Annotated in this window: 48 protein-coding genes and 2 pseudogenes (1 of these 50 running past the window's edge); 20 read left to right on the forward strand and 30 right to left on the reverse strand. The window is 65.4% G+C overall.

All coding sequences use genetic code 11. From position 1 onward, the window contains the following. The 9 genes from BT264_RS18375 to BT264_RS18415 form a co-directional block, all read left to right on the forward strand. The coding region (locus BT264_RS18375) for a CoA-transferase (protein ID WP_305729919.1) at positions 1 to 380 on the forward strand (380 nt) is incomplete at its 5' end. 151 nt (positions 381 to 531) lie between these two features. Continuing rightward, positions 532 to 1929, forward strand: a complete 1398-nt coding sequence (locus BT264_RS18380) for a KamA family radical SAM protein (protein WP_072439829.1) — start codon at positions 532 to 534, stop codon at positions 1927 to 1929. Next, a complete protein-coding gene (locus BT264_RS18385; protein ID WP_072439827.1) occupies positions 1926 to 2834 on the forward strand; it encodes an N-acyl homoserine lactonase family protein in 909 nt (302 codons plus the stop codon). Before BT264_RS18380 ends, BT264_RS18385 begins: the two co-directional genes overlap by 4 nt. Then, on the forward strand, positions 2831 to 4768 hold the full coding sequence (locus tag BT264_RS18390; protein WP_072439825.1) for an FAD/NAD(P)-binding protein: 1938 nt from the start codon (positions 2831 to 2833) through the stop codon (positions 4766 to 4768). Before BT264_RS18385 ends, BT264_RS18390 begins: the two co-directional genes overlap by 4 nt. 5 nt (positions 4769 to 4773) lie before the next feature. Then, positions 4774 to 5427, forward strand: a complete 654-nt coding sequence (gene maiA / locus BT264_RS18395) for a maleylacetoacetate isomerase (RefSeq protein WP_371287109.1) — start codon at positions 4774 to 4776, stop codon at positions 5425 to 5427. A 2-nt stretch (positions 5428 to 5429) separates the two neighbouring features. Then, positions 5430 to 5948 carry a cupin domain-containing protein gene (locus BT264_RS18400; protein WP_072439821.1) on the forward strand — a complete coding sequence of 173 codons (519 nt, stop codon included), beginning with the start codon at positions 5430 to 5432 and terminating at the stop codon, positions 5946 to 5948. Positions 5949 to 6009: 61 nt separating this feature from the next. Beyond that, entirely contained in the window at positions 6010 to 6831 is an 822-nt protein-coding gene (locus BT264_RS18405) for an acetoacetate decarboxylase family protein (protein ID WP_072439818.1), read from the forward strand. A 134-nt stretch (positions 6832 to 6965) separates the two neighbouring features. Further along, positions 6966 to 7409 carry an acyl-CoA thioesterase gene (locus BT264_RS18410; RefSeq protein ID WP_072439817.1) on the forward strand — a complete coding sequence of 148 codons (444 nt, stop codon included), beginning with the start codon at positions 6966 to 6968 and terminating at the stop codon, positions 7407 to 7409. Positions 7410 to 7810: 401 nt separating this feature from the next. Continuing rightward, positions 7811 to 9103: an MFS transporter gene (locus BT264_RS18415; protein ID WP_072439815.1), complete on the forward strand. Its 1293-nt coding sequence runs from the start codon at positions 7811 to 7813 to the stop codon at positions 9101 to 9103. An 11-nt stretch (positions 9104 to 9114) separates the two neighbouring features. On the opposite strand, the pseudogene BT264_RS18420 reads toward BT264_RS18415, so the two are convergent. The 3 genes and pseudogenes from BT264_RS18420 to BT264_RS38365 form a co-directional block, all read right to left on the reverse strand. Further along, positions 9115 to 9369, reverse strand: a pseudogene (locus BT264_RS18420) (IS6 family transposase); the annotation flags it as partial. Between the two features lie 132 nt (positions 9370 to 9501). Beyond that, complete coding sequence (locus tag BT264_RS18425; RefSeq protein ID WP_072439813.1) at positions 9502 to 10425, reverse strand: LysR family transcriptional regulator; 924 nt, start codon at positions 10423 to 10425, stop codon at positions 9502 to 9504. Between the two features lie 150 nt (positions 10426 to 10575). Next, complete coding sequence (locus BT264_RS38365) at positions 10576 to 10893, reverse strand: hypothetical protein (protein WP_143155747.1); 318 nt, start codon at positions 10891 to 10893, stop codon at positions 10576 to 10578. A gap of 13 nt (positions 10894 to 10906) precedes the next feature. Here BT264_RS38365 and BT264_RS18430 point away from each other — a divergent pair, with 13 nt between their 5' ends. Continuing rightward, complete coding sequence (locus BT264_RS18430; protein ID WP_072439811.1) at positions 10907 to 11134, forward strand: hypothetical protein; 228 nt, start codon at positions 10907 to 10909, stop codon at positions 11132 to 11134. Positions 11135 to 11735: 601 nt separating this feature from the next. On the opposite strand, the gene BT264_RS40510 is transcribed toward BT264_RS18430, so the two are convergent. After that, on the reverse strand, positions 11736 to 12176 hold the full coding sequence (locus tag BT264_RS40510; protein WP_083534095.1) for an ABC-type transport auxiliary lipoprotein family protein: 441 nt from the start codon (positions 12174 to 12176) through the stop codon (positions 11736 to 11738). A 430-nt stretch (positions 12177 to 12606) separates the two neighbouring features. Between BT264_RS40510 and BT264_RS18450 the strand changes: the two genes are divergently transcribed. From BT264_RS18450 to BT264_RS18460, 3 genes are all read left to right on the forward strand, one after another. After that, positions 12607 to 12819 (forward strand): DUF2964 family protein, encoded by a 213-nt coding sequence (locus BT264_RS18450; RefSeq protein WP_072439807.1) that lies wholly within the window; start codon positions 12607 to 12609, stop codon positions 12817 to 12819. 446 nt (positions 12820 to 13265) lie between these two features. Continuing rightward, entirely contained in the window at positions 13266 to 13577 is a 312-nt protein-coding gene (locus tag BT264_RS18455) for a hypothetical protein (RefSeq protein ID WP_072439892.1), read from the forward strand. Positions 13578 to 13784: 207 nt separating this feature from the next. Further along, entirely contained in the window at positions 13785 to 14009 is a 225-nt protein-coding gene (locus tag BT264_RS18460) for a DUF3562 domain-containing protein (protein WP_072439805.1), read from the forward strand. A gap of 95 nt (positions 14010 to 14104) precedes the next feature. Here BT264_RS18460 and BT264_RS18465 read toward each other — a convergent pair whose 3' ends face one another. From BT264_RS18465 to BT264_RS18500, 7 genes are all read right to left on the reverse strand, one after another. After that, positions 14105 to 14887 (reverse strand): helix-turn-helix domain-containing protein, encoded by a 783-nt coding sequence (locus BT264_RS18465; RefSeq protein ID WP_072439803.1) that lies wholly within the window; start codon positions 14885 to 14887, stop codon positions 14105 to 14107. A 397-nt stretch (positions 14888 to 15284) separates the two neighbouring features. Continuing rightward, entirely contained in the window at positions 15285 to 15932 is a 648-nt protein-coding gene (locus BT264_RS18475) for a response regulator (RefSeq protein ID WP_072439799.1), read from the reverse strand. A 646-nt stretch (positions 15933 to 16578) separates the two neighbouring features. After that, a complete protein-coding gene (locus BT264_RS18480) occupies positions 16579 to 18984 on the reverse strand; it encodes a phosphoketolase family protein (RefSeq protein ID WP_072439890.1) in 2406 nt (801 codons plus the stop codon). Between the two features lie 217 nt (positions 18985 to 19201). Continuing rightward, positions 19202 to 21598, reverse strand: coding sequence for a serine hydrolase (locus BT264_RS18485; protein ID WP_083534098.1), 2397 nt, complete (start codon positions 21596 to 21598; stop codon positions 19202 to 19204). Continuing rightward, positions 21544 to 22815 (reverse strand): putative glycoside hydrolase, encoded by a 1272-nt coding sequence (locus BT264_RS18490; protein ID WP_072439797.1) that lies wholly within the window; start codon positions 22813 to 22815, stop codon positions 21544 to 21546. The genes BT264_RS18485 and BT264_RS18490 overlap by 55 nt, the downstream gene beginning before the upstream one ends. Then, the gene (locus BT264_RS18495) at positions 22812 to 23726 is read right to left on the reverse strand and encodes a polysaccharide deacetylase family protein (protein WP_309146465.1); all 915 of its coding nucleotides are present in this window, start codon (positions 23724 to 23726) and stop codon (positions 22812 to 22814) included. Before BT264_RS18495 ends, BT264_RS18490 begins: the two co-directional genes overlap by 4 nt. A 464-nt stretch (positions 23727 to 24190) precedes the next feature. Further along, positions 24191 to 24589 carry a hypothetical protein gene (locus BT264_RS18500; protein WP_072439794.1) on the reverse strand — a complete coding sequence of 133 codons (399 nt, stop codon included), beginning with the start codon at positions 24587 to 24589 and terminating at the stop codon, positions 24191 to 24193. Between the two features lie 235 nt (positions 24590 to 24824). Between BT264_RS18500 and BT264_RS18505 the strand changes: the two genes are divergently transcribed. Beyond that, entirely contained in the window at positions 24825 to 25781 is a 957-nt protein-coding gene (locus BT264_RS18505) for a cation diffusion facilitator family transporter (RefSeq protein ID WP_072439787.1), read from the forward strand. Positions 25782 to 25830: 49 nt separating this feature from the next. On the opposite strand, the gene BT264_RS18510 is transcribed toward BT264_RS18505, so the two are convergent. Further along, positions 25831 to 26448, reverse strand: a complete 618-nt coding sequence (locus BT264_RS18510; protein WP_072439784.1) for a hypothetical protein — start codon at positions 26446 to 26448, stop codon at positions 25831 to 25833. Positions 26449 to 26678: 230 nt separating this feature from the next. Here BT264_RS18510 and BT264_RS18515 point away from each other — a divergent pair, with 230 nt between their 5' ends. Next, entirely contained in the window at positions 26679 to 28976 is a 2298-nt protein-coding gene (locus tag BT264_RS18515; protein WP_072439884.1) for a heavy metal translocating P-type ATPase, read from the forward strand. An 11-nt stretch (positions 28977 to 28987) separates the two neighbouring features. On the opposite strand, the gene BT264_RS18520 is transcribed toward BT264_RS18515, so the two are convergent. From BT264_RS18520 to BT264_RS18530, 3 genes are all read right to left on the reverse strand, one after another. Next, positions 28988 to 29938 (reverse strand): universal stress protein, encoded by a 951-nt coding sequence (locus BT264_RS18520; protein WP_072439881.1) that lies wholly within the window; start codon positions 29936 to 29938, stop codon positions 28988 to 28990. Between the two features lie 304 nt (positions 29939 to 30242). After that, complete coding sequence (locus BT264_RS18525) at positions 30243 to 31583, reverse strand: ABC transporter ATP-binding protein (RefSeq protein WP_072439782.1); 1341 nt, start codon at positions 31581 to 31583, stop codon at positions 30243 to 30245. Positions 31584 to 31591: 8 nt separating this feature from the next. Then, the gene (locus BT264_RS18530; protein ID WP_072439780.1) at positions 31592 to 33325 is read right to left on the reverse strand and encodes an ABC transporter permease; all 1734 of its coding nucleotides are present in this window, start codon (positions 33323 to 33325) and stop codon (positions 31592 to 31594) included. 502 nt (positions 33326 to 33827) lie between these two features. On the opposite strand from BT264_RS18530, the gene BT264_RS18535 reads away from it, so the two are divergent. From BT264_RS18535 to BT264_RS18545, 3 genes are all read left to right on the forward strand, one after another. Beyond that, the gene (locus BT264_RS18535) at positions 33828 to 34748 is read left to right on the forward strand and encodes a DnaJ C-terminal domain-containing protein (protein WP_072439778.1); all 921 of its coding nucleotides are present in this window, start codon (positions 33828 to 33830) and stop codon (positions 34746 to 34748) included. Positions 34749 to 34754: 6 nt separating this feature from the next. Then, positions 34755 to 35105 carry a chaperone modulator CbpM gene (locus BT264_RS18540; RefSeq protein WP_072439776.1) on the forward strand — a complete coding sequence of 117 codons (351 nt, stop codon included), beginning with the start codon at positions 34755 to 34757 and terminating at the stop codon, positions 35103 to 35105. Positions 35106 to 35380: 275 nt separating this feature from the next. Next, entirely contained in the window at positions 35381 to 36100 is a 720-nt protein-coding gene (locus tag BT264_RS18545) for a Bax inhibitor-1/YccA family protein (RefSeq protein ID WP_110281364.1), read from the forward strand. A gap of 74 nt (positions 36101 to 36174) precedes the next feature. Here the strand turns inward: BT264_RS18545 and BT264_RS39975 are convergent, their stop codons facing one another. Beyond that, the gene (locus BT264_RS39975; RefSeq protein ID WP_256260666.1) at positions 36175 to 36465 is read right to left on the reverse strand and encodes a hypothetical protein; all 291 of its coding nucleotides are present in this window, start codon (positions 36463 to 36465) and stop codon (positions 36175 to 36177) included. Between the two features lie 223 nt (positions 36466 to 36688). Here BT264_RS39975 and BT264_RS18555 point away from each other — a divergent pair, with 223 nt between their 5' ends. Beyond that, on the forward strand, positions 36689 to 37342 hold the full coding sequence (locus tag BT264_RS18555) for a response regulator (protein WP_072439769.1): 654 nt from the start codon (positions 36689 to 36691) through the stop codon (positions 37340 to 37342). Positions 37343 to 37352: 10 nt separating this feature from the next. Here BT264_RS18555 and BT264_RS18560 read toward each other — a convergent pair whose 3' ends face one another. From BT264_RS18560 to BT264_RS18595, 8 genes and pseudogenes are all read right to left on the reverse strand, one after another. Continuing rightward, positions 37353 to 37727, reverse strand: a complete 375-nt coding sequence (locus BT264_RS18560) for a universal stress protein (RefSeq protein WP_371287107.1) — start codon at positions 37725 to 37727, stop codon at positions 37353 to 37355. Continuing rightward, a pseudogene (locus BT264_RS18565) lies at positions 37724 to 38164 on the reverse strand (acetate kinase); the annotation flags it as partial. The gene BT264_RS18560 and the pseudogene BT264_RS18565, both read right to left, overlap by 4 nt. 526 nt (positions 38165 to 38690) lie before the next feature. Next, positions 38691 to 39560, reverse strand: coding sequence for a 4Fe-4S dicluster domain-containing protein (locus BT264_RS18570; RefSeq protein ID WP_072439767.1), 870 nt, complete (start codon positions 39558 to 39560; stop codon positions 38691 to 38693). Between the two features lie 10 nt (positions 39561 to 39570). Beyond that, positions 39571 to 42549, reverse strand: a complete 2979-nt coding sequence (locus tag BT264_RS18575; protein WP_072439765.1) for a molybdopterin-dependent oxidoreductase — start codon at positions 42547 to 42549, stop codon at positions 39571 to 39573. 55 nt (positions 42550 to 42604) lie between these two features. After that, complete coding sequence (locus tag BT264_RS18580) at positions 42605 to 43342, reverse strand: OmpW/AlkL family protein (protein WP_072439762.1); 738 nt, start codon at positions 43340 to 43342, stop codon at positions 42605 to 42607. A 140-nt stretch (positions 43343 to 43482) separates the two neighbouring features. Continuing rightward, positions 43483 to 45453, reverse strand: coding sequence for an acyl-CoA synthetase (locus BT264_RS18585; protein WP_072439760.1), 1971 nt, complete (start codon positions 45451 to 45453; stop codon positions 43483 to 43485). Next, positions 45450 to 46406 (reverse strand): fumarylacetoacetate hydrolase family protein, encoded by a 957-nt coding sequence (locus BT264_RS18590; protein ID WP_072439758.1) that lies wholly within the window; start codon positions 46404 to 46406, stop codon positions 45450 to 45452. The genes BT264_RS18585 and BT264_RS18590 overlap by 4 nt, the downstream gene beginning before the upstream one ends. Positions 46407 to 46443: 37 nt before the next feature. Beyond that, positions 46444 to 47514 carry a VOC family protein gene (locus tag BT264_RS18595; protein ID WP_072439756.1) on the reverse strand — a complete coding sequence of 357 codons (1071 nt, stop codon included), beginning with the start codon at positions 47512 to 47514 and terminating at the stop codon, positions 46444 to 46446. A 470-nt stretch (positions 47515 to 47984) separates the two neighbouring features. Here BT264_RS18595 and BT264_RS18605 point away from each other — a divergent pair, with 470 nt between their 5' ends. Continuing rightward, positions 47985 to 48758 (forward strand): TetR/AcrR family transcriptional regulator, encoded by a 774-nt coding sequence (locus tag BT264_RS18605; RefSeq protein WP_072439754.1) that lies wholly within the window; start codon positions 47985 to 47987, stop codon positions 48756 to 48758. 122 nt (positions 48759 to 48880) lie between these two features. Here the strand turns inward: BT264_RS18605 and BT264_RS18610 are convergent, their stop codons facing one another. The 6 genes from BT264_RS18610 to BT264_RS18635 form a co-directional block, all read right to left on the reverse strand. Continuing rightward, positions 48881 to 49408 (reverse strand): TetR family transcriptional regulator, encoded by a 528-nt coding sequence (locus BT264_RS18610; protein ID WP_072439752.1) that lies wholly within the window; start codon positions 49406 to 49408, stop codon positions 48881 to 48883. Between the two features lie 203 nt (positions 49409 to 49611). Further along, positions 49612 to 50313: a PqiC family protein gene (locus tag BT264_RS18615; protein ID WP_072439750.1), complete on the reverse strand. Its 702-nt coding sequence runs from the start codon at positions 50311 to 50313 to the stop codon at positions 49612 to 49614. Further along, positions 50310 to 51905, reverse strand: a complete 1596-nt coding sequence (locus BT264_RS18620) for a PqiB family protein (protein ID WP_072439748.1) — start codon at positions 51903 to 51905, stop codon at positions 50310 to 50312. Before BT264_RS18620 ends, BT264_RS18615 begins: the two co-directional genes overlap by 4 nt. A gap of 40 nt (positions 51906 to 51945) precedes the next feature. Next, a complete protein-coding gene (locus BT264_RS18625; RefSeq protein ID WP_072439746.1) occupies positions 51946 to 53337 on the reverse strand; it encodes a paraquat-inducible protein A in 1392 nt (463 codons plus the stop codon). A 123-nt stretch (positions 53338 to 53460) separates the two neighbouring features. Beyond that, positions 53461 to 54927, reverse strand: coding sequence for an efflux transporter outer membrane subunit (locus tag BT264_RS18630; protein WP_072439744.1), 1467 nt, complete (start codon positions 54925 to 54927; stop codon positions 53461 to 53463). Continuing rightward, positions 54924 to 57671, reverse strand: partial view of an efflux RND transporter permease subunit gene (locus BT264_RS18635; protein WP_072439742.1) — the 3' portion only. 417 nt of this gene lie beyond the right edge of the window; the window shows 2748 of its 3165 coding nt (coding positions 418-3165); its start codon lies off the right edge, out of view; it ends in the stop codon at positions 54924 to 54926. The genes BT264_RS18630 and BT264_RS18635 overlap by 4 nt, the downstream gene beginning before the upstream one ends.

Consider the following 57671-nt stretch of genomic DNA (forward strand, 5'->3'; position numbering starts at 1 on the left):
CGTTCGCGATGATCCGCGGCGGCCACATCAACCTCGCGATCCTCGGTGCGATGCAGGTCAGCAAGCAGGGCGACCTCGCGAACTGGATGATCCCGGGCAAGATGATCAAGGGGATGGGCGGCGCGATGGACCTCGTCGCGGGCGTGAAGCGCGTCGTCGTGCTGATGGAGCACGTCGCGAAGGGCGACCAGCACAAGATCCTCGACGAATGCAACCTGCCGTTGACGGGTGTCGGCGTGGTCGACCTGATCATCACCGATCTCGGCGTGATCGAAGTGACGCCGGCCGGCCTCAGGGTCGTCGAGCTCGCCGACGGTGTGAGCGTCGGCGAGATCAAGGCGAAGACCAGCGCGCCGCTCGATGTAAGCGCCGTGTCCTGAGCACCGGCGGCGAACGGCAAAGCAACACGCCGTTCCATCGATTTCGATTTGCATTAGTCGTTTCGCTGTACTTAACGCATCACATTTATCACCAGGAAGTTGATTCAGATGTCGTCACATTCATAAATCTAATCTGCTGGAGAGGGCCGTCATGAGTCAGGATCAGATGTGGAAGTTCAAGCCGTATACGAGGCACACCGTTTCCCAATCGCCGCAATGGCAGCTGTTGCCGGGCGAGCTTCGGGAAGCCGTCGACGTCGTTTCGCGCGTGCTGCCGTTTCGAGTCAATCCCTATGTGCTGAATGAACTGATCGATTGGGACAAGGTTCCCGACGACCCGATCTACCGGCTCACGTTCCCGCATCGCGACATGCTGAAGGACGACGAGTATGCGGCGATCCGCGATCTCATCCAGGAAGGTGCCGACGAAGCGCGCATCGAAGCCGTCGTCCGCCAGATCCGCCTGCGGATGAACCCGCACCCCGCCGGGCAGCTGACCCACAACGTGCCCTATCTCGACGGCGTGCCGTTAAGCGGCCTGCAGCACAAGTATCGCGAGACGGTGCTGTTCTTTCCGAGTGCGGGGCAATCCTGCCACGCGTATTGCACGTTCTGCTTTCGCTGGCCGCAGTTCGTCGGCATGGACGAGCTCAAGTTCGACGCTCGCTCGTCGCAGGAGCTCACCGCCTATCTGCGGCGTCATCCGGAAGTCACCGACATTCTCGTGACGGGCGGCGATCCGCTCGTGATGAGTGCCCGCGCGCTCGGAGAATACCTCGAGCCGCTGCTCGCGCCGGAGTTCGACCATCTGCAGAACATCCGGATCGGCACGAAGTCGGTCGCCTATTGGCCGCAGCGCTTCGTGAGCGACAAGGACTCGGACGACCTGCTGCGCGTGTTCGAAAAGGTGGTGGCGTCCGGGCGCAATCTCGCGATCATGGGCCATTACAACCATCCGCGCGAACTGCAGCATCCGATCGCGCAGCGGGCCATGCGGCGCATCATCGGCACCGGCGCGAGCGTGCGCATCCAGGCACCGCTGATCCGGCACATCAACGAGGATCCGGCCGCCTGGGCCGAGCTGTGGACGACGGGCGTGCGGCTCGGAGCGATCCCGTACTACATGTTCGTCGAGCGCGACACCGGGCCGAGCGATTATTTCAAGCTGCCGCTCGCACGCGCCTACGAGATTTTCCAGGCCGCCTACCGCTCGATATCGGGCCTTGCCCGCACCGTGCGCGGCCCGTCGATGAGCGCGTTCCCGGGCAAGGTGATGGTCGACGGCATCGTCGAGCTGGCCGGCGAGAAGGTGTTCGCGCTGCAACTGCTGCAGGCCCGCAACCCCGAATGGGTGCGCCGGCCGTTCTATGCGAAGTTCGATCCGAAAGCGACCTGGTTCGACGAGCTCGTCCCCGCATTCGGCGAAAAAACCTTCTTCTTCCAGGACGAACTGGCCGCGATGGAGCATGGCGCTGGCGGATCGGGCCGGACCATCGCCGTGGCCCGTCACGACGCCGTGCGCCCCGATTTGCTGGAGGCCGTGGAATGAGCAACCTTCTCGATCAGGAAAGCGCGGAGTACGAAGTCTTTGCGCTGCGTTACGCGACGCACGACGATCGGCGCAGTGGCGAGAACTATCTCGGCGACGATCCGCACGACGACATCTCCATGCCGCTCGACTTCTATGTCTGGGTGATTCGCGGCATGGGCCGCACGGTGCTGGTCGACACAGGGTTCGACGCGCCGACGGCCGCCCGGCGCAAGCGCCGCTATCTGCATTCGCCGGTGGCGCTGCTGGGCGAGCTCGGCATCGACGCGGCCGACGTGGACGACGTGATCATCACGCACATGCACTACGACCACGCGGGGAACATCCGCGCGTTTCCCGGGGCGACGCTGCATATCCAGGATGCGGAGATGGCGTACTGCACCGGGCGCTGCATGTGTCACGAAGCGATTCGCAAGCCGTTCGAGGCGCATGACGTGTGCGCGGCGATCGAACGGTTGCACGCGGGCCGCGTGCGATTCGCCGACGGCGATCACGCGGTGGCATCCGGCATCCACACGCACCTGATCGGCGGCCACACGGCCGGCCTGCAGGTGGTGCGGGTGCGAACGGCGCGAGGCCATGTCGTGCTGGCCAGCGACGCCGCGCATTACTGGGACCACATCCGCTCGAAGCGCCCGTTCCCGATCGTCTTCAACGTCGCGCGCATGCTCGACGGGCATGCGGCGATCGAAGCGCTGGCGGACGGCCCCGACCACATCATTCCCGGCCACGATCCGGCGGTGCGCCAGCGCTTCCCGCGCTGGAACGGGCATCCGGACATCGTGGCGCTGCACGCGCCGCCCTTGAGCGACGCGCACCTCGCCGCCGACGCGTCGCGCGCGGCGGTATCGAACCCGGCGACAGCAGCGGCCGACGTTCAACTCGAAACGGGAGAAACGCAATGACGAACACGATTTCGATTGCGATCATTGGCTTGGGGCCGCGCGGCGTCACCGTGCTCGAGCGCCTCGTCGAACATGCGCGCAGTATTCCGGCGGGCGTCGCGCTGGACATCACGGTGTTCGACGCCGGCGAGTGCGGGCAGGGCGCTCATCCGTCGAGCCAGCCGGATCACTTGATGATCAACACCGTCGCTTCGCAAGTGACGATGTTCGCGCCGTCTAGCGAGCTGGGCCGGCACGGCGCGCCGTCGCTCGTCGAATGGGCGCATGACAGCGGATATCGCTACGTCGACGGCGCGTTCCGGAAGACGGCGGTCGATGCGGGCCGCCCGCTCAACGATGCCGACCATCTGCCGCGCAGCCTGCTCGGCGAATACCTGTCCTGGGTTTATGCACGGATCGTCGCCGCGCTGCCGCGCAGCGTCGCGGTGACGCATCGCCGCGCCCGCGTGGTCGATCTCGTGCCGGCCAAGCGCGGCTACGAACTGCAAGTCGACGACAGCGCGCCGGCCTTTGCGCACTACGTGTTCCTGACGACGGGCCACGGCACGCGCCGCCCCACCGAGAGCGACCAGCGCCTCGCGCAGTTCGCGGAGCGGCATCGGGTCAACAACGGGCAGCTCGCATACGTGCCGTCGCCATACCCGATCGAGACGCTGAACGATATCGCCCCCACCGCGACCGTCGCCGTACAGGGGTTCGGCCTGACCGCACACGATGTCGTGTCCGCGCTGACGATCGGCCGTGGCGGACGCTACGTCGAACGCGACGGCGAACTCGAATACCAGAAGTCCGGGCTCGAACCGCAGATCCTGCTGTTCTCCCGCAACTGCCTGCCGTTCGCCGCGCGCGGGATCAACCAGAAGGGGTTGACGGGGCGCCACCGCCCGCGCTTCTTCACGCCGGACGCGGTGGCGGCATTGCGTGCGGCCGCGCTGGACACCACGGGCAGCAGCCTGATCGATTTCCGCGCTGACGTGCTGCCGCTGATTATCAAGGAAATGGCTTACGCGTACCGGCTCGCGCTGCAAGGCGGCAACGTCGATGCCGACGGGTTCGAGCCGCGCCCGGATGAGCTGCACGCGATCGGCCAGATTCTGTGGCCGCTCGAGGGCAGGACGTTCGAATCCTTCGACGCGTTCCGCACGTTCTTTTTCGCGCTCATGCGCGACGACCTGCATCACGCGCTGCTCGGCAACCTGACGAGCCCGGTCAAGGCGGCGACCGACGTGCTGCGCGATACGCGCGACGCGTTGCGCGCGGCCGTCGAATACGGCGGGCTGACGCCCGATTCGCATCGCTACTTCGTCGACGAATTCAACGCCATCACCAACCGCGTGTCGTTCGGCCCGCCGCTGCGGCGCAATCGCGAGCACCTCGCGCTGCACCGCGCCGGCTTGCTCGACATCGCCGGCGGCCCCGGCGCGCGGCTTGTCGCCGACGAGACGTGCGCGCATTTCCGCATCGAGGCGCAATACGGCGAGCGGGTGGAGCGCCGCTACGCGGACGTGCTCGTCGTCGCGCGGCTCGATCCGTATTCGCCGGCCACCGACGGTTCGCCGCTCTCGACCGCGCTGCTCGGCCGCGGCATCGTCCGCCCGTACCGGAACGGCGACTACCACCCGGGCGGACTCGACGTCGATACGGGTATGCATCCGCTCGGCCGCGACGGCGAAGCGCAGTCGCGCCTCTGGGCCATCGGCTTTCCCATCGAGGGCGCGCACTTCTACACGCATGCGCTGCCGCGTCCGGGCATCGCGTCGCGGCAGACGCGCGACGCCGAGCGCTGCGTGCTCGAACTGCTCGACATGATCGCGGCCGAACAGGCCACCGGCCCGGCCCGCATCGGCGTGCCGGGCGACGACACCACCGCGGCGCGCGATTCGCTCGCAGCCGCGCCTGAAGCCGCCTTGACAGCGGCGCTGGAGGGTAACTAAACATGCTGACCCTGCACGATTTCCACCGCTCGTCCGCATCGTTCCGGGTGCGTATCGCGCTCAATCTGAAGGGCGTCGCCTACACGGCGGTCGTTCAGGATCTCGATGCGCGCGCCCACCGCGCCGATCCGTATCTGTCGATCAATCCGCAAGGCCTGCTGCCCGCGCTGCGGATCGGCGACCGCGTGCTGACCCAGTCGTCGGCGATCGTCGAGTATCTCGACGACGAATATCCGGACCCGCCGCTGCTGCCTGCCGGCACGCAGGAACGCGCGCGCGTGCGCGCGCTGTTCCAGACGGTCGCGGCGGACACCCACCCGATCACGGCCATGCGTGTCGCCCAGTACCTGAAAGAGGCGACCGGCTGCGACGACGGCGTGGTGCTCCGCTGGAAGCAGCACTGGATCACCACGAGCCTGGGCGCGCTCGAGACGATGCTCGCCGGCAGTGCCGAGACAGGCCGGTTCTGTCACGGCGATCGCCCGTCGCTCGCGGACCTCGCGCTGGTGCCGCAAATCGTCTCGGCCCGCAACGTCAACATCGATATCGCGCCGTATCCGACCGTATCGCGCATTCACGACGCATGCATGCAGCTCGCGGCGTTCCGCGATGCCCATCCGGATACCTGTTCATCCCACCCTGCGTACAACAAGGAGTAACCATGCAGACGATCGAAGGCGACATTCTCTCGTTCTCGGAATATCTCGAACTGACGTCGAAACCCCCGGCCGACCCGGTGGTCTGGAAGTGGCAATCGATCGAGTCAATGACGCTCAGCCGCCCGCACAACCCGCAGGGCACGCTTGCGCTGTCCGGCGGCAGAGTCGATGAGCACGGGACAGTCGCTCCCGATCTGTCGCTCGTCATCCAGGTACTGAAGCCCGGCGAGATGACGGAGCGGCATCGCCATTCATTCTGGCATCTGTACATCGTTCAATCGGGCTCCGGAGAAATGGCGTTCGGCGAAGACCAGACGCGCGAGCGACTCGTGCCGGGCGACACGGTGTTCGTGCCCGCCTGGGGTTATCACGCCATCGGCAACCCGTCGGGCACCGAGCCGTTCGTGCTGTTCCGCCTGCAGAACCTTCCGCAGAACGCGAGTTCGGGCAATCTCATGCGCGAAATCCAGGGGGAGCTGCAAATCATCTATGCCGGCGCGGGTCTGGCATCCCATCGGTAAAACGACGCGCGGGCCGGCCGCACACGGCGGCCGGCCCGCGTACAGACGAAGGAGGTGTTCGTTGGCTTACACGTTCGAGAAGGGGCGCATCTATCGAATGCCCACGCACTTCGGACCGGCACCGGGCCCCCGGCAGGTGCCGAACGCGCTCGCAGTCGACCCGCACCGCAATCCGACGCGCATGACGGTGTCCGCGTCGTTTCTCACCGATGCCGCCCGGCTGGAACGGCATCTTCCGGAACGTTTCACGCTCGCCGGCGAGCCCGTCGTGACCGTCGAGTTCCACTACCTGACCGGCATCGACTGGCTCGCCGGACGCGGCTACACGATGGTTCACGTGAGCTGGCCCGCGATCTTTGCGGGGACGCGCGACCGCGCTGCCGGAAAGTTTCTCGCGGCGGTATGGGAAAACCTCGCGGATCCGATCATCACCGGCCGCGACGAGATCGGTCATCCGAAGCTCTATGCGGACGTCGCGGCGCCGCGGCAGTTCAACGGCGAACAGCATTGCGAAGCTAGCTGGATGGGCTTTCGCTTTCTCGAGCTCGGCGTGACGGGATTGCGGGAACCGGTGGCCGACACGCCGCCGGCCCGGTCCGACGGCACCTTGATGCTGAAGTACACGCCGCGCACCGGCGACTGGGGCGAGACCGAGCTGTGCCAGGTCACGCTGACGCCGGTCCACGACCCGTACGTCACGGTCGACCGGCGGCACGTCGGAGATGCGCGCGTGCGCTTCAACGTCGCGAGCTGGTCGGACCTGCCGACGATGGCGCACGTCGTCAATGCCCTCGCCGAGTTGCCGATCGTCGAGATGCGCGGCGGCTCGATCGTGCACGCGCACGGCGGGAAACCCTACCTCGACCAGTGCGTGCTGTCGTAGCGCATGCCCCGGCCCGTCCGGCATCGCGCCGCAAGCTTTCGCGCGATGCGCGGATGCCATCGGGCATTCAACGTTTGCTTGACCCGACCCGCCGGGCAGACCGGCGGGCACAACCTCAACCCACAGGTGCCAAGATGACCCGAGCCTTCACACAGAAATTCGACGTCACGTATCGCGACCAGGATCCCGCCGGCCACGTCAGCGCGACGATGTATTACGTGTACATGCTGAATGCATACATGGCTTACGCGCATGAACTGCTGGAGGTGCCGCTCGATCAGGGCATTCCGCAGATCATGCTGAAGACGTCGTGCGAATACGTCCGTTCCGCGAAATGGGGGGAATCGCTCGAATTGAGCGCGCGAATCACGCGCCTCGGCACGAAGAGCTTCGACCTCGAATACCTGATCACGCTCGCGGGCGACGCCGACACCGTGATCGCGCGAGGCGCGTCGACGCACGTTGCTTATGACTACGTGACGGAATCGACGGTGCCGCTTTCGGACACGTTCCGTGCGCGCGTCAGGCAATACCAGGAGGAGGAGGAGGAGGCGCCCGAATTGTCCGAAGTCGCCTGACAAACCGCGCCCACGCTGCGCCCGGTCCGATGCCGGGCGCAGCGCCACGGTCGGCAGGGGAAAGCGGATTGCCGGGATCGAATGCCGGATTCACGGCGCGCGAGCGGTGTTGACTCATGCGAAGGCGCCCGGCTCACGACAGGTTGTACCGAAAAGGCTACGTTAGCGTGCAACCGGCCGGAACGGCACACGCGAGCGAGAAGATCAACGTTCAATACAGGGTGAACGTCGAAAGGTTGCGCAGTAATCGAGTGTGGTGACAAGCGAGGCAGGACCGGGGTTCGCCAAACCTGAATGCCTGCACCAGGAGAACAACGGGCGATATGGAGCGCTGCAACCCGTCCTGCCTGTCGAAACACAATGAAAACTGTTGCAAACGGGACGCGTTCATATGGACTGGCATGTCCACTGTCGTCTCGATCCAGAATGGCGATCGCACGTCGGCGCTCTATCGCCGGCTCGACCGCCGCCTGCTTTCCTTTCTGCTCATCTGTTATTTGTTTGCATGCCTTGACCGGCTCAATGTTGGTTTCGCCCGGCTGCACATGCAATCCGACATCGGCTTGACCGATGCGCAATACGGCCTGGCTGCCGGCATATTCTTCATCGGATACGCGCTCTTCGAGGTGCCGTCGAACCTGATGCTGCCGAAAATCGGCGCGCGCAAGGCCATCAGCAGGATCCTGGTGCTGTGGGGCCTGACGTCCGCAGCCATGGTCGCGACGCGCGATGCGACGACGTTCTATGTGCTGCGCTTTCTCCTGGGCGTCTTCGAGGCCGGATTCACGCCGGGCATCCTCTTCTATCTGACCTGCTGGTATCCTGAATCGCGCCGTGCGAAAGCCATCGCCGCGGTCATGATCGGCGGCCCCCTCGCGGGCGTGCTCGGCGGCCCGCTGTCGATGTGGATCATGACGACCTTCGCAGGCTTGGGCGGCCTGTCCGGCTGGCAGTGGATGTACCTGATCGAAGGGCTGCCGTGCGTCGCGCTCGGCATCATGGCCCGCGTGCTGCTTGCCGATCGCCCCGAGACGGCGTCGTGGCTGTCGCCCGAGGAACGGCAGGAACTCGTCGACATGGCCGCGAAGCCTCAACATGCGGAGCGGCACGGTTTCGCGGAAGTCGTGAAGGATCCGTACGTCTATTTGATGAGCGCCGCCTATTTCTGCGTCATTTGCGGCATCTACCTGATCAATTTCTGGCTGCCCGGCCTGCTGGCGGCCGGCGGCGTCACCGATCCGATGAAGATCGGCCTCTATTCGTCGATTCCGTTCGTTGCCGCGACCATCGGCATGGTCGTCGCCGGCCGTAGTTCCGATCGCCGCAACGAGCGGCGCTGGCACAGCGCGATTCCGGCGTTGGTCAGCGCGATTTCGCTCGCCGCTACTGCCGTGTCGAGCGACAGGCTCGATGTTTCGCTGATTTGCATCACGGTCGCGACGACCGCGATGTGGATGGCCTACACGGTATTCTGGACCATTCCATCCGCCTATCTGAAAGGGCCCGCCGCCGCGGGCGGCATCGCGCTGATCAATACGATCGGCGTGTTGGGCGGCTTTTTCAGTCCTGCGGCAATCGGCTGGCTGCGGACGTCAACCGGGAGCTTCCGCGCGTGCCTGCTGTTGATGGTGGCCATCATGGCCATCGGCGCCGCGCTGCTTGCGGCCACCCGACCCGCTGTCCGCCGATCCTGATGCAGGTCCCCGTTCATCCGCCAACTTTTGCCGACCGGCCGCTTGCGCGAGCGGAACGTCTTTTCCAGTTTCGGCAGCAGCTTCGGCACCCATCGATAGACCGTCGAATGGCCGACCGCGAGACGGCGCTCGGCCATTATCTCCTCAAGGTGACGCAGGCTACAGCGGGTAGGCCACGTACCAGCGCACGCACCGCAGCATCACATCGAAAGGATAATGCGGCGTTTGAACACCCGTCTCAGACGCGCATCCGGCAACGGCTTCATCGGCTCGCGCTCCGTTTGATGTCGTCAGCTTATCTGACCGTCCTGACTGCGGCACCTCCCGGCGGAATCGCGGTCGGTGCCGTTGCCTGCCAGCCGCGCGTGATGCGCGGCCGATCGTTTCGGCGCGGCGCGCTACATGTCGAGCGCGCCGTCCGCAGCCCGCGCCATCGCCTTTGGCAGATACTCCTCGATGATCTTCACGACGACCTGTGTCTTCGAAGGGACGGGCCGCGTGACCGGCAGCAGCGCATGCAGGTCGAATCCCGGTACCGTGTAATCCGGCAGCAGCCTGACGAGCCGGCCGGATTCCAGGGCGTCGATGCAGACGTGTTCCTGAAGGACGCCGATACCCGCGCCGTTCAGCAGTAGCTCGTAGACCGGCCGCCAGTGGCTGGTGCTGATGACGACGTTGATCGGCGTTGGCCGCACCGATTTCGACGGGCACATCAGGCGAAGCTGGCCGTCGTTGAAGAGCCCCGTGACGCGAATGAATGGGTGCCCGACGATATCGGTCGGTTCCTCTGGCAGCCCGTGCTTTTCGATATAACGCGGCGACGCGACCAGTACGCGTCGTACGTAACCCAACCGACGCGCGACGAAATTGCCATCGCCGATCTGGCCGAGCCGCAATGAAATATCGACGCCCTCGGTGACGGGGTCGGTGATTTCGTCATTCAGGACGAGATCGATATAGAGCTGCGGATTATGTTCGCGGATTACCGTGAGGATTTCCGGCAGTACGACTTCGCCCAACCCATGCGGCGCGGCAATGCGAATGCGCCCACGCACGATCTTGTTGCCGAGCGTGACGACGGCCCGCGCCTCGTCGGCCGCGTCGAGCACGATCTTGCTTCGCTGATAGAACAGAATGCCTTCATCGGTGCACGACACCGCACGCGTGTTCCGGAGCAGCAATTTGACGCCGAGAAACCGTTCGAGCCGATCGACGCGGTCGCTAACGGTAGGTTGGCCCAGGCCGAGATCTTTCGCGGCCCTCGATAAATTGCCGCGCTCGACAACCCGCACGAATATTCGCATGGCCGCCAGCAAATCCATAGACCCTCGATAATCGGAAGAATTTAGTTATTCTGGAAGACGAAAAAGCAGGTTCGTCCGTTGTTTTCCGGCCGGCGGCGAGCGACAGTGCCCATTTGGAATGTTGCGATCTCGTTACGTGGGGCGGATGCGTAACTATACCCAATCCTGTCAACTTAAGCTGAAACTTTTGACGCATAGGAAATTCATAAGTGCCGGAGGCGGTCGGTCTGGCGTGTTTTGTGCAGCAATCAAGAGGCTGAACAGCTGGGTCGCCACGTCACTATCTAACGACTTTCGCAAATCGGCAGCATTATCCGCAGCATTTATTGAGTCCATCGCTACTGAGCGAGCTTGGCCCAAGGGCCAAGTCCGACGAAGGCCAAGTTGATGAATTTTAATGGTAATTATTTCGAGGTGGTCAAAAGTGCTGTCCGGGGCGTGCGCAAGCAATGCTGGACACTTGTCGTGCAGACGAAGCAGTTCCATTCACTCGTTGGGCATGGAGAGCAATGCTGACGTCACGACGGAACACGGGGGAAGTCCGGACGGCATGAATGGCGGCAATCTCGCGCTGTCGGTTCCGTCCGGCAACGGCGTGGCGGCGATCAATCGCCTGGTTGACGACTTCAAGCAGTGCACGGGAATCGAATGGTATTGCACCAACATCGACAAGAACTTCGAGGATCCGGATGACGAAACGCTCGTTGATTGGTGGGTGAGAAACTGAGTCTTCGGCCAGCCGGTGCCGCTGACATCGACGCGCGCCGCGATGCCGGCAGTCGCGCGGGCGCCGTCTCCACACGCAACCCGCCGCTACGCCACTGGCCATTACATCAGCGACAGCATCTCGCCCACTGCAGGGGCGCACCGCCGCGCATCGGCCAACGCCTGGCCGATCGCGTGCTGAACGACGGCCGGTTTCCAATAGATGGAAGTGCCCGCCGTCGAACTCGCGGAAGCTGACCGGGTGCTGCGACGCGCGCAACCAGTCACGCTGCCCGGCGGGGCTCGGCAACGTGTCGTCGCGGCCGGCAATCTATCGGTTCGCATATTTACGAAACAATGATCGAGATTATTGGCTATCGGCGCCGATGATTTATTCGGTTTCAATGTAATGAAAATGAAATTAATCTTAGATGGCTTACGGCAAAGTCTGCTGGCTTCGATTTGAAAATAATTGAATCGTTGTCCGGCACGAACGGGCATGCAGTTCTTGTCGAAATATCGAATCATGTGATGCGTGTGATGCGTGTGATCGACTATTGAAACGAGAGAGGCATGGAGGCCGAAACGCCGCAAAACGACGCCGTTTTCAAGGTGGTCGTCAATTACGAGGAGCAATACGCGATCTGACCGCACGACATGACTGGCCGGCCCGTGAATATTTCGAAGTCGATCGTCGATTTCGCATGGAGGCGGCGCTCCTCGCCGTAGGTGCCGAGAGTCCGCAACGCTTCGTTGCTGAGTGCGATCGCGCGTGGGGCGATGCGTATCTCGGCGCCTTGTTTCGCGGCTACCGACCGAATACCGGCGACGATCTCCGAAGCGATTTCTTCCAGCGCCCGATGGTGGCAACCGACGAGCGCATCGTTACCGCCGGAGAAGTTTTCCCGGATCACGCCATGGCAAGTCAGCGTTTGATGGCCGTGTGCGCGGCGCACGCTCCATATCGCATCAATCGGGACGTGCGAACCTGGCCGCGACTCGAATCGCCGAATCTCGACGGCAATGCGATATACGGGAAGGTCGTCGTCGTGCGAATGCGTCAGTCAACGAAGCGGAGCATCGCCACGTTCGCGTGCGCGGCCGATACCCATGCATTGAAAGTCATCGTCGAAGTCGCCTAGCGCGAACAGGGGACGCTGCGCGTCGTCGACGGCGCCGCCGGGCAATCCGGGCGGTGCCGTTGTTTTTTTCGAGGGACAGTCGGAACCGCGCCGACGCTTGATAAAAGTCAACGCCGCGGAATCCGAAGCTTCGAAGATGAATGCATGGTTTCGTGCGGCAGGCAGCGCGGGCAGAGGCATGGTCCGACCTGCCGTCCCGGAGACGCGGCGGCATCCGGCGCGCGGTGCCGGGCAGTGTGGCCGAATGGTTCCTGCGCGTGGCCACGGTCCGGTGCCGATGATTTCCGCCGCCCGGGCAAACGATGCGGATGCCTGAAGCGTCGCAGTCGTCATCCCTTTCCAGGAGAGCGGCATGTTTCCCAACGTTTTTCGCCAGTGTTTTGCCACCGTCGCGATTTTCGCGTCGCAAGCCGGGCTCATCGCAACGGTGCACGCCATGCTGGTCCACGACGGCTCGGCGCTTTATGTGGGCCTGCTGTCCTGTTGTTCGGGCGTCGCGGGATTGGTCGCGATGCGGCAACCGGCACTCCCGCGAACCGTGCGGGTCCGGCGCGATCACCCGTAGCAGGATGCGTGATGGCACCCTGGTCGAAGCCGCCCCGACGTCCGTGCGGGCCCAGCCTTGCGTGACGCCGAAAATTCAGTTGTCCGCCCCGCACACCGGGCGGTCGATGTGCGGGTGTTGCCGGTCATTTTCCGCGCCGCGCTCCATCCGGGCGGCCCCGCGGCTGTTCCCCGGGCAAACCGTCGACGTCTGCCTCGTCTCCAACCGAACGAACGGGTCGCCGTCGCCCGGCTGGCCGGCTGGATGGTCGGCGCCGGTTTCACGAAACCGGTGCCGGTTGGCGGGCAGCGTGCGACGATGCCCGTCGGTTGACGCACATCAACGAGGCAAGGCCGACGCTACGGAAGATGGAAGTACGAAATCAGGTATTGCGAGCGCACCACACTGATGAACCGGCTCTCGCCATCGATCGACGCGATCAACAGGAGCGGAACATGGGAATCGGGATGCAGATCGCTTACTTCGGCTTCGCCGGGTCGGCTCGGCTGGAGGCGGAAGCAAGCATCCAGCTGATGCGTCTCGAACCGTTCGGTACGCAACTGGCCGGCTGCCATCTCGCGATCGAGGCCATGGGCGCGTCGACTCGCCAGCCGAAGTATGACGTGCGACTCGATCTGATCACGCGCAAGGGGGAATTCCGTCCCGTTCCGCATATGACGGGCGTGGATCCCATGGACGCGCTGAAGCGGGCATTCGACATCGCCGAGCGGCAACTTGCCGGGATCGCGGCGGCTGAAGCCCACGAGAATCCGCGCTGACGCGTCCCGCGCATCGGACGCGATTCGCCATGGCACGATGCACCGGCCCGCCGCGGTTCGCGAGGCGTGAGTCGATCCGCCACGGCGATGGGGCCGCGCATCCGGGGCGTGTTGACTCAGGTCAAGCGCGGTGGCGGCGCCGCGCGTTCCAATGGATTCAGCCGGGACGACCTCGGATGAAGGCCTTGTCCTCGCGGGAGAGCGGTGATGAATCAGGATCGGTTGTTCGCCTCGTTGGCGGCCTTGGCGCGCGACCTGTCGATTTCGGACGACGCGTTGCGGCGGATGCTCGACGACGAAATCGCGACGCTGACGAAAGATGCCCGCGTGCATGATTACCTGCGGATATTCGCGATCCGTCGCCTGAGGCAGCGCATGCGGTCACTGAACGCCGCCGGCGGGTATCCGGAGCGACCGAAACCGGGACGATAGGCGATGCGCGTGCGGGTATTCGACGGAACGGGATCGAGCCTGCGGGATCCCTCCTGGTGCCGGACCTGGCTCGGCGCCGCGCGGGCGGCCAGCGCTCAGACGCGGGCGAGCCCGGCCAGATCGATGATATGGATCTGCTTGCCGTGCGGGTCGATCAGGCCGTCGCGCTGGAATTTCGACAGCATCCGGCTGACCGTTTCGAGCTTGATCCCGAGATAGCAGCCGATTTCCTCGCGCGTCATGCGCAGATTGAAATCCGCCGGCGAATAGCCGCGCGCCCTGAAGCGTTCGGACAGGTTCAGCAGGAACTCCGCGACTCGCTGTTCCGCCGACATCGTGCCAAGCATCATCATCAGGCTCGACTCGCGCACGATCTCACCGCTCATCATCTTGTGGAGGTGGTGCTGCATCGACCTCACCTTGGCGCAAACCTTCTCCAGCTGGCCGAACGGGATGATGCAGACCGTGCTGTCCTCCAGCGCGATCGCATCGCCGTTGTGACGCCCGCTGCACACGCCGTCGAGACCGAGCGTTTCCCCGGCGATCTGGAATCCGGTCACTTGCTCCTGGCCGTCGCGATGCATGACGATCGTCTTGAATGAGCCGGTGCGGACCGAATAGAGGCTCTGGAAAGTATCGTGCGCCCGGAACAGCGACTCGCCCCGCTTGACCGAGCGGGTCGTGCAGACCACCTCGTCGAGAACGGCCAGGTCGGCCGCGTCGAGTTCCTCCGGCATGCACGCCGAACGGACCGAGCAGGTCGAACAGCGCGCGCCGGGGCGCTTCACTCGCTCGTCCCGATCGACGGGACGAAGCGCGATCGTCATCGCATGCGCGACGGCGGGGTGGGCATTTTCGCGGGATTGGGCAGTCAGCATGATCTGCTCCTGGTCACTCGGTTGGGTGCGGCGCCGCGGCATGGATGGTGCGTCATGCCATGCCGCGGTCGGTCTGGTCGGGAAATTCGTTCCTGGTCATTTGTCGGCCGTGCACGGCGTGGAACCTGGCGATTTCGTCGGTGCGACGGCGACGACCCGGGACGCGGAACGGTGCAGCGCAATCGACGGGCAGACTGACGACGGCATGATCGGCGCCCGGGCATCCATGTAAAGCAGTATGGTTCGCGCGCGGCCGGACTGAAATCGGCGGGGATGGAAAGTCAGGTAGGGTTTGGAGAACGGCTGTAGGAGGATGCTGACAACGGCTGCGTCTGGTGAAAACCCTCGTTGGCGTCGCCCGGGTGCTCCAGCATGGTTAAGCGCCTGCCGTCGGCTGTCAGATGCCGTCGTGGTCGTCGAACAGCTTGTGCTGCATCGCATAGCGTACGAGCGCCGCATCGTGCGGCATCTGCATCTTGTCGAGGATCCGTGCCTTGTAGGTGCTCACGGTCTTCGTGCTGACGCATAGGGCCTGAGCGATCTCGGAAATCGTCTCGCCGGCCGCGATCCGCCGGAACACGTCGAACTCGCGGTCGGACAGGCGCTGATGCGGCAGCGAACCGGGGGGCTCGTTGAGGCGCTGCGCCAGTTGCTCCGCCATCGCCAGGCTGACGTAAACGCCGCCCGCCGCGATCTTCGACAACGCCGCGACCAGTTCGGCGCTGGCGCTTTCTTTGGTCATGTACCCCGATGCGCCGGCGCGGAACGCACGCGCCGCATATTGCTGTTCCGCGTGCATCGTCAGCACCAGCACGCGCAGCGTGGGTTTCTCGTCCTTGATCTGCTTGATCAGCTCGATGCCGTTGCGGCCCGGCATCGACAGATCCAGCACCAGCACGTGCGCTTCGGTCGAGCGGACGAGCGCGACGGTCGTGACGCTGTCCCACGCCTCGCCCGCGATCTCGAAGCCGCTGGCGCCCCGCAGGATGTGTCGCAGGCCGTCGCGCACGAGCGCATGATCGTCTGCGACGAGTACCTTGATCATGGCGGCATGGCTCCTTGTTGCGCCGCCTGAAGCGGCAACGCGCCCGCGCTCGTGAAACGGCCGGGCGCGGCGGCCGGAGCCACGATGAAGACGAGCGGAACCGCCAGGGACCCGCGCCTGCCGGGGTGAGCCGGGCGCGGTATCGGGCTGGGGGAGGTCCGGCTGGCCATCGTGACTGTACTCCCCGGGCATGGCGCAACCGCGATATCGTGTGCGGGGCTATGACGCGGCGCTATCGCTCGCCGTGTCGGCAAAACTTCAATTCGTACATTGTGCGCCGGCACAAGGGCTTGTGCCAGGAGCGCCAGTTCGCTCAGGGCAAGACGACCTTGAGCAACGAGAGAGCCAGACGGGATGACAGGGCTTTCGCGGCGCAGCCGGGGCATCGCCGCGCCGTTCGGTTCGGACACGCTGCACGCGCGGCAGTCGTGTCCCGCCGGCGACGCCACGATGCGCCGCGCGATGCCCGCGATACCCACCGGCAGCACTCCGCGGTGCGCTTGAAATGTGTCACGCGCACCGGTCGGCGCGGCAATACAGTCGAAACCGGGGCGCATGCGCCATCGACGGGCATCTCGCCCGGATAGCGCGGCCGGGGGGCTCGATCGGCGCTAAGCCGTGGCCGCCCCCGGTGCATGCGAGCGACTCACAGCATCGGATTCCGGCTGCCCGGCGTCGCCTGCCAGCGCCAGTCGCGGATTTCCGGCAGGTCGTCGCCGTACCGGTCCACGTGGCGTCGATGCTCGACCAGCCTGTCGCGCAGGTACTGCCGGAAATGCGCGCCCGTCTGCACGTGTTCGCCCACGTGATCGAGCACGGCCTCGCACAGATGGAAGCGGTCGACCCGGTTGAGGACCGTCATGTCGAACGGCGTCGTGGTCGTCCCTTCCTCGATGAAACCATGCACATGGAAATTCGCGTGATTCGTGCGGCGATAGGTCAGCCGGTGAATCAGGGCGGGGTAGCTGTGATGCGCGAATATCACCGGCCGGTGGGTTGTGAACATCGCGTCGAAATCCGCGTCGCTCAATCCGTGCGGATGGTCGTCGGCAGGCTCCAGCGTCATCAGGTCGACGACGTTGACGACCCGGACGCGCAACGCCGGCAGATGGGTGCGCAGCAGGTCGACGGCCGCGAGCGTCTCGAGCGTCGGCACGTCGCCCGCGCAGGCCATGACGACATCCGGCTCGCCGTCGCCGTCGTTCCCCGCCCACTCCCAGATGCCCGCGCCGGCGCTGCAATGCCGGATCGCAGCATCCAGGTCGAGCCATTGCGGTGCCGGCTGCTTGCCGGCGACGATCACGTTGATCCGGTTCCAGGTGCGCAGCGCGTGATCCGTGACGACCAGCAGCGTGTTCGCGTCGGGCGGCAGATAGACGCGCACCGTGTCGGACTTCTTGTTGACCGCGAAATCGATGAAGCCCGGGTCTTGGTGGCTGAAGCCGTTGTGGTCCTGCCGCCAGACGTGCGATGTCAGCAGGTAGTTGAGCGACGGCAGCGGCCGCCGCCAGCGGATTTCCCGGCAGGCCTTCAACCATTTCGCGTGCTGGTTGAACATCGAATCCACGATATGGATGAACGCCTCGTAGCACGACATCAGCCCGTGCCGCCCGGTCAGCAGATAGCCTTCGAGCCAGCCCTGGCAGGTATGCTCGCTGAGTATCTCCATGACGCGGCCGTCCGGTGCGAGCTGGACGTCGTCCGGATCGGTCGCGGCCATCCAGGTGCGCGCGGTGACGTCGAATATCGCCGACAAGCGGTTGGATTCCGTCTCGTCCGGGCCGAACACGCGAAACGTCCGGTCGGCCAGATTTGCCGACATCACGTCGCGCAGGAAGCCGCCCATCACGCGCGTGGCCTGCGCGTCGACCTGCCCGGGCGCGGGCACCGCCACCGCGTGGCGGGTGAAATCCGGCATCCGCAACTCGCGCGCTTCGCTGCCGCCGTTCGCCACCGGATTCGCGCTCATCCTGCGCGGTCCGGCCGGCGACAGCGACCGGATTGCCTCGCACGGACGCCCGTGCGCGTCGAACAGTTCGTCGGGGCGATAGCTGTTCAGCCAGGCTTCCAGCAATTGCAGGTGTCCCGGTTGTTTCAGGTCGGCGATCGGCACCTGATGCGAACGGAAGTGCCCCTCCGTTTTCAGGCCGTCGACGCGCTTCGGGCCGGTCCAGCCCTTGGGCGTGCGCAGCACGATCATCGGCCAGCGAGGGCGGACGAGCTTGCCTCCGCTGCGCGCCCGCGTCTGGATGCCGCGAATGTCGTCCAGCGCGTCGTCGAGCGCGGCCGCCATGCGCTGGTGCGCGGCCATCGGCTCGTCGCCCGAGACGAACAGCGGCCGATAGCCGTAGCCGGTCAGCAGGCTCTCCAGTTCGTCCTGTCCGATGCGGCTGAGGATCGACGGACTGGCGATCTTGTAGCCGTTCAGATGCAGGATGGGCAGCACCGCGCCGTCCGATGCCGGATTGAGGAACTTGTTCGAATGCCAGGCGGTGGCGAGCGGCCCGGTTTCCGCCTCGCCGTCGCCCACGACGCAGGCGACGATCAGCCCGGGATGATCGAAGGCCGCCCCGAACGCATGCGACAGCGAGTAGCCCAGTTCGCCGCCTTCGTGAATGGAGCCCGGCGTCTGCGGCGCGACGTGGCTCGGCACGCCGCCGGGGAAGCTGAACTGGCGGAACAGCGCCGCCATGCCCTCGGCGTTCTGCGGCACGTTCGGATAGGTATCGCTGTACACGCCTTCGAGCCAGGCGTTGGCGAGCACGCCGGGACCGCCGTGGCCCGGGCCGGCGATGAACAGCACGTCGAGGTCGCGCGCGTTGATCACCCGGTTCAGATGGGCGTAGATGAAATTCAGCCCCGGCGTCGTGCCCCAGTGGCCGAGCAGGCGAGGCTTGACGTGCGCGATCTGCAGAGGCTCGCGAAGGAGCGGATTGTCGAGCAGATAGATCTGCCCGACCGACAGATAGTTGGCGGCCCGCCACCACGCGTTCATGCGATGCAGCAGCGCGTCGGAAAGCGGGGCGGGGGAGGTCCGGTCGGCTTGATTCATGCAACGCTCCTGAAAGCGGCCGTGCCGCATGGAAGACAGCGCGATTCGCGACGAATCGCCCAGCGTCCACGGTACGGCGAGTGGCCCGGCGGCGCTTGATCGTCATCAAGCCGGCGCAACGATCGCCGGCGAATCCGTCATACGGCTGGCCGATTGGAGGGTTCCGCCCCGGTCATGCACGCCGTCGCCACCCCGGCACGGGCAGGCGGCGGGATCGTCAGTAACGCAGATAGCGGCTCCGCAACGCGGAAAACGATGCACTCCGCCGTTCGGCGACGGCCTCGATCGCATCGAGGCCGTCGCCGGCGCGAATCGCCTGCCACACCTGCGCATCCCCGATCGAGTCGCGCGTCGCGTCGAGATCGAATGTCGCCGGGTAGAGCGCATGCAGGACGGACAGCAAGGCGAGGCCGAGCCGCGCCGGACGTCGCGGCTCGCGGCCGGCGTGGAGGTTGACGCCATGGCACAGCACTCCCCGGTACGTGGACTCGGTGGGCACGAAGTCGACCGGCTCGGCCTGCACGCCGAGATCCAGCGCATTCAGCATCGCGGCCACGCGCGCACTGTCGAGCCACGGCGCGCCCACCCATTCGAACGGATGCGGCGAGCCGCGCCCGACACTCACGTTGGCGCCTTCGAGCAGCGCGACGTCGGGGTAGAGATCGAGCTGCGCCGCCGTGCGCAGGTTCGGCGACAGCGGCGTCCATCCCAGCCCGGTGTCCGCGAACCGCATCGACCGCCGATAGCCGCGCAGCGGGATCACGCGCAGATCGGCGCCGATGCCGCGCTCGCGATCGAACAGTGCCGCCAGCTCACCGACCGTCATGCCGGGCAACAGCGGTAGCGGGAAATAGCCGGTGAACGATTCGCGGCCCCGATCGAGCATCGGGCCGCCGACACGGTCGGCGCCGAGCGGATCGGGGCGATCGAGGACGAAGAGCGGAATGCGATGGGCGGCGGCGGCTTCCAGCGCGTAACCCAGCGTCGTCTCGTAGGTGAAGAAGCGCACCCCTGCGTCCTGAAGATCGAACACCAAGGCATCGAGCCCCTCGAGCGCGGCGTCCGGAATCCGTCGGCGGGTGCCGTAGAGGCTGTACACGGGCAGCCCGGTCGGCCCGTCGCGCGCATCGACGACCCGCGCGTCCTGATCGGCACCCAATCCGTGTTCCGGCGCGAACAGGGCGGCCAGTTCGACATCCGGCGCGTGCGCGAGAAGGTCGATGGTACGCGCGCCTGCGCGGTCGAATCCGGTGCGATTCGTGATCAAGCCGACCCGGAGGCCCGCGAGCGGCGCAAAGCGCAACGCTTCCAGTACGTCGATGCCGGTGTCCACCGGCCCGGCCCCGTTCGGCGGGCGCGTCGCCGCCGCGAGCGCCGGTGCGGCCGACGGCAGCGCCAGCGCCTGCCCGGCGGCCGATTGCGGTGGCGACTGGCTGGCCAGCAGTGCGATCGCCTGTGCGCGAAGCGGCCGAGCATCGCCGCGGTCGTCCGGATGCACGCGGTTCGTCAGGATGATGGCGAACTGGCGGGACACGAAATCGATCCAGATGGCGGTGCCGGTATAGCCGGTATGCTCGACGGCGCCGACCGGAACCAGCCGGTCACGGTTGGCCGCCAGCGGTCCGCTCGACACCCATCCGAGGCTCCGCCACGGCGGCGGCGAAAGCGGCGTGGCCGGCGTCACCAACGCGGCGATGCTTTGCGGCTGCAGAATCCGCGCGGCGCCCGCGCGGCCGTCGTCGAGCAGCATCTGCGCGAACCGCGCCAGGTCGTCGGCCGTCGAGAACAGGCCCGCGTTGCCGGCAACGCCTCCCATCCGGGCGGCGGTCGGATCGTGCACCCGCCCGCGCCGCATCCCGTTGCGATCCACGGTCGTCGCCGCGCTGCGCGCCGCCCGCGCGGCGTCGGGCAGGAACATCGTGTCGTGCATGCGAAGCGGCGCAAAGATTCGATCGCGACAATACGCGGCCAGCGTGCGATGCGTGATCTGCTGCACCAACTCGCCCAGCACGACGAAATTGATGTCGCTGTAGATCGCCCGTTCACCCGGCTGCGCGCGCAGCCGCTGCGCGACGACTTCGCGCAATACCCCGTCGCGCGTGGCCGCATCGGGGCCGAGCGGCAGATCCGGCGGCAGGCCCGACTGGTGCGTCAGCAACTGGCGCACGGTCACCGCCTGCTTGCCGTTGGCTGCGAAGGCGGGCCAATAGCGGGCGACGGGGCTGTCGAGATCGAGTTGCCCGCGCTCCACCAGTTGCATGACCGCGGTCGTCGTGGCGATGACCTTCGTCAGCGATGCCAGATCGAACACCGTGTCGACGGTCATCGCTTCGTTGCCCGGCACCTGCACGCGCTGCCCGAATGCCTGCCGATAAAACACGTGATGCGCGTCGCCGAACGCCAGCACCGCGCCAGGCACTCGGCCCGCCGCAATCTGTGCCGCGACGATCCGGTCGAGCTGCGCGCGGGCGCCGGCGTCCAGGTTCGCGCCGTGCGCGGCCCAGGCAACGCATGCGCACGCGAAGCCCACGGCCCGGCAGGTCCGCACCAGATGCCGCTTCAACGCGGCAATTGCGCGGCGTCGTAACGGTTGCGCGGATTCCACAGCATCCATCCATCGGTGTCCGCGGCGTCGGCCGCGTCGGTTTGCGCGCGGATCTGGTTCGCATCGAAGGCCCGCCGGTCGAACGCATAGTCGCGAAATGCCTGCAGCCATGGACGGAAGCGCACGCCCGGGAGCCCGGTGCGCTCGCGCGCTTCCGCCAGCGAGCGCCTGACGATCTGGCCGGGATCGGCGACGGGATTGGTGCAGCCCGGCAGGCCCCACGTGAAGCCCGACGGATAGAGCATCGGCGAAATGTAGTCGAGCGCGGCGCCCAGCGACTCGATCTGCTGCCCGATCGCCGTGTCGTCGAGGTTCCAGCACACGTAGCCGAAGATGTCGGCGGACACGAAGACGTTGTACGGCTCGAGCCGCGTGCGCGCCGCCTGCAGGAAGCCGACGATGGCCGATGTCCGGTTGGCGCTGGTGTTCGGCTGCGCGAAGCGCAAGCCGCGCGCATCGGGAAAGCGCACGTAGTCGAACTGGATCTCGTCGAATCCCAGGCGCGCGGCCTCTTCGGCAAGGTCGAGGTTGTGCTGCCAGACGTCGCGGGAAAACGGATCGACCCATTGCAGGTGCTCCCGATCGTGCCAGACCGCCCCGGCTGCATCGCGTACTGCCCAGTCGGGGTGTGCGTTGGCGAGCGGGTCGTCCTTGAAGACGACGATGCGGGCGATCAGATAGAGATGCCGGCGATGCAGGTCGGCGAGCCGCGCCGGGAAGTCGCGGTCGACCGGCGCATGTTCGCTGAGCCGGGCCGCCGCGCCGATCGCTTCGCGCGCGGTGCTCCGGTAGGGCGTCAAGCCGCGATCGCCCTTGACGTCGATCACCAGCGCATTGACGGCGGTCGTCCCGCTCAGACCGACAGCGGCGTCGCGGATGGCCGCGCTGTTCACGCCGTAGACCGACAGGTAGACGGCCTTCGGGCGGAACGGCGTCAGGCTCAGCGTGACCGGGCGGCCGTCGTCGATGTCGGTTTGCGTGCTGCGCAGATAGCCCGGCGCTCGGGCGGCGACGGTCGATCCCGGTTGCGCGATGTCGAAGCGGCCGTGGTCGTCCGTGCGCCCGGTGGCCGCGGCCGTGGTGACGATCGCGCCGGCGATCGGGTGCTGTGTGCTGCCGTCGATCACGATGCCGGTCACGGCCTGCGTGCCCGCGCTGGCCGACATCGCGGCCAGCGCCAGCACCGCGCACTTCGCAAGCCGCACCGGCCAGCCGCCGCGGGTCATGGCTGCTGCTCCCCGGTGCGGGCCGGCTGCGCAGGCGCGTCGCCCAGCAGCCGCGCCAGCGCGGCCGGCCCATGGGCGTCGGTCATCAGGAAGCGCGGCAGCGCGAGCAGTGCCGCGTGCCGGTCGGCGTGGCGGCCCACCAGCGTGAAGCCCGCTGCATAGCCTTGTTCCGCCGCGATCGACATCAGTTCGTCGTCGTAGATGCCGAAGGGCCAGGCAAGCATGTCCACGCGGGCGCCGGTCTCCGCTTCGAGACGCTTGCGCGAGCGGTCGAGCTGGGTCCGGACGAACTGGCGGAAATCGGCCGCGCTGCGCCGGCGTCGTTCGACCTTGAAGTTGGGATGCCAGTACGTATGCGACTGGATGTCGAACAGCCCGGTTTTCCCGAGCGTGCGCAACTGGTCCCAGGTGAGCGCATACGACGCGTTCGAGATGGCGGACGGGTAGATGAACAGCGTGACCGGCAGCCGGTCACGCAAGACGATCGGCAGGAGTGCTTCGAACACCGAACGATGGCCGTCGTCGAGCGTCAGCGCCACCGGCCTGGACGGCAGCACGGCGGCCGGATCGCGGATCCAGTTCACGATGTCGCGCAGCGGCACGAAGTGATAGCCGTGTTCGCGCAGATAGCGCAGTTGCGCTTCGAAGGTGACGACGCGCACGGTCATCGAATCGTCGGCGGTGGCCGAGAACCGGTGATACACGAGGATCGTCGCGCTCGATTCGGCGGCCTGTGCGAAAGCCGTCGCCGGATGTGCCAGCCAGCATGCGACGACCAGCAGCCGGCCGAGCATGGCGCGGGTCGTGCGGAACGGATCGCGGGATACCGCGATCCGGACACCCGCTCGGCCGCGCTCGGGCCGGTCGGTCGCGGCTTTGCCGTCAGCGCCCATCAGGATCGTTCCGGACATGTTCGTGTGTCGCATGGAGGCTTGCGAAGGAGAGACGGGCCGTGCTGTCTCGTGATGTGCCATGGTGTGGCCGGCATGCGGCGCGGCTCATGATGCAGGTCAACGGGTGGCAGGATCGGCGGCCGGGGGCGGTGCGTCAGGCCCGCGCCCGTGCGCGGCCCGGCCGAACGGACTTTCGGCCGACGGGAACTCGGCCGAGCGGGAGCGGCCTTGGATGGTCGATCGTGCGGAGAATCGCGTCGGCGCATGACGCCGACATTCAGGTAGACCGATCGCCCTTGCTTGGCGGACTACGGGTGAGCGTTTCGTGGCCGGATGCCGACGCAGCCGGCGCGACCATGCGTTAGACGATCATGTGCGTTAGCAATCGGACACGACAATTTCAACGCTTGGCCGGAGCTCGCGGAATCGCTCGGTTGCAACCGAAACGGTCGGTTCATTACCGGACGCGCGGAACCATGCGATCACTGACCGAGCGCGCCGCTTCCCGGACCGCCGGGCTGGCTGTGCATGTAGCCCGGGCCCATTCCCGTGCCCATGCCCATGCCTTGCCCTCGATGCATACCCCACATGGGAGAAGCGTCCGGGAGCTTGATGCCGCGCGCCTTCGCGCGCTTTTGCATCTCGGCATGATGTTCGTCGCGGATTTTTTCGCGCTCGGCATCCGACGCCGCAGCAAGCATACGGGTCCGGTATTCATTCCGCTCGGCCGGCGTCATCAACTGGCTGCCATAGATCATGCCGCCGGCCTCGCTTGCCGGACTGCCAGCGGGCTGACGTGGCTGGGCATCGGCGAAACTGACCGTCATCGCGATCGCGATGCCGAGCAGACAGGTAACGGTGAACGTATTCGCTCTGGACATGACGGTCTCCAAGCCGGTTGAACGTGTTCAACCGTACACGGAAGGGCGGTAAATCCTTTGCCTCAGATCAAGCCCCCCGGTGGTGGGCGTCAATACCATCGAAATGCATACCGGCAATCGCGTTCGACGAGCTTTCGACCCGAATGCCGGCGTTCGGCCGTGCCGGAACGCCATGCGTTCCGCCGCCGCGCGTGCGACTTTCGACTTTGTTCAACCTTGGAATATGACCTGAATCGTGACGTCAAAGAACCCCGATGTTTTTCCGGAAACCGTCGCTGAAGCGACACCGGCGACGGCCGTGGCAGCCACTCGAAGCACATGGGTGAGCGTCGCGGTGAATCTCGCGCTGAGCATCGGACAGGTGGGGATAGGTATCCTGTCCCGGTCGCAGGGTCTCGTGGCGGACGGCATTCATTCGTTATCCGATCTGATCGCGGATTTTGTCGTCCTGGTGGCCAGTCACCACAGCAAGAAGCCCGTTGATGCAAAGCATCCGTACGGACATCAGCGCTTCGAAACAGGCGCATCGCTCGCGCTTGCATTGATCCTGCTGCTGGTCGGGGGCGGCATGCTCTGGTCAGCGATACAGAAGCTCGAGCATCCGGAAGCAATCCCTCGCGTCCACGTTGCCGCGCTATCGGTAGCGATCATCGCGCTTGTCGCGAAGGAAGGCTTGTTCCGTTACATGCTTGCGGTTGCAACCCGGGTGAAATCGAGCATGCTGGTCGCCAACGCGTGGCATGCGCGTTCGGATGCCGCATCCTCCCTCGTGGTCGCGTTCGGCATTGTCGGCAACCTGCTTGGCTATCCGCTTCTCGACCCCATCGCCGCGCTGATCGTCGGCGGGATGATCGTGAAAATGGGCGCCACGTTCGGTTGGGATGCGTTGCACGATTTGATGGATCGATCGGCCGACGCCGAAGATGTACAGGCAATCCTCGCGACACTGCGTACGACACCGGGCGTGCTCGACTTGCACGATCTACGCACGCGAAAGGCGGGCGATCTGATCCTCGTCGACGTGCATCTCGACATCGATGCCGATCTCACCGTCGCACAAGGGCACGATATCGCTGTCGATGCGCGTGCTCGCGTGATGAGGCATCACCGTGTTCTGAACGTGATGACGCACGTCGATCCCCGCAAGCGGGAAAGCGTCACCGAAGTTGCGTCGGAGATTCGAAACGGGTAGACAAAAACGGGCGGCGGCGCTTTCGTTCAAAACGCCGCGCGCGCTGATGTCATTCAGAGCGGTGTGGATGATGGCCACGCCGGAACGTCAACCGACGCTCATTGACCAGCGTGGTCCAATCGAGCTTCATCAGTGCGAAGACGAAGGCGAGCAATACCAGTTGCGTGACGACGAAGTATCCGCCGAGGTAAGTCCCTTCGAGCTGGGATTCCACGTCCAGCCGGGTCGATGCAAAGCGGCCGAGGTGCGCCCAGATCGCATAGGTCATTGCGCGGCCGATGAAGAATGCCGCGGCGATGACCCTGAGCGGCAACCCGGAAAGACCATACGCAATAAAGAGGTAGTTGGATGGAAGCGGGCTCAATGCGTAGAAAAAGAACGCGCCGGCTGTCAGCGTCTTGTGCTTCCGAAGCCAGCGGGTGGCGATGCCGATGTTCTCGCGATCGGATTCCATTATCCAGCGGGACCGGACGAGTGACCTCGCGAAGGTCGCCAGAATGACGCGGCCCGTTGTCGCGGCGCCAGCCGCTACGACGGCAAAGATCAGTGGATTTCCGTCGGGCAGATTGAACCCGACCCACGACATCGCCATCCAGGTCGGTGGGGCAAACGCCGGTATGAGATTCAGCAGGAGAATCACGACGAAGAGCACGGCCAGCGTTAACACGATATCGACTCCAGGCCATCCGGCATCACAGTGTCATTGTGCTGACGAAAGGAATCGTCAACTTGACTCACATCAAGCAAGAAGACGTGCCTGGTATTCCGCCGGAGGTACGTCGTCCTGACCCATGTCAAGCATCGAGCAGAGGCGCTTCTTAGACTTGATGCAGTTCCAGCTGCGACCGGATTCGGACGCGGCGGTTACCTCCCTGCATGAGGATCCGAAACATCGGCATGTCACGCATTCCCCGGTCAATCGATTTTGTGTTGCTGGTCCTTGCGGCCGTTACGCTCGCCGGAGGAGGCATGTGCGTTGCGTTCGGTCTGCCTTCGCTCGCGCGAGTTGTCTGGCTGCTTGGCGCGTTGCCGGTCTTGCTCGCCTTGACCGTATCCATTGCAAAGGCAATCGTGAGGCGGCAGGCCGGCATCGACGTTCTCGCATGGTTGGCGATCGGGCTGGCGATGGCGCTCGACGAGACGCTCACCGCGGCAGTCATTGCATTGATGCTGGCAAGCGGGCGTACCCTCGAACAGTATGCGCAAAACCGCGCACAACGCGAGATGACCGCGCTGCTCAACCGTGCCCCCCGGCAGGCAACCCGATTCGAGGATGGCGAATGGCATTCTGTCGCTCCGGAAACCATCCGCCCCGGTGACCGGCTTCTCGTGCGAAGCGGCGAGTTCGTGCCGGTCGACGGCACGCTGACCGGCGATGCGGAACTGGACGAATCCATGCTGACGGGCGAGTCATCGACCCAGCGACGACGATCCGGGGAGGGCGCATGCAGCGGTGTGGTCAACGCCGGCGCTCCGTTCGAGATGGTCGCCCGCGCGAGCGTCGGCGACAGCACGTTTGCCGGCATTGTCCGCATGGTCGAAAGTGCACGGCGCGAGCGCAGTCCGGCCGTACGCCTCGCCGATCGCTATGCAGCGTTCTTCGTACTGGTTTCGTTGCTTATCGCGGGTATCGCCTGGCTGGTGACCGGCGACGTCGCGCGCGCGCTTGCCGTGCTCGTCGTAGCCACGCCATGTCCGCTGATCCTGGCAGTGCCGGTAGCAATCGTTTCCGGCATGTCGCGCTGTTCGAAACGAGGCGTTCTGGTCAAAGGTGGAGGCGCGCTGGAACGTCTTGCGCAAGCAACGATTCTTTTCTTCGACAAGACCGGGACCCTCACGGGCGGCCGGGCGCGTATCGTTTCGATCGAGTGCGGCCCGAATGTCGAGGCAGACGATGTGCTGCGTGTCGCGGCATCCCTGGCACAAGCTTCGGGTCATGTCATTTCGGATGCGTTGACGGTCGCAGCGCGGGAACGTCACATCAAACTTTCACCGCCGTCGGCCGTCACGGAAACGGCCGGCGAAGGCGTGACAGGCCAGGTTGACAACCGGACTGTCGCAATCGGCAAGTTCGACTACGTATCTGCCCGCTCGACGGTTGTGCCCTGGAGCGACGCCTTCCTTCGACGGGTCGGCAGCCAGGGCGGGGCCGCGGTATTCGTCGGGGCGGATGGCGTCATGATCGGCGCAATTCAAATGGCCGACCAGGTGCGGCTGGAAACGCCGAGGGCATTGCGGCTGCTGAAACGTGAAGGCGTCGAGCGCCTCATCATGCTGACTGGCGACCGACGGGACATTGCGGAAGCCGTTGGTGAGCTATTGGGCGTAACGGATGTGCGCGCGGAGCAAACGCCAACGGACAAGCTTGCCGCAATCCAGGCAGCTCGCAAGGAAGGCGTGGTGATCATGGTTGGCGACGGCGTGAATGACGCGCCGGCGCTCGCGGCCGCCGATGTCGGTATCGCGATGGGCGCGCGGGGCGCGGCCGCGTCGTCGGAAGCGGCCGACGTGGTACTGCTGGTGGATCGGCTGGATCGACTCGTGGATGCGATGCGTATCGCTCGACGGTCGCGCCGGATTGCGCTCGAGAGCGTAGTGATCGGCATGTCATTGTCGGTCGCCGCGATGACGATTGCCGCGTTGGGATTCCTGCAGCCAATCGCCGGCGCGGTGATTCAGGAGATCATCGACGTCGTCGTCATCGTCAATGCGTTACGGGCGTCGATTGTGCGCAGGAGGTCGACGGAAGCTCGGCTGGCCGACGTCAATGTCGATGTCGAACAGCTCAAACGCGAGCACGCGGAATTGTCACCGCTGCTGGGCCAGATCAGGGATCTCGCAGATCGCATACCGAAGCTGCCCGGTGAAATAATGACCCGCGAGCTTGCCGATGTCATCGACGCGTTGGAAAAACGGCTATTGCCTCACGAACGATCTGACGAAATCAACGTCTACCCGCGTCTTGCGTCACTTCTCGGCGGCGAGGATCCGCTTGCGGCAATGAGCAGCGCGCACAGGGAGATTTTCAAGATAGTTCGATCGCTCAGGCAGGCGGTCACTGACATACCGCATGACGGACCGGAAGTCATGCAGATGCAGGTGATACAACGCTTGCTATACGGGCTGGATGCAATCGTCCGCCTGCATTGTGCTCAAGAGGAGGAGCTGTTCCACGCAGTCGTAGCAGACGCTTGACGATAGATGCGTCACGCACGAGGCGGATTCACGAGAAGGACCGGTGTCTTCGTGATCCGCGCGACGCGCCCGGCAACGCTACCGACCATCCAGCCCGCGGTGCCGCGCCGTCCATGGGTGCCCATTACGATCATGTCCGCATTCCATTTGATCGCTTCGCGCACGATTACGTGAGAAACGTCGGCGTCGCTTCGATCGGTATGAACCAGTTGTGACTGTGAGTGCCCGGCTACGCCATCGAGTACGGCCGTGGCTTCTTGCAGTACATGTTTTCCTTCGCTGACCAACGCATCCTCCAGTGTCTCGACAGGTACGAAGTCACCAAACGATACGGCGGGATCAAGTACGTATATCGCGCGTAACTCGGTATCGGGTCTCGAGAATTGCATCCCGACCTGCAATGCGTGGCGTGCCGGAGAGCTTCCGTCTACGGCAAACAGCATCCGCCGCGGCAGATGCTCGGCAACCGACGAGAAACCTTCCGGAACGATAAGCAGCGGGCAACGAACAAGTTTGGCAAGCGGACCGGAAACCGTTCCTTCAATCCATCTGCGCAAGCCGTGGTGCTGGCGTGCGCCCACGATCAGGAGTTCGGCTTGCCGGGCTTCCGTGCTTTCGATCAACGCATGCACGACATCCCCGCCATGCCTGGACAGGTCGATTACTTCCGTGTCGATGGTGATATCGTCGCGCTTCATTTCGCTTTTTGCGCGTGACAGCGAATCGGTCGCGTCTCTGAGCAATTCGTCGCGCGCTGCCTCGAGAAACGCCATGGTCTGCGATCCGAGCGGAACGAGTGTTCTCGGATTTTCCGCAACGCTCACGATCTGTACCGATGCATTCGACGGAACGATACGTTTGGCATAGGCGAGTGCATGCTCGGTTGCGATCGTGCCGTCGATCGCGATGACTACCCGTTGGGGAGGGCGTCCCGCCGGTAAGGTTGGGGTGCTGGTGCTCATGAATGTCTCCTGGTGGCAACCCGAGGTCATGCATACCGTGATTTTTCGCACGTACGGCTTGTCCCGGTTTGATCCTGGTCAAGCGCAGTCACGTTCAGGGGCGGTGCGTCGCGAAGAAACGCGATCGATTCGTAGCATGTCTCCCGGATCCGCCATGGATTGAAGTGTCGGAGGATTTTCAGGAAATTCGATGGGCCCGATGTGACGACGCTGGCACATCACGGGTACCCCGTCCAGGTTGACGTGACGATCGGGACGACCGCCGCCGATCGGTTAAGCAGGAGCGCGACGAAGGCTGCCTGCGCTAGTCATCACCGGCGCCGAACATGCGGGTCGCGTCGTCGTAGGTGTAGAGCCCCGAAGCACGGCCCCAGTCGATGACGGTTCGCAGCGTATCCGCGGCGTCCTGCCGGTTGAGGTGATCTTCCAGCTCGAGCTCGAAACGTTCGCGCGGCGCCCGATGCCCGTCACGCTCGTCGAGGACGGCCCGGATGTGGCCGGCAAGCGGGACGAAATGCTCGAGATGCTCGCGCAACAGCCGCTTGCGGTCGGCCGCACGTCCCTGCGCATAGACCCGGCCGGCGGCGGTCAGCCGTATCGCTCCGTCGCGCAGTTCCGCGAACGCCAGGATATGCAGCGCGGCAGCGGCGGGCAGCAGTTCGTTCACCTTGAGCAGCGGCCCGGCGATCTTCGACAGCTCGGCGTAGCCGTTGCTCGAACCGGCGGCAAGCGTCTCGATGAAGCCGTCGATGCGGTGGCTCGACACCACCGGCAACCGTTGCGTGAAATCGGGCAGTCCCTTGCGCTGCGCATCGAGCGATTCGACGAGCCGCGCGGTCAGGATCGCGTAGATTTCGTTGGCGAGCGCCTGGAACTGGCTGTCGAGACGCTGGCGCGGATGCGGCAGCGGAATCCCGAGTTCGGCGACGATATGACCGGGATGCGCGCCCAGCACGAGCACGCGGTCGCACATCTGGACCGCTTCCTCGATGTTGTGCGTGACGAGCAATACCGCCTTGGTCGGCAACTGCCGCGCGGCCCAGAGATCCAGGAAATCCATGCGCAGCGTGTCGGCGGTCAGCACGTCGAGCGCCGAGAACGGCTCGTCCATCAACAGCAGCGCCGGTTCGCCGACCAGCGCGCGCGCAAACCCGACGCGTTGCCGCATGCCGCCCGAGAGTTCGCGTGGAAACGCGGACTCGAAGCCGTCGAGACCGATCAGTTCGATGACCGACAACGCGCGCCGGCGAATCACGTCGCGCGGCAAGCCGCTCGCATCCAGTCCCAGCTCGACGTTGTCCAGCACGGTCAGCCACGGGTAGAGCGCGAACGTCTGGAACACGACCCCGATTCCTTCCGCCGGTCCCGCAAGCGGCGCGCCGCGATAACGGACCTGGCCGGACGAGGGCTGGACGAGGCCGCCCGCGATGCGCAGCAGCGTGGATTTACCGGACCCCGACCGCCCCAGCAAGCCAAGAATCTCGCCTTCGCGCAGCGTCAGGTCGACGCCGGCCAGTACCGGCAGCGGCGCGCCCGAGGGTTTCGCGAACGACATGCAGATATCGTGCAGTTCGATCACGGGTGGCGCTTCGCGAATGGCCGGCGCGGCGTCGGGCTGAATGGAAGCAGGCGTAAGCTCGGACATGGGCGGACTCAATCCAGTCGGGCGCGGCGTTCCGCATACGCATAGAGCGGACGCCACAGCAGGCGGTTCGTGGCGATCACCAGGATCGACATCATCGCGATGCCGAGTGCGATGCGCAGGTAGTCGCCCGCAACGGTCATGCGTGCGATATAGGCGCCGAGCCCGCCTCCGTCGAGCGCGGTCGGCCCCCAGCTGACCGCTTCGGACACGATGCTGGCATTCCACGCGCCACCCGACGCCGTGATCGCACCCGTGACGTAATACGGAAAAATGCCGGGGAGCACCACCTTGCGCCACCACGCATGCGGCCGCAGGCGCAAGCTCGCGGCGGCTTCCCGCAGATCGTTCGGCAGCGCGGTCGTGCCCGCGATCACGTTGAACAGGATGTACCACTGCGTGCCCAAGATCATCAGCGGGCTCAGCCAGATCTTCGGCGCGAGGCCGAAGCGCACGATCAGGAACACCGCCATCGGAAACAGCAGGTTGGCGGGAAATGCCGCGAGAAACTGCGCAATCGGCTGCACGCGCTCCGTCATCCTTGGCCGCAGTCCGATCAGCACCCCGAGCGGCACCCAGATGATCGACGCGATCGCGATCAGCACGACGACCCGCGCCAAGGTCAGCAGGCCGTCGTGCGCGACGACGGCGACATCGCTCCACATCAGGCGCGGCACGGCGACGCGCAGCAAGACCGAGACCAGCCAAGCGAGGCCGGCGGCGCACGAGGCCAGCCAGATCGCGTCGCCCGCGCGCCGGGACAAGGGCAGACGCGGCGCGAGCGCATGCCGCGGCAACGTGAGGCGCGCATGCGCGGCCCGCTGCAGGATCGAGCCGAGCGGCGCGCTTGCCTGGCGAATCAGGCTGGAGCGACGTAGCAAATCGAGCACCCAGCTGTGCGGCGCGCTTCGGCTGGCCGTCTGCTCGAAGCGGAACTTGTCGGCCCAGGCGACCATCGGCCGAAACAGCAACTGGTCGTAGAGCGCGATTGCGACGGTCATGGCGAGAATCGCATAGCCGACCGCGCGGAGATCGCGCTGCGCGATCGCTTGCGCGACATACGAACCGACGCCCGGCAGCGCGATTCGCAGGTTGCCGACCGAAATCGCTTCAGAGGCAACCACGAAGAACCATCCGCCCGACATCGACATCATCGTGTTCCAGATCAGGCCCGGCATCGCGAACGGCACTTCGAGCCGCCAGAATCGTTGCCATGCCGACAGCCGCAGGCTGCGGCTCGCTTCGTCCAGATCGTGCGGCACCATCCGCAGCGACTGGTAGAAACTGAACGCCATGTTCCATGCCTGGCTGGTGAAGATCGCGAAAATCGCCGCCAGTTCGGCGCCGAGCACATTGCCGGGAAACAGCGACACGAAAAACACCACTGTAAACGACAGATAACCGAGAATCGGCACGGATTGCAGGACGTCGAGCAGCGGAATCAGCACCATTTCCGCGCGGCGGCTCTTCGCGGCGAGCGTCGCATAGGTGAAGGTGAAACACAGCGAGGCGAGCAACGCGGCCAGCATGCGCATCACCGTGCGCAGCGTGTATCCCGGCAATGCGTCGGGCGCGAGCGTGACGCTTGCGTGCTGCGCGATCACGAGCGGGCCGACCATCTGCCGCGCGCCGGCGCCGACGAGCACCACCAGGCCGAGCACCAGCAAGACGGCAAGCGGGTCGCGCCAGTCGGGCGCGCGCGGGTACCAGTGTCCGCCGTGCAGGATGTCCGCATGGTGCTCCAAAGTGGCTCCCCCCGTTCCGTGTCGTCACATCGTCGGCCACGCTGGCCGACGGGCCGTTGACATGGGTCAAGCATCGCCCGGGCCGCTCGGGACGGCCGACGGCGCGGGGCCGGATCGAGTTCATGCGAGTGGATCAGGTATCGCCCGGGCGGACGCGATCCGGCCGGTTGCACGCGCAGGCGCCCGGGTCATGCGCCGCTGCGGCGAATCCGCCCGGTCGGGGGGCCGGGTGCACTCGACACCTGGCGCCCGGCGCCCGGGAAGCTTCGTCCACGCGCGTCCCGGGTCCGTCGCGACATCGGCGGACGCGTTGAGATGGATCAATCCCCGTTGCAGGATCGCTGAATACGCTGCGAAGGAGGGTGCCTGAACGCGTGCGGACGACGCGTTCGCACCGCCGTGCCGCGCCATGCCGGAATTCGCGGCACGGAGCGCGGCCTCGGCAAGGCTGCAGCGACGCATGCGCCGACCGGTCCATCGCTCTTACCGCCAGATCTTTCTCATGGAATACAAAGACTATTACGAAGTGCTGGGCCTGGCGCGCGACGCGACTCAGGACGACATCAAGCGGGCGTATCGCAAGCTCGCGCGCAAATATCACCCCGACGTCAGCAAGCATCAGGATGCCGAAGCGAATTTCAAGGAAGTCGGGCAGGCCTACGAGGTATTGAAGGATCCCGAGAAGCGGGCCGCCTACGACAGACTCGGCGCCGGCTGGCATGGCGGCGAGGCATTTCGCCCACAGCCGAACTGGGACGAAGGGTTCGAATTCAGCGGAGCCGGCGCGCCGCCCGACTTCGACGACTATCTGGCGTCGATCTTCGCCGCCGGGCGGGCCAGGCCGGATGGTTCGCTCAACGCCGGGCGCGATCACCATGCAAAGCTCGTCGTCGATCTGGAAGACGCGTATCGCGGCGCGCAGCGCGTCATTTCGCTGAGCGTGCCGATCGTCGACCCGCAGGGACACGTGCGGCTGCAGCCGCGGACGCTGAATGTCTCCATCCCGAAAGGCATCCGGGCCGGACAGTACATCCGGTTGGCGGGACAGGGTGGTGCAGCGCATGGCGGCGCCGCACCCGGCGACCTGTATCTCGAGATCGCGTTTCGCGACCATCCGCGGTTTCAGGTGGACGACCGGGATGTGACGGTCGATCTCCCGGTCGCGCCGTGGGAAGCGGCACTCGGCGCCATGGTCACGACGCCGACTCCCGACGGCGAGGTCGCGGTGACCGTGCCCGGGAATTCGCCATCCGGAAGACGGCTGCGATTGAAAGGCAAGGGTATTCCCGGCGATCCGCCCGGCAACCTGTACGTGAAGCTGAATATTGTCCTGCCGCCCGCCGACAGCGAGCGAAGCAAGGCCGCCTACGACACCATGCGCCAGTCGTTCGATTTCGACCCGCGCGCGCATTTTTACGGGTGACGCATCATGAAAGAATCCGAAACCGCCTGTCTGCAAGGACAGGTCATCGACGAGCGTGTCGAACTGACGTTCGTCGAGCTGTGCCGGATCAGCGGCGCGTCCGAGGAGGAGCTGACGCTGTGGGTCGCCGAGGGCGCACTCGATCCGATCGGCGCGTATCCGCGAGAGTGGCGTTTCAGCGGGGCAGTGCTGCGCCGCGTCGCGATCGCGCAGCGCCTGTCCCGGGATCTGATGATCAACCCGCCCGGCATCGCGCTCGCGCTCGATCTGCTCGACGAGATCGATGCGCTGCGCGCCCGCACCCGGGCCACCCCGGCCGCGCATCGGGAATCGGGGCCGCCCGCGGGCCCCGCCTGATTCAACTCAAGGACACGAACCGGTCTCGGGCGCCTGTCGAACGGACTGGCGGACGTTGCGCGGGCTGATCGCGAGCGCCGCGCCCGCCGTCCCGATTTCCGGCGTCCGGGTGCGCACTGTCTGCGAACGGTGGCAGCGGGTGTCGATCGACGCGGTGGTCGACCGATGAGCTTGATGTGCGTCAAGGTGCTCGGTGACCCGAGGGGCGAGATTGATCACGGGGACGGCCACGACGAAGCGCGGCCGCCACGACTGCGGCCCGGGGAGAATTGATCATGGGAAACGATCTTGGAAAGGAGATGCGAGCGGAAGAGTCGCAGCGCGTATCGGGCGGCGACGACGTCGGCCTTCGGGAGTATGTGCGGCGCATCTACAACTATATGGCCGGGGGCCTGGCGCTGACGGGCGCCGTTGCCTACCTCGGCGCATCAACCGGGTTTTACCGGTCGATCGTCGGAACGCCCCTTTTCTGGGTCGTGCTGTTCGCACCGCTGGCGCTGGTCATGTTTCTGAGCTTCCGCATCGAGCGCATCGGCTTCGGCACGGCGCAGGTCAGCTTCTGGGCCTACGCCGCGCTGGTCGGGCTCTCCCTTTCCGGCATCTTTCTCGTTTACACGGGCGAGAGCATTGCGCGCGTATTCTTCATCAGCGCGGCCACTTTCGGTGCAACGAGCCTCTATGGCTACTCGACACGGGCCGATCTCTCCCGCTTCGGCTCCTTTCTGTTCATGGGGCTGATCGGCATCATCATCGCGGGGTTCGTGAATCTCTTCCTGGTTTCCTCGGCGCTGCAGTTCGTCGTTTCCGTGATCGGCGTGCTCGTGTTCACGGGACTCACCGCATACGACACGCAACGCATCAAGCGTATCTACATAGCAGGCGAAGAGGGCGAGATCGCCGGCAAGAAGGCGATCATGGGGGCGCTTGCGCTCTATCTCGACTTTCTGAACCTCTTCCTGATGCTGCTGCGGCTCTTCGGTAGCCGCCGCAGCTAGGCAAGCGGTTGCGGATCGGGACAGGCGGCCGGGCCGCGATGAGCCCGGCCCGGCTCTCCGCAACCGGCCTCACATCATGTCGGTTTGGTTTGAACGTTGACGCCGCCCGACGCCTCGAGCGCGGCGAGTCGGGCATTCATCAGCTCCGCATGCAGCTTGATCGCCCGGATCAGAAATTGAACATCCTCGTTTTCGCTTTTCGAAGCAAGGTCATCAAATTCGGCCCACAGCTCCTTTACCCGTTCGGCACGCATGGCAACTCCTTTGGCGTGTGTATGGATGACGTTGTACGGCAGGCGGGAACACCGTTGACGCCGTATGAACAGCATCGGCACTGGGCTGCCTTGCGTGCTGATCTGGATCAAGGGGGCACCACGTCGGGGTATCGCTCGACATTCGGCACCGGGCTCGAACGGGCCTTGTCTTGCCGGAAGCGCGCGTGCCGCGGCGATCGGCCATGTCGCTGAGCTTTGTACGACAGCGTGCAGACGAGACGCGTTCATGGCCCCATGCTTTCAAACAAATCGGCGCCAGTGAATCGCACGCCGTTCCGGGTTCGTTCACCTGCCGAGTGGATGGGTGTTTGTCATGATCAAGGTGGTGATTTCCGACGCGCATGCTGTCATGCGGGCGGGTGTGCGCAACGTCCTCGAGGAGGCCGACGGCTTCGATGTCGCAGGTGAGGCGACAGATGGGGCCGGCACACTCGAACTCGTGTGCGCTGTGAAGCCGCGCGTGCTGTCGCTCGGATTGATGATGTCCGGTATTCACGGAGTCGACCTTATCAGGCAAATCAAGAACGAGCACCCGAATGTCCGGGTGCTCGTTCTGACCGCGCATTCCGCACAGACCCATGCAGTGCGCGTTTTCAGGGCCGGGGCTTCGGGATTTCTTTCAAAGACCTGCTCGAACTCGGATCTGACCGATGCGGTTCGAAAGCTTGCCGACGGCGGGGTATACGTGAGCACGATGGTGGGCGATCTGTTGGCGCAAGTCATTAACGGCGACGGTGAGGCGCTCGCTCATCATCGCCTGACTGCGCGGGAGTTCGAGGTCCTGGTTGGTTTGGCATCCGGACAATCCATTTCTCAGACGGCAGGTAGCCTGGACATCAGCATCAAAACGGTCAGCACATACAAGTCGCGCATTATGGAAAAACTGGACCTGGCCAATGAATCGGACATGATTCGTTTTGCACTACGTCACCAGTTGCTGGATCTTGGCGACAACACGCTCGGGTAGTCGATCGCTACTATGGGCGGCACGCCATTCGTGTGAGAAATCGCACGGCAGATCCTGCCATGCAGCTTCTGCATTGAAAACCGGTGTGATACCAGGTCAGGTCGGCGCCGGCTTCCTCCGCGACGATCGGAATCCGCTGCGCGACGTCTTCGCCGCCCGGTTCGACATTGGCGATCTTCGGCGTGCCGGTTACGCCGCGCGCAGCCGCGGCGGCGTCGGTGACGCGCAGCCCTTCCTCGCGGAACGCGTCGGCCAGGATCGACGGATCGTAGCCGTACATGTCGTGGGCCGGTACCAGGAAATCGACGACGTAGACGGGCGTGAGCCGCGCGCTCGATTCCGACGCAAGCGTCAGTGCGGCGTCGATCGAGCTGGTCTGGATCAAGCGGCGCCGTCGCGTCGCAACAGACGTACCGCATCGCGCGCCACGATCCACGCTTCGTTGGCCGGCTCGACGACGACCGTCACCGCGCTCGTGGCCGACGAAATCACCTGCGCATGGGCGGCATTGGCCGACGCATCGATGTCGACGCCGAGCCAGCCGAGCGATGCGCAGATCCGCTCGCGCAATGCGGCCGAATGTTCGCCGATGCCGGCCGTGAACACGAGCATGTCGAGGCCGCCGAGCACGGCGGTCAGCGCCCCTGCTTCGCGCACGATGCGATGGACGTACAGCGCCAGTGCGTCGCGCGCGAGCGTGTCTCCGTCCGCCTCGCGGGCGAGGAGGGCGCGCGGATCGCCGGACGCACCCGAGACGCCGTTGAGCCCCGACTCGCGGTACAGGATCCGGCCGAGCACGTCGTGCGACAGATGCTGGGGTTCCTTTGATTCCTGTGCAATTTTCCGGTTAGATCCACCTCAGTTTGGCGGTGTTTTGCGTCAAGGCCCCAATTTAATAATCAAAGTAATCATGGACTTGCTGACTATACGATGCAGTGGGGCCAGCGCTAGCCCCTTAGCCTCGCATCACGGCGAACTCGGCACCGTTGAGATGACCGAGCGGCTAAGCGGCAAGATCATGACAGGTAATTTCCATTAGAATAGCTAACTTTCTTGTGTGATGGGATGATCGAAGCCGCGATCAATCGGTTTGCCTATTGATCGCCTCGGATGCTCGAATCGACATGCAGTAATGTCATCGTGATACTCCCGAGTCAATGAAGTTCGGTCACAGCCACTGGAAATCGCATGCATCGCAGTTGAGCTGCCATGCCCTGTGGTGACCCGCCGAAGGCAGGCACCCGAGTTTGCGGAATCCGTGATGATGTGGTCGGCGAAGTTCTGATGAAACGAGCAGGCTGTGCCACGGAGATCGGTGCGATTACCGCAGCGTCGAGCCTTGCTCGGATCATGAGCACTCGATCGCCACGGCGTTTGTCGACTGACTGAGCCTGACGTCTCCCAGGTAGGCGCTGTCGCCCAACTCGCACTCGCGCCAAGCGTTGCCGAGGGCATGTCGGATTTTGACTCTGTAGCGGCCACTGGCCTTGGCCAGGCCATCGAACCGGAAGTCGCCGAAGCCGTCCGAGACGGTTTCGGCTACCTGCTGATTACCTACGTACAAGGAGACGACCGCATCCATGACACACTCAACCACGTCTCCTGCCTGGACACTGACACTTCCGCCGATGAAGCATGTTTCCCAGCGCTCGAGGCCGCTGTACCACACGCGGGGCTTCGTGCTCAGGTCGGGTCGCAATACCTTGAGTCCCTCCCGCCGGGCCTTCTCGACCATCGCCGTGTCATCGAGCTTGACCGCCTCGAAGACATCGGTCGGGCACGACTGCTGACAACGCGGACGGGGCCAACCCTGGTCGAGCAAATGCGCATCGAAGATCCAGATCTGGGGCAGTTGCAGCTCTTCGTTCCAGACGATTGCCTTGTAAGGGCAGGCCGTGACGATGTCCTTGCGGCCTCGTGCCTTGTCCGGATCGATGATGACGATGCCGTCGGCACGCTTGCGAACGGCGCCGCCGCCAACACGCATGCAGGGCGCGTCGTCACAGTGATTGCACATGACCGGCAAATAAGTGGTCTGCACCATATGCGCGGCACCCTGTACGCGACGCAGGATGCGGATGGGGCTCTCCGCGTTGGCCGAGGCGGGCGCGGCGTAACCGGGAAAGTCGTTGCCGACGTGTTCGTCCCGCATGGCGATCACGCAGTTCTGGCAGTTCTCGCAACGCCCGACCTTGATAATCAGGTTCCACTTGCTCATTTGACGTTCCTCACGCTGCGCGACCGAGCATGAATGCTTCGGCACCGCGCCATTTCTCGACCTGCACCAGGCAGGAATTCGGGCTCATGCTGCTGGTGCCGGCGGTCTGCGGCCGGTCAGGGGTGAGCATGTTCATGCAACCGCAAATCTCGACTTGCTCACCGTCGATGTCGATCAACTGAAATTCGGCGCTCGCCTCGTAGGACTTCACCACGCCGGCGTTCACGAGCGGCGAGACATCGGCAGCACAGATCACGGCGCCGCGGTCGTTGTGCACCTTGACGAGATCGCGATGGGCGATGCGTCGAGCGGCAGCGTCGGCCGGATTGAGCCTCAGCAGCCAGAATCGGTGCCCCGCGATCAGCGCGCGATGATCGTCGATGCCGTTCACCGCGGAATTCTTGCCGTCACAATGGGTATGAAAGCTGTAGCGGCTGTGAGTGGCGATCAATTGCAGCGGATAGCGCCGAGCCAGGTCCGAGCGCAGACCCTCCCACGAGGGGATATATCGGTTGAGCGGCGGCCGCTCGGGATTGTCCGCCGTGTGCCGCTTCAGCAACTCGGGCACGAACTCCAGCTTGCCGCTTGGCGTCTGCAGGCCCTTGCCGAACTTTTCCGGGTACTGCGACGGCAGCGGATGAGGTTCCGGCAGGTCCTTCCTCCTGTCTTCCGCATACCAGCGCATGTCCACGGGATGGCGAAGCTCGGGCTTTTCGGGCGGCACGACGAAGTAGCCCTTGCGGCAGAATTCGCGCCACGAAATGTGATCGGGCAGATCCGACGAGTCGAAGACGCGCTTGACCCAGTCAAGATCGCCGCAGCCTTCGGTGAAAACGCCACCCAGGCCCAACCGAGTCAGGATGGCGGTGAAAATGTCGTAGTCGGAGCGGGACTCGCCCAAAGGCTCGATGCACTTGTGCTGCAGCGTCAGCATGCGATGGTTGACCGTGCCATACCCATGGTGGGCGTAGCCGCCCGAATTCGCCCATTCTCCGATGTCCCAACGCTCCAGCGAAGTGCACGCGGGCAGGATGATGTCGGCGAACTGGGCTTCGCCTTCCATCCAGATGGACTGATTGACGACGAACTCGATGCTCGAGTGCCGGTAGGCCTGCGTCCACCGTCCGGAATTCGTCACGGTACTGAACGCGGATCCGCCGTAGCGATAGATCATGTGGATCGGCGAATAGCCGGGCATCGGGTAGGTGAACGGCGCAAACTGGGCTTCCTGGGACATGCCGTCCCAGAGATAACCGGTGGCTTGACCGTTGAGGATCGCATCGGGCATCTGCTGTCGCGGCACCATCTGCTTGACGGGATTCATGGTCAGGATGTGCGGCATGCGCTGGTAGTTGTCCACCGCATTGGCGGTCCACGCCAGATCGCCCGAGATGCCGCCGTCCGCGTAGCCAGGGAAGTAGAACTGGAGATCGTGCGGGACGCCGATTTCGAGGCAGCCGAAATTCACTCCCGGCTTGCCCCAGCCCTGCATGGACATCATCATGATCATGCAGCGCGCCCATTGCGCTCCGGTCGCCCCGCGGCCCGCGCCACCGAATCCCGCGCCGGTCATCCCGACGGCGAGATGAACCTTTTTCTTTCCCCATAGGCGCGCAAGCGCACGGGCGTCCTTGGCCGGCACACCGGTCTCGCTCTCCTGCCACTCGGGAGTCTTGGGAGTCCCGTCGGTTTCGCCCAGAAGGTAGGCTTTCCAATCGTCGAAACCGGTCGTGCGCGTCGCGACGTAATCCTTGTCGTACAGGCCCTCGACGGTCCATACATACATGATGGCAGTCGCCAGGGCGGCATCGGTTTGCGGCCGGATCGGGATCCAGCGGCCGCCCAGCAGCTGTGCGGTCGGATTGCAGTGCGGGTCGATGTGAACGAACTCGATCCCGAGTTCCTTGGCCCACAGGCGGCGCGGTGTTCCCTCGAATCCTGCGTAGGCCCCGTTGGTACTTTCGGGGTCGCAGGACCAGAAGACGATCATTTCGGCTTCCTTCAGGCCATCCTCGAGGCCGCCGTAGCCGGAGGGCACGCCGACGCGCATCGAGTTGCCGAAATGATGCATGGCGCCCCAGTACCAGCCTTCCCAACTGTCCGGATTCGCGGCGACCCGGGTAAAGCCGATCAGGTTGGCGAAGCGCGTCAGCGCGCTGAGGTAGTAGCCCACGTTGCCCCACTGGTGGTGGGACGACATCGGGAAAGTGATGGAACCGGGGCCGTGAACGCGCTTCTGCCGATTGATCTCCTTGGCGACGATGTCCAGGGCCTCGTCCCAGCTGATACGCACATAGCCGGACTTGCCGCGGTTCTGGGGATTGCGCTCGCCATCGGGGTCGAAGTCGACCCGTTTCATCGGGTGGAGGATGCGCTTGTCGGAGTAGACCAGCGACTTGAGCGTCAACGCGTGGGGCGCGACCAATCCACGCCGTGGCGGGCTGAAGCGGCGTCCCCGTGCCTCGATCACCCAACTCGCCGCATCCGTATCGTCCAGCTCGATGGGGGTCACGCGGACGATGCGGCCATCCTTGACGTAGACGAACAGGGGCCCGCCATTGGTACAGGTGGTGTAGCGTCGGGTGCCGTCGCGCATGGGCGTGCCCATCGGCAGGCCGACGGTGCGCATCATGCTCAGGGTTTGCATGAGCCAGACCAACAGTTCGTCCTCGCCCTCGGTGACCACCTTGAAGTTCTTGGCGGCGTGGACGATTTCGCCCTGGTCGGGGCGGGGAGAGAGGAACTTCAGGGCAGTGGCGACATCCTTGAAGGCCATGCGCACGTCGGGCCGCGGATGCTTGCCGGCGCGCGACCGAATACGGCCATTCTTGAACTCGATGGCGCGACCGATGCTTTGATCCATGAGCCCGATCCACGCGACGAGATTGCGCTCCTTGAGGCGATCACGATAGTCGGGGAAGCGGCGCGCCGTCAGGTCCAGAACCTTGGGCAATGCAAAAAGAATGGTCTTGAGAGCCTGTCGTTTCATCGTTCGATCCAGAGTGTTGCTTCTATGCGGGGGCACTGGCATCCGGGCACACCCGCTAGAACGTATAAGCGACGTTCAAGAAAACGCTGAGGGGGTTGAGTCGGAGCGTCGATTTGGAAACGATCTGCGTCCCGGTCGCGGTCTGTCCGTATAACGTGAGGTGGGTCTTCACCGGCATGTAGTTGACGGAGGTTCCGACAGACCAGTGTCTGGTCACCGCGTAATTCGCCCCGATCTCGAACACGGGGTTCCACGAAGCGCTGAGCGTCGCGCGCGCCGAGCCCCCCGGCCCGAAGCTGTCGGAGACGAACTGGCTATTGGTGGCTCGAACCTGGGTGAACCACGTATAGTTCGCGCCAATGCCCAGGTACGGCCGGAATTTCGATGTGGCAGAAAACAGGTGGTATCGCAGTTCGATCGCAGGCGGCATCGGCCTTGTCGTGCCGAGCGTGCCGTACTTCTGCAACGTCCCGTCGCCAATCAGATTGACTTTCAGCGGCATTCCAAAAAGCATCGCGACACCGAAGTGGTCGGTGACGTAGTACTCGGTGGCAATGCCGAGCGTATCCGTCGAACTGGCATGTGCGCTGCTACCGGCCAGTTCCTGATTCACCGTTACGCCGCCGACACTTTGCACGATCAGGGGCGTTGCATTGCCCTGTGGGGCGATGTGTAGCCATCCTACTGATGTCGTGATGCTTCCGGCCGCCTGTGCCTGCGCATCGTCGGCAAGCAAAGCCGAGCCGATACAAACCGCCACGCCTGCGAAGCGCGTCGTCCGCCTGAAATTCATCTTGTGTCTCCTCTGTCTCGATCCGTCTCTATGAATAACAATAAATTTGGATGCCTTATTGAGTTCGTCGATCTTCTTCCGATGTTGGTGCTATCCAGGCTAGCCGCGCTCCTCCATCGCCGCGGATCTGTTGCTGTCGGTCACGATGACCGTGTTGGCTGCGCGGCGATCGAGATCGAGAACGCAAACGGAAAACGCCCCAGCACCACGCGCGCCGCAGTCTCGAGCCCGGGGTCGCTCAGCTCGACCAGGACCGACATTCCGCTTGAATCGTTGGTCGTGATGTCGACTGATGCGCCAGGGGCTCCGCCCTGGTCCAATGCCGCGCGCAGCGCGTCGCTCGTCTCGCGGCGCTTGAGTTCCGGTTTGAATATCTTGCCGACGCCAGTGAGCGGGATCGCTTCGACGATTCGGACGTGTTTGGGCAGGGCGGCGCGTTCAGCGATCTCCTGCTGCATGAACACTTCCAGATCGTGCTCGGTAGCGGTCATACCCGGCTTGAGCTGAACATACGCCACCGGCAACTCACCGGCATATGCATCGGGGCGCCCGATTGCCGCGGCGATCTGGACCGCCGGGTGTCGATGCAGCGGTTCCTCGATCGTCGCCGGGTCGATATTGTGTCCGCCGCGGATGATCAAATCCTTCTTGCGGCCGGTCAGCCAAAAGTAACCGTCGACGTCGCAGCGGCCCAGGTCGCCGGTGTTGAGCCAGCGCTTGCCGTCGCCAAGATCGAGCCACAGGGCGTTGTTCTGGTCGGGACGCGTGTAGCCGGTGAAAACGTTCGGCCCGGAAATGACGAGCAGCCCCTCTTCGTTAGCCGCGCAATCGCGCAGATACCGTCCCGCATCGTCCACGACGACTGCTTTCATCGCCTGGAAGGGGATGCGCAGCCCGATCGATCCCAGCCGGCGCTCGCCGGTCGGCGGGTTGACGCTGCTCACGCACGTTCCTTCGGTCAGGCCGTAGCCTTCGAGAATCCGGATGCCCGTTTTTTCCTGGAACGCTTTGAACACGCCGACCGGCATCGGTGCCGCCCCGCACAGGCCGTATTCGAGCGAATCGATGGCGTGATCGTTGACGGGAACGTCGAGCAGCGACGCATAAAGCGTCGGGACGCCACTGAAGAAATTGATGCGATGATGTTCGACGATTTCCCAGAAACGTTTGACGACGCCGTCCCCCCGGTAACCGTGCGGCGTACCGAGCACGACATGGGCGCCGCGAGAAAACGGCAGCAGGCCGGTCACCATCGCGGCATTGACGTGAAAGAGAGGCAATCCGCAGAAAGTCGTCTTGCCAGGGCCGATGCTGTCGCCGAGGAACCGGCCGGCGCTCCATGCATTGGCCACTTCGTTGCCGTGGCTGCGCATCGCGATTTTCGGCAACCCGGTGGTGCCGCCGGTGCAGAAGAACGACGACATGTCGCCGGGTTGAAAGCGACGCACGTTATCGAGCGCCGCACCCGATTCCCGCACGATTGCCGTACCGAAGTCGTGAATCTGGATATGCGCTGGCACCGCGCCGCGCAAACCACCATCGCCGTGCAGCTTCATGCACGCGTCACGCTGGAGCGTTCGGGCTGCTGATTGCGCCGTGCCCCGCACGCGATCGGCCGGATTGACCAGCACGAGATGCCGCAGCGACTCGACCCGGTGAAGGATATTCGCCACTTTCTGCCAGAGATCGGTCCCGGGAAACGGTGCAAGCGTCACGAGCACGCTGGCGCCGGCCGCATCGAGCAGCTTGGCTATCGCTTCACCTTCGAGCAGCGGATTGATCGCGCAGACGATGCCGGCCGCCTGCCCGCCCCAGATCACGAAATGCGTTTCGGGAAGATTGGGCAGGGCATAGGCGATCACCGAACTCGAGCGCACGCCGATGCGTGTGAACATGTTCGCCGTACGCGTGATGTCGCGCACCAGCTTGCGATAGGTCCAGCACTCGGCGTCGCGGTGCGCATCGGCGGTCGCAAAAAAGGAGAGCGCGGGCGCGGACGGATCGATGGCCGCACCGGCGCAAATCATCTCGTACGTGCTGGCAGGGAGGTCCTGCGGAAGACCCTGCGCTTCGATCGTCAGCACGTCGTCCGGGGTCGCGATGCCGTTCATGCTGCTTCGTCCACGATCTCGTTACGTTGCACGCCCAGATCGATCGTTCCGTCGCGGCTCGCGATCCGAGCTTCGACGATGTCTCCGGCCTTCAGGTATTGTGCGCGTCCCGCCTGCACCTTCATGAACATCTTCCACTTGACGGATTCGGGAAACAGCGCGACGGCCCGCTGCTTGAGCGGCGACGGAATGCTGAGTGCGCAGCCGGCCGGCGTGCCGGTCGCGAGCAGGTCGCCGGCGCGAAGGTCGTGCACGCCCGACAACTCGGTCAACGTTTCCGCCGGACCATAGACGAGGTTCGAGGTCGAGTCCCGCTGACGCACCGCGCCGTTGACGGTCAACGTCAGGTCGAGCGCCTTCAGCTTCGGGAAGTCACGCCGCTCGAGCAGGCACAGATAGGGGCCGACCGGGCCAAACGTCCGGAAACTCTTGCCCTTGTAGAACTGCATCTGCGGGATCTGGACATCGCGCGCGGAATAGTCGTTGACGATCACGGTGCCGGCGACGTAGTCGTGCAGGTTCTCGTCCGTGATCTGCCGGTGGGACGTGATGTCGCGTTTGAGGATGAGGCCGAGCTCGATTTCGTAGTCGAGAAACCGGACGTGTCGCGGTTTCACCACCGGTGAGTCGGCGGCGACGATGCAGCTCGTCGCCTTCGTGAAGATCATGTTGAACTTTTTCGCGTCCGGATCCATGCCCGATTCGATCATGTGCTGACGATAATTCGCGCCCTGGCAAACGAATTGCTGGTTGGCTGTCACCGGGGGCAGCCACTCCACCTCTGTCTCCGGAATCGTCGATCCCTCGAGCATGGCGAGTCGTTCGACCGGATTCGCCGCGAGAAAGCCCGCGGTGGTTTCGAAGTCGCCGGGAATCGGCGTGACGGCGCCGTTGGCGGCCACCCCCCATTGGGCGCGGCCGTTATGCCGGAAGTGCAGGACAAGCAGTGACATGGATGGATCTCTCGGGAGTCGAATAGTCGGTTGGGGGTCAGGCGAACAGCTTCGCCAGGGTCAGCAGCTTGCTCAGCGTCAGATCGGGACTGCGGCGCAGGTTGCGAAACAGCGCCGCGAGACTCGACGGCGTGAACCGGGGCTTCGTGAAGCTGCGCGGCATCGTCGGGCCCCACTGCGCCATCGCTTCGCGGCTGACCGGGTGCACGCCTGTCGGCTCGTTAGCCGTGAACAAGTCGCCGTCGCAATAGTGTTCGTGCTTGTCGCCCCAAGGGTCCTGCCAGTAGTCGAAGATCTGGCTGCCGAGAATGTGTCGGCCGATGCCCCACGCATGCGTCCACCCGCTGTCGCGGAGCATGCGCTGGCCCATGCCGACGGCATCGGCGTCGATCAGTTCGTACGCGCTATGGCTATAAGTCGGCACGAATCCTTGGGCGAGCGCGAGCGTATGGTGATCGGCCGGCCTGTCGCCCAGATCGAGCCGCATGAATGCCACCGCCGGGGAGCCGTCCGGCAACACCTGGACATCGCTGGGGATGAACCCGAAATGCTGCGTGTACCACGCGCAGGTTTCCTGGAAGTCGGCAAGCTCGAGCACGACGTGCCCGAGCCGAATTACTTCAGGGGTGCTCGCCGGCGGCCGCTGCGTCTCGTTGATTCGCACGGGCGCGTCGACCGAGTTGAACGGGAGCGGAGCGCGATGCGGCAGCGTGTCGGCCCGTGTCTGGCCCGCAATCGCGTCGACCCGAAAACCTGACGGATCGGTGAGGCGCACCCGCTGGCCGCCACCGGGCCAATCCGATGCCTCGACCTTCGACGCGCCAGGGACGCTGGCGAGCGCCTCCAGATCGGCCCGACTGTCGACCCGCAATCCGAAGCCGACGAAGCGAGCCTTCGGCGCGTGGCGAACGACATAACAGAAGTGTGCGGTGCCCGTTCCGCGCAGCAGCAATTGCGTGTCGTCCCGCCATACCGTTCGGAGACCGAAGTCGTTGAGAAAGTGCTCGGCCTCGCCGAGGTCCGGACGATCGAAGATCAGATAGGCGAGCGCCGATGCCTTCGTCGTGGGGTGGGGGTGTCGAGCCGGCTGGGTGGTGGTCAGTTTCATGGCGGATGGCAGTCAGGCAGGTCGAACGGCAATCGCGAAGGCACGCGCCATCGCATCGAGGGGCTGTCCGCGCGACGGCACGCATGCAAGCGCACCGTCGCATGACATGACTGGCCGGCCCATGAATGTCGCGGCGTCACTCGTCGATTGCGCATGTAGGCGGCGCGCGTCGTCGTGGGGGCGACGACTGCCCGGAAAATCGTCCGCTACGGCGCCGGCCGGCCCGGATCCCGGGATCGGTACGCCGAGCGTCGAACGCAATCCGCGCTCGGGCGACGAGGGCGGGTTGTCGTGAATGGACGCGCTGGCGTCCGTGTGCAGATGTGTCTCCACCGTTTCTCCATTCGTCTGTCGATCGGTTCTCGAGGCCTCGTTTCGCTGCCTTTTGTGACATTAAAATCATAGATGATGATTTTGTCAATATAGACATATTAATCTATACTTGGGCACGAACAAGGATCGGAAACGTCATGCCGAATACACCGAATCGCCGGACACCGAAGCGCTCCGCTCCGGAAGCAGCCAACGCGCCGGAACCAGCCAAATCCGCGGTCGCGGTCGCCGAAGAGCGCGAGCCGCGCGGCGCGCGCCGCAAGCGCGAGACCCGGGCCCGCCTGCTGGACGCCGCGCTCAGGCTGATGGCGCAAAAGGGCATGGAAGGCGTCGCGATCAACGAAATCACCGAGGCCGCGGACGTCGGCTTCGGCTCGTTCTACAACCACTTCGAATCGAAGGAGGCGATCTACGCGACCCTCGTGGAATCGGTATTCGAGGAATTCGCGGATTCGCTCGATCGCGTGGCCAGCGGCTTGTCCGATCCGGCGGAAATCATTTCCGTGTCGGTACGGCATACGCTGATACGCGCACGGCGCGAGCCGGTGTGGGGACACTTCCTGATACGCGAGGGTTTTTCGGCGCGCGTCCTGACGCTCGGCCTGGGCCAGCGCCTGCTGCGGGACATCGAGCGCGGCATCGCCGAGAAACGCTTCGTGGTCGCCGACCCGTTCATCGGCTTCCTTTCGGTTGGCGGTACGGTGCTGACCGCCATTGCGGCCGAGCTCAACTTCGTCGCGCCGGGCGCGCCGGCGGCCGATGTGCTGAAGGAACTCGGCTTCAGCGGAGAGCATTTCCCGGAACGCACGGCGGCAACGCTTCTGCATACGCTGGGGCTCAAGCGCGTGGAAGCCGAGAAGATCGCAAGCCGGCCGCTACCGGTCGTGGAAGCGGCCGAGACGGCGCAGTGACGCAGCGCCGTCGCCCGCTGCCAGGCCCGGGTGGGTCAATTGCGGACGAGCGGCAACACGGCAGCTTGGGCCGGGATGTGGCGGATGTTTGGCGAATCCCGGCCGGGTGGCCCTTTCTTACGCTACGTTGAATCATCGCGCCGGGCATCCCGCGCGCCGGCGCTCAGCAGCGCGACGCCGAGCGCGGCTGCCCGCCCGGTCGCGGACGGCATTCGATTCGCGGCGCCCGCCGCGCCGCTTGGCGTCTCCGGTTGCGCAGCCGGTTCGGCGTGCAGGCCGTCGACGATGTGCCGAAACGTGGCATCGCGCAGCGCGTACAGATGGACCTCGACCCACAGCGGGAAACATTCCCAGCCGGCGGCAATGTCCGCGTAGTCGGCTGCGGTGCAGGAGCCTCCGCGCTCCGGCGCCGCCAGCCGAACTTTCGTGATCATTCGATCATGGTCACGGCGAAGGATCTCGATCAACAGCTCGCGCTTGTGTTCGAAGTGCGCATAGAACGCGCCGCGCGTGTACCCGGCGCCCTCGGCGATATGTTCGACGCTCGTATCGGCAAAGCCTTTCGCAATGAATAGCGCGCGAGCGGTGGCGATGAGCCGTTCGCGGGTGTCGAGCCTGCGTTGCTCGCGCGTGAGTCGGGCGGGTTTCATCCTGGGTTGTCCATGCAGGTGCAAATGATCGAAGCGGCGCCACACCGCGCCGCGCGAAACGCCGGATCGACGCGGGAACGGCGCAGCGCCGAGTCGTTGTTCGTCGAGATGATTTCGCCTGACGATGTAGCTTGATCGTGCAGGGCACGGCGCGAGGCCGCTCGCCCAGCCCAACCCGACCGGGCGCGTGTTCGCGGCCCGATTCAATCGTCGAGCGGATCCGGCGCGCCGCGCTCGGCGACGGGTGGCGCGATCCGTCGGTCGAGTGTTCCCGCGCGGCATCCGGCGGGCGGCGGCGCGTGCGTGGCCGCCGCGCGAATGCCCGCGGCGATGCCGAGCGCAAGCGTGTCGAGCGCATGGCGATGCGCGTCGACGAGCGCGTCGTAGCCCGCCGACGCACCGGCCCGAACGATGCTGCGGCAAGTCAGTGCCGGCTGTCCGGAGCCGGCGTCCACCGTCCATGTCGCATCGAGCAGCACGTGCGACGCCGGCCACGATTCGACACGCTGGACGTCCACGGCGACCCGATAGACCGGCGTGCCATCCGGATGGGCGACGCGGTGAACGTCGATCGTGTTCAGCCGGGACGTGACGCGCGTCGACAGTCCGCCGCGCATCTCGTCGCCGAGCGGCGAAACCCACCGCTCCTGTTCCAGAATGTCGACCCGTTCGGGGCCGCGCTGCACCGCGAGCCGGTTGCCGTCCGCGGGCGCCGCGACGTGCACGCTCTGCATGTCGATCAGCCATGCGGGACGCGCGGCGCCGGATTCGCCGCCCGCGCCATCCGCCATTCCGAGCGTATGGAATCGTACGGGCGGCGATGCACAGGCGCTGAGCACGGCCAGCGCGACGCACGTCGCGATGCGGATCGGCATCCGGATCGTGCGAAACAAATGCGGCGTCATTTCGGTTCTCCTTTCTTGCCGAAGAGCAGCGCTTCCGGATGCCGCTCGAGATAGTCGGCCAGCGTATTGAGCGACTGGAGCGTATGCGTGAGCGATTGCATCGCGTAACGAACGTCCGATTGCATCGGCGAATCCTGCCGCAGCGTCGCCTGCGCGGCGTCGAACGTGCGTTGCGCCGCCGCCAGCGTGTCACGCGCCTGCGGCACGACCTGCTCGTCGAGGTGTCCGAACAGCTGGTTCGCATGCTCGAGCGCACCGTTCAGACTGTTGCCGATCTGGTCGAATGGAACCTTGTCGAGCTTCCGGGCGATGTCGGCGAGCTGAACCTGCAGTTCGTCGAGCGTGTTCGGAACGGTCGGCAGCTCGACCGGCATGCGGCGTACGTCCACGCTCGCGCGCGGCGCCTTCGGGAACATGTCGAGCGCCACGTACAACTGGCCCGTGAGCAGGCTGCCGGTGCGCAGCTGCCCGCGCAGCCCCTGCAGCACCAGGTGCTCGAGGAGTTCGTGGCCGCCGGCCGTATCGGGGGCCGGCAGCGCGGTGTCGCTGTGCCGGCTCAGCCTCGACGGATACAGCGCCATCGTGACCTTCATGCTGAACGTGCGCGAGTGCTCGTCGTATTCGATCCCGATGTTCGTGACCTGACCGAGCGCGATGCCCCGCAAATCGACCGGCGCGCCGACGGACAGCCCGCGCAGCGACTGGTCGAAGCGCATGACGACCATCAGCGGCGTGCCGTCGGGGTCGCGCATCGCGTCGGCTTCGTCCGGCGCGAGCCGGAACGACGCGTTGTCGGCCGCCGGCGGTGCATCGGCTTGCTCGGGCGGCGACTGAAACGCGAGGCCGCCGACGACCACCGTCGCGAGCGACTGCGTGTTCAGCTTCAGGCCGTTCGAATCGAGCCGCAGATCCACGCCGCTTGCGTGCCACCAGCGCGTGTTGGTGCCGACGTATTTGTCGTACGGCGCCTTCACGAACGCCTGTACGTCGACGCCCGTGCCATCCTTGTCGAGCGAGAAGCCGACCACCTGGCCGACCTGCAGGTGCCGGTAGAACACCGGCGAGCCGATATCGATCGAGCCGAGCGAATCGCCGTGCAGCAGGTAGCGGCGGCCCTGCTGGTCCGCGGTGACGGCGGGCGGCGTCTCGAGGCCGGCGAAGTCGGTCTGCTCGTGCGGCGAGCGGCCGAGGTCCGCGCCGATGTACGCGCCGGAGAGCAGCGTGCCGAGCCCGGAGATGCCGGTGGCGCCGACACGCGGCCGAACGACCCAGAATCGCGTATCGCGGTTCGCGAACCGCGCGGCTTCCTTGGTGAGCTGGATGCGCACGACCACGCGCTTGAAGTCGGGCGTAAGCGTGATGGCCTGCACCGAGCCGATATCGACGTCCTTGTAGCGGACCTTGGTCTTTCCGGCTTCGAGGCCTTCTGCGTTCGCGAACGTGACGGTGATCGTCGGGCCGGTCGCGGCAATGTTGCGGTACACGAGCGACAGCCCGATCAACGCGCACACGAGCGGAACGATCCAGACGAGGGACGGGATCCAGCGGCTGCGCGGCCGGATCCCGGGTTCAGGCAAATCGAGGGGAAGCATCGTATGAATAGTCGTAGAGTTGCGACGGGCTTGCGCTCGTTCAGGATCGAGGGCGGGCGGCTGCGCGGTGCACGCCGTCCCAGATGAGTCGCGGATCGAACTGCATCGACGCGCACATGGTGAGTACGACCACGGCGCCGAACGCCAGCGCGCCGGGGCCGGGCGTGATCTCGGCGAACGAACCGAAATGCACGAGCGCGATCGTCAGCGCGACGACGAACACGTCGAGCATCGACCAGCGGCCCACGCGCTCCACCAGTCGATGGAGCCGCGCGCGTTCCAGCGGGCGCCATGGCGTGCCGCGATGTGCAGCAATGGCCTGCAACGCGAGAATCGCGAGCTTGAGCATCGGCACGAGCACGCTCGCGACGAACACGACGACGGCGAGCGGCCAGTCGCCGGACGTCCAGAAGTACGCGACGCCGGCGAGAATGGTGTCGTCCTCGGTGCAGCCGAGCGATGTCGCGTGCATGATCGGTAGCAGGTTCGCCGGAACGTAGAGAAGCGCGGCCGCGATCACGAGCGCGCCCGTGCGTGCGGCGCTGCGCGGGCGGCGTTCGTGCAGCATCGATCCGCAGCGCGTGCAGCGCGCGCCGGCGGCCTCGGTATGCGGCGGCTGCACGCGTCCGCATGTGTGACATGCGACCAGCCCCGCGGCGCGGGCCGTGACGCTTGCCGGCCGGCCGTGCCCGGTCGCGCTGGGCGTGTCCGTTGCGTCCGTTGCGTCCGTTGCGTCCGCTGCGTTGGGCGCCACCGGTGCAGCGCGCCGCGGCGTGTGCCGCCGGCGCGACACTGCGGCGGGCGTAGCGCCGCCGCGCAGCGTGATGATCTCGTCGCGCGCTTCCCACAGGCCGCCCAAGTCGAACGACGTGAGAAAGCCGAGCATCATGGTGAGGGCGCCGAACGCAAACAGCGCGGGGCCCGGTATCACGTGCGCGACGCTCGTCATCTTGACGATCGTGACCAATATCCCGAGCAGGAACACCTCGACCATGCTCCACGGGCGTAGCCGCTGCATGTTGCGCAGGACCGGCTCGAAGCGGGGCGGTACGCGGCCCGCGCGCAACGGTACGAGCACGTACAGCCACGCGGCGAGTTCCAGCAGCGGGAACAATATCGTCATGCAGAACACGATCGCCGCCACGACCGGTTGCCCGTGCAAGCGCAACGCGGCCACCGCGTCGGCCGGCGTCGCGTGCGATGCGATGCCGGCTGCGTCGAGCGCGACGATCGGAAAGGCCTGCGCGATAAAGTACGTGAACAGTGCTGCGAGCGCGATCGCGCACAGCCGGTCCAGCGCCGGGCGGCCGTGCGCGCTGCCGCTCACGCGGGCACGGCATCTCGGGCAGTGGGCAGCCAGCGCGCGCAGGCGCGGCGGCCGCCGAAACAGCAGGTCGCATTCGTGGCAGGCGACCAGGTTTTCGGGTTTCATCGGAAATCGATCAAGCGGGGTGAGGGAGTGCCCGGCGCCGCGGTACTCGCGGTGCGCCGGTCGTCGGGCGTCGAGGTCCGGGCCGGCGGCACGCGCAGCCGACCCCGTCGAAGCAAGCAGCCGTTATTGCCGGGCCGCGACTGCCGTGCGGGCGTCGGGCGGCAACTCGCCCATTGCCTGCAGGAGTGCCGCCGTATCGGTCATTCGCCGGCTCGCGGCACGGACCGCGTCGAGCTCCGCGGTCAGATATTGCCGCTCGCTCGCCTGCTGCGCGGACACCGGAACGGCGCCCAGTGTGCGGCGCTGCACCGTTTCGTCGAAGGCAGCGCCCGCCGCCCGCGCCGCGATTTCGTTCGCGGCCAGCGTCTGCGCGTCGTTGTCCAGCGCGGCGAGCGAATCCGCGACGTCACCGAACGCGGACAGCACCGCCGACTTGTACTGAAGCACCGCCGCGTCGTACGAATCGAGCGTCGCACGCCGGTGGGCCAGCAGCGCGCCGCCATGGAAGAGCGGCTGCGACAGGCCTGCGCCGACTGCCCACAGCCCTCCCGCCCCCGACAACAACGCTGGCCAGCTGAAGCCGCCGCGTCCCAACGTCGCCGTGAGCGACAAACTCGGGAACAGCTGCGCGGTTGCTTCGCCCGCATCGGCTGCGGCGGCTTTTACCGCGGCTTCGGCCGCGCGGATGTCGGGGCGTGCCTTCAGCAGGTCGGACGGCACGACGACGGGCACGTGCTCCGGCAGCGACAGGTTGCCGAACGCGGGGATCGGCGGCACGGCGTCGGGCGTGCGGCCGAGCAGGATCGCTAGCGCGTGAACGGTTGTCGCGCGCTGCTGGCGTAGCGCCGGCAGCGTCGCGGCGAGCGATGCCGCATTCTGCGTCGACGCCAGCGCCTGCGCGTGCGAGATCGCGCCGAGCGCGTAGCGCTGTGCATCGTCGTGCGCGGACGATGCCGCGATGGTGACGAGCCGCTCGGTCAGCAGGATCTGTCGGTCGAGCGCCGCGGCGGAGATCGCGGTGCCGACGATGTTGGCTGCCAGCGCGCGCCGTGCCGCCTCGAGCTCGCAAGCGCGCACGTCGACACGCGCGGCGCTTGCCGCGTTCGCGTAGCGCGTGGCGCCGAACAGATCGAACGTGTAATGCGCCTGCAACTGACCGACGAACACGTTGTAGCGCAGGGTCTGCGCGCCCGTGCCGGAGATGTCCGGCGTGCGGGTGCGCGCCACCTGCGCATTCGCGTCGAGCGACGGCAGCGTCGATGCGCCGACCTGCGCGCGCAGTTCCTGCTGCGCGGCGGCGAGCGTCTTTTCGGTCGCGGCAAGCGTCGGATTCGCGCTCAGCCCTTCGTCGACCAGCGCGTCGAGCGCGCCGGAGCGATAGAGCCGCCACCACTGCGGAACCGGCGCGGCGCCGACGTCGAATTGCTGCGCGACGCCCGCCGCTTCGGCAGTCCGCGCCGGCTGCGGCGTCTCGCCATAGTGAGCCGGCGACGGCATCGCGGGCGGCGTGCTGCTCGGGGCCATCGCGCAGCCGCACAGGCCGAGCGCCGCGGTCGCGGCAAGCGCCGCGGTCATACGCGTAAGTTTCATTGACATGTCTCCGGGGACGCGACGGCCGTGGCGGTCGACTCGCGTTCGTCGCCTCGCACCTTGAAGCACGTCGCATAAAGGGCGGGTAGGAAGAAGATGGTCAGTCCCGTCGCGACCGTGATGCCCCCCATCAGCGCCGTTGCCATCGGGCCGAAGAAGCCCGAGCGCAGCAGCGGGATCAGGGCGAGCACGGCGGCGGCGGCGGTCAGCATGATCGGCCGGAAGCGCCGCACCGTCGCGCTGACGATCGCCGTGAAGCGCGGCTGTCCAGCTGCGATGTCCTGGTCGATCTGATCGACCAGGATCACGGAGTTGCGCATGATGATCCCGAACATCGCGATCACGCCGAGCAGCGCGACGAAGCCGAACGGCTTGCCGAACAGCAGCAGCGCGGCGACCACGCCGATCAGGCCGAGCGGCGCGGTCAGCACGACGATGAAGGTGCGCGAGAAGCGCTTGAGCTGAATCATCAGCAGCGTCAGCACCGCGATGATCATCAGCGGCATCTGTGTGTTGATGGACATCTGGCCCTTCATGCTTTCCTCCGCCGCGCCGCCGATGTCGATCCGGTAGCCGGTGGGGAGCGTCGCGCGCAGCGTCGCCAGCGCACCGTCGATGTCGCGCGTGACGCCGATGCTCGCTGCGTCGCCGCGCACGTCGGCCTGCACGGTGATCGTCGGCTGGCGGTCGCGTTCCCAGATCACGCCGTATTCGAGCGTGTCGCGCACGTGGCCGATCGCGCCGAGCGGCACCGGGCCGTGCGGCGTCGGAATCGCGATACCGGCGAGCTTCGACGGGTCGACGCGCTCGCTCTTCGGCGCGCGCAGGTCGACGTTGATCAGCTTGTCGCGCTCGCGATATTGCGTGACCGTGTAGCCGGACAGCGTCATCGCGAGGAAGCCCGACACGTCTTCCGACGTCACGCCGAGCTGACGCGCCTTGAGCTGATCGATTTCGAACGACACCGAGCGCTCGGCCGGCTCGTCCCAGTCGAACTGCACGTTGCGCGTGCGCGGGTCGGCGCGCACCTTGTCGGCCACCTTCTCGGCGATGGCGCGCGCGGTCGCGATGTCGTCGCCGCTCACGCGGAACTTGATCGGGAAGCCGACCGGCGGCCCGTTTTCAAGCCGCGCCACACGCGTGCGCACGGTCGGGAAACGGGTCGCGAGCGTCGACTCGAGCCAGTGCGACAGCCGGTCGCGCGCTTCGACGTCCTTCGCCGTGATGACGAACTGTGCGAAGTTCGGCTGCTGAAGCTGTTGGTCGAGCGGCAGATAGAAACGCGGCGCACCGGTGCCGACGAAGTCGACGACGTGATCGATTTCGGGGCGGCCAGCGAGCGTCTTCTCGAGCCGCGTGGCCTCGCGCAGCGTCGCGTCGAACGACGCGCCTTCCGGCAAGCGCAGGTCGACCAGCAGTTCGGGGCGCTCCGAGTTCGGGAAAAACTGCTGCGGCACGCGCGTGAAGGCGGCCATCGCGATCGCGAACAGCACCGCGGTCACGCCGAGCACGACCCAGCGGCGTTCGATGCAGGCCGAGATCCAGCCGGACAGGCGCCGGTAGAAGCCCGTGTCGTACACGTCCTGCCCGTGCGCATGCCCGTCGTGATGCTTGAGTTCGGGCAGCATGTGGTAGCCGAGCAGCGGCACCAGCACGACGGCTGCAAACCACGACACGATCAGTGAAATGGCCGACACCTCGAAGATCGAGCGCGTGTATTCGCCGGTGCTCGACTTCGCGAGCGCGATCGGCAGGAAGCCCGATACAGTCACGAGCGTTCCCGTGAGCATCGGGAACGCCGTGCTCGTGTAGGCGAACGCCGCCGCACGCGTTCGCGTCCAGCCTTGCTCGAGCTTCACCGCCATCATTTCGACGGCGATGATCGCGTCGTCCACCAGCAGCCCGAGCGCGAGCACCAGCGTGCCCAGCGACACCTTGTCGAGCCCGATGCCGAACACGTGCATGCACAGCGCGGTCACGGCCAGCACGATCGGAATCGTGATGACGACCACCATCCCGGTGCGCAAGCCCAGCGACACGAGGCTGACCACGAGCACGATGGCGACGGCTTCGCCCACCGCTTCGACGAAGTCGTCCACCGAGTGCTTGACCGCGTGCGGCATGCTCGACACCGCGCTCAGCTTCACGCCGGCCGGCAGGCCTGCCTGGAGTTCGGCAGTCCGGGCGTCGAGCGCCTCGCCGAGATCGATCACGTCGCCGCCCTTTTGCATCGTCACGCCGATGCCGAGCACGGCGTGGCCGTTCGTGCGCATTTGCGTGACGGGCGGATCGTCGTAGCCGCGCGTGATCTTTGCGACGTCGCCGAGCCGGAACGTGCGGCCGTTTACGGTGATCGGCATGTCCGCGAGGGCCTGCATGTCCTTGACCGCGCCGGTAGGGCGCACGAACACGCGATCGTCCGCCGTCGTGATCGTGCCGACCGGCGCGACGGCGTTCTGCGCGTCGATCGCTTGCGCGAGCTGTTGCGGCGTGATCGCGAGCCGGGTCAGCTGCGCGTTCGAGATCTCGACGAACACGTGCTGATCGGGGTCGCCGAAGTAGTCGACCTTTGCTACGCCGGACACGCGCAGCAGCACCGCGCGCAGCTTGTCCGCGTAATCGTGCAGTTGCGCCGGCGAGTAGCCGTCGCCTTCGAGCGCATAAATGTTCGTATAGACGTCGCCGAATTCGTCGTTGAAGAACGGACCGACCGTGCCCTTCGGCAGCGTCGCGCGGATGTCGCC

The organism is Burkholderia sp. NFPP32, assembly GCF_900119325.1.
Taxonomy (GTDB): domain Bacteria; phylum Pseudomonadota; class Gammaproteobacteria; order Burkholderiales; family Burkholderiaceae; genus Burkholderia; species Burkholderia pyrrocinia_C.

What these genes read in the sequence shown, in the direction of transcription:
- BT264_RS18570 (WP_072439767.1), bottom strand. Translation starts at nt 39,560, where the DNA reads ATGAGCAAGTGGAACCTGATTATCAAGGTCGGGCGTTGCGAGAACTGC.
- BT264_RS18590 (WP_072439758.1), bottom strand. Translation starts at nt 46,406, where the DNA reads ATGTCACTGCTTGTCCTGCACTTCCGGCATAACGGCCGCGCCCAATGG.
- BT264_RS18615 (WP_072439750.1), bottom strand. Translation starts at nt 50,313, where the DNA reads ATGACGCCGCATTTGTTTCGCACGATCCGGATGCCGATCCGCATCGCG.
- BT264_RS18540 (WP_072439776.1), top strand. Translation starts at nt 34,755, where the DNA reads ATGAAAGAATCCGAAACCGCCTGTCTGCAAGGACAGGTCATCGACGAG.
- BT264_RS18625 (WP_072439746.1), bottom strand. Translation starts at nt 53,337, where the DNA reads ATGAAACCCGAAAACCTGGTCGCCTGCCACGAATGCGACCTGCTGTTT.
- BT264_RS38365 (WP_143155747.1), bottom strand. Translation starts at nt 10,893, where the DNA reads ATGGAACTGCTTCGTCTGCACGACAAGTGTCCAGCATTGCTTGCGCAC.
- BT264_RS18390 (WP_072439825.1), top strand. Translation starts at nt 2,831, where the DNA reads ATGACGAACACGATTTCGATTGCGATCATTGGCTTGGGGCCGCGCGGC.
- BT264_RS18545 (WP_110281364.1), top strand. Translation starts at nt 35,381, where the DNA reads ATGGGAAACGATCTTGGAAAGGAGATGCGAGCGGAAGAGTCGCAGCGC.
- BT264_RS18430 (WP_072439811.1), top strand. Translation starts at nt 10,907, where the DNA reads ATGGAGAGCAATGCTGACGTCACGACGGAACACGGGGGAAGTCCGGAC.
- BT264_RS18400 (WP_072439821.1), top strand. Translation starts at nt 5,430, where the DNA reads ATGCAGACGATCGAAGGCGACATTCTCTCGTTCTCGGAATATCTCGAA.
- BT264_RS18520 (WP_072439881.1), bottom strand. Translation starts at nt 29,938, where the DNA reads ATGAGCACCAGCACCCCAACCTTACCGGCGGGACGCCCTCCCCAACGG.
- BT264_RS18610 (WP_072439752.1), bottom strand. Translation starts at nt 49,408, where the DNA reads ATGAAACCCGCCCGACTCACGCGCGAGCAACGCAGGCTCGACACCCGC.
- BT264_RS18460 (WP_072439805.1), top strand. Translation starts at nt 13,785, where the DNA reads ATGAATCAGGATCGGTTGTTCGCCTCGTTGGCGGCCTTGGCGCGCGAC.
- BT264_RS18415 (WP_072439815.1), top strand. Translation starts at nt 7,811, where the DNA reads ATGTCCACTGTCGTCTCGATCCAGAATGGCGATCGCACGTCGGCGCTC.
- BT264_RS18380 (WP_072439829.1), top strand. Translation starts at nt 532, where the DNA reads ATGAGTCAGGATCAGATGTGGAAGTTCAAGCCGTATACGAGGCACACC.
- BT264_RS18555 (WP_072439769.1), top strand. Translation starts at nt 36,689, where the DNA reads ATGATCAAGGTGGTGATTTCCGACGCGCATGCTGTCATGCGGGCGGGT.
- BT264_RS18605 (WP_072439754.1), top strand. Translation starts at nt 47,985, where the DNA reads ATGCCGAATACACCGAATCGCCGGACACCGAAGCGCTCCGCTCCGGAA.
- BT264_RS18535 (WP_072439778.1), top strand. Translation starts at nt 33,828, where the DNA reads ATGGAATACAAAGACTATTACGAAGTGCTGGGCCTGGCGCGCGACGCG.
- BT264_RS18485 (WP_083534098.1), bottom strand. Translation starts at nt 21,598, where the DNA reads ATGGATGCTGTGGAATCCGCGCAACCGTTACGACGCCGCGCAATTGCC.
- BT264_RS18450 (WP_072439807.1), top strand. Translation starts at nt 12,607, where the DNA reads ATGTTTCCCAACGTTTTTCGCCAGTGTTTTGCCACCGTCGCGATTTTC.
- BT264_RS18475 (WP_072439799.1), bottom strand. Translation starts at nt 15,932, where the DNA reads ATGATCAAGGTACTCGTCGCAGACGATCATGCGCTCGTGCGCGACGGC.
- BT264_RS18575 (WP_072439765.1), bottom strand. Translation starts at nt 42,549, where the DNA reads ATGAAACGACAGGCTCTCAAGACCATTCTTTTTGCATTGCCCAAGGTT.
- BT264_RS18490 (WP_072439797.1), bottom strand. Translation starts at nt 22,815, where the DNA reads ATGACCCGCGGCGGCTGGCCGGTGCGGCTTGCGAAGTGCGCGGTGCTG.
- BT264_RS18580 (WP_072439762.1), bottom strand. Translation starts at nt 43,342, where the DNA reads ATGAATTTCAGGCGGACGACGCGCTTCGCAGGCGTGGCGGTTTGTATC.
- BT264_RS18455 (WP_072439892.1), top strand. Translation starts at nt 13,266, where the DNA reads ATGCAGATCGCTTACTTCGGCTTCGCCGGGTCGGCTCGGCTGGAGGCG.
- BT264_RS18410 (WP_072439817.1), top strand. Translation starts at nt 6,966, where the DNA reads ATGACCCGAGCCTTCACACAGAAATTCGACGTCACGTATCGCGACCAG.
- BT264_RS18465 (WP_072439803.1), bottom strand. Translation starts at nt 14,887, where the DNA reads ATGCTGACTGCCCAATCCCGCGAAAATGCCCACCCCGCCGTCGCGCAT.
- BT264_RS18500 (WP_072439794.1), bottom strand. Translation starts at nt 24,589, where the DNA reads ATGTCCAGAGCGAATACGTTCACCGTTACCTGTCTGCTCGGCATCGCG.
- BT264_RS18585 (WP_072439760.1), bottom strand. Translation starts at nt 45,453, where the DNA reads ATGAACGGCATCGCGACCCCGGACGACGTGCTGACGATCGAAGCGCAG.
- BT264_RS18425 (WP_072439813.1), bottom strand. Translation starts at nt 10,425, where the DNA reads ATGGATTTGCTGGCGGCCATGCGAATATTCGTGCGGGTTGTCGAGCGC.
- BT264_RS18630 (WP_072439744.1), bottom strand. Translation starts at nt 54,927, where the DNA reads ATGAAACTTACGCGTATGACCGCGGCGCTTGCCGCGACCGCGGCGCTC.
- BT264_RS18620 (WP_072439748.1), bottom strand. Translation starts at nt 51,905, where the DNA reads ATGCTTCCCCTCGATTTGCCTGAACCCGGGATCCGGCCGCGCAGCCGC.
- BT264_RS18525 (WP_072439782.1), bottom strand. Translation starts at nt 31,583, where the DNA reads ATGTCCGAGCTTACGCCTGCTTCCATTCAGCCCGACGCCGCGCCGGCC.
- BT264_RS18515 (WP_072439884.1), top strand. Translation starts at nt 26,679, where the DNA reads ATGTCACGCATTCCCCGGTCAATCGATTTTGTGTTGCTGGTCCTTGCG.
- BT264_RS18385 (WP_072439827.1), top strand. Translation starts at nt 1,926, where the DNA reads ATGAGCAACCTTCTCGATCAGGAAAGCGCGGAGTACGAAGTCTTTGCG.
- BT264_RS18595 (WP_072439756.1), bottom strand. Translation starts at nt 47,514, where the DNA reads ATGAAACTGACCACCACCCAGCCGGCTCGACACCCCCACCCCACGACG.
- BT264_RS18480 (WP_072439890.1), bottom strand. Translation starts at nt 18,984, where the DNA reads ATGAATCAAGCCGACCGGACCTCCCCCGCCCCGCTTTCCGACGCGCTG.
- BT264_RS18495 (WP_309146465.1), bottom strand. Translation starts at nt 23,726, where the DNA reads ATGTCCGGAACGATCCTGATGGGCGCTGACGGCAAAGCCGCGACCGAC.